The organism is Arcticibacter svalbardensis MN12-7 (assembly GCF_000403135.1).
Lineage (GTDB): Bacteria > Bacteroidota > Bacteroidia > Sphingobacteriales > Sphingobacteriaceae > Arcticibacter > Arcticibacter svalbardensis.
The window spans coordinates 57,672-111,040 of record NZ_AQPN01000090.1 but is presented as its reverse complement, the minus strand read 5'-3'; the positions used below and the strand labels follow the sequence as shown (position 1 = coordinate 111,040).

Sequence of the window (53,369 nt, the reverse complement as noted above, 5' to 3'; positions counted from 1 at the left end):
TCAAGTTTTAATCCTGGTAAATTTAAAATTAACTTTAAGAACGATTATCAAGCTAAATAAATTACAAAGAATAATTCTAAGCTGGCTAAGTCTTATTCGAGATAAATTTCAAATCAACTCTTAAGAACGATGATTAATCTAATCACATAGAATAATTCGAAGCTAACTAAGTTGTTAAAAATGGTAATTTAAAATCAATTCTTAAGCATGAAAGTTAGGCTAAGTCCAATAAATGGAATTTTCTAATGCTTATTAAGTCAATAGTAATAAATCAAACAAGTTTTAAGAATATATGTCACTCTAAATCCAGAAAAGAGTGCAGCGTTAGTTTAGCTTAAGCTCAATAATATTTTGAAGCTAACTACGGCTCAATAATAGTGAATTTGAAATCAAGAGGTTTAAAATACTTGATCAGTTCTGCTATAAAACCATCACCATATTTAACAAAGAATAAACCGAAATTCTCTGACCTTTCCTGTAAACTATTACCCGGAAAGTATTTAGTGCGCAGGCCCTCTATTTGAGAGAGTGCACCTTCATGATTCTTTTTCTCAGCTTTTAGGAATTTCTTCTCCAGATTTTCAAGTGTATGATACAATCTTGCTTTTACTGCTTCCGTACTTGGGGCTAATGTGGGGTCGATTTTATAAGCCCTTAGTTTGATTTTTTCAAAAATAGACTGGAACTCTTTCCGCTCATCTGACAAGTTCAGGACATTTTGCGTATTCCTTAATACCCATTCATTTTGTAAGATGTCCGTACTCTTGAAAATATCTTTAGCAGGAATATGAAGCCTACATAGTTTACTACCGAAAGACTCATCCGTAATCATAGCCGAATTACGAAGAAGTAAAATAGGGAAATCTACCTTATATGCATCAAAACATTGTTTCAACTGCAGCCAGTATACTAACTCAGACCCACCACCTATATAAGCAAGGTTAGGAAGTATGATTTCTTGATACAAAGGACGCATGACAACATTAGGACTAAAGCGTTCCGGATGTTCCTTGATTTCATTCCTCAGCTCTTCCGCATTGAAACGGATCTCCGAATTTAACAGGTAATAAACACCCTTTTCCTCTACAAGGCGTTCGCGCAAATCATCCTTCATATAAAAGAAGTTGATTTCCCGACTATTAACCTGTGGTTCAAAACCCGCTTCTTTTAGTTTGTTAGTAGCTTCAGTAATAGCAGCTGAACTTATTTTATTAAAAATATCTTCTTCTATAACAGACGCAAACTGCGCTTTAAATTCCTTCTCATCTGCATCAACGATAACTAATCCGTAGCTGGAAAAGAGGGCATTAACTAAATAACGAGTAGCAGATGCTAAGGTATTATGATTCAAATACGCCTCTTCAATAATAGAGGCCAGTCTTTCTGAATTCTTTGAGATTCCCAGTGTACTCTGATAGGTCTTTAACGCTTTAGCAATGGTTTCCGGATTTAAACGACCTGTAGCACCACTCGCATCCAACTCCCAATTGATGTTCTTCCCAAATAGCTTAACGTGGTTAATCTCTGCAAAGTCATGGTCCTCAGTAGCCATCCAATATACAGGGACGAAATCCTTATCGGGATAAGCCTGCTTCAATTCCCTTGAAAGGTTAATTGCCGTTACTATTTTATAAATGAAATAAAGGGGACCAGTAAAGATATTCAGTTGGTGCCCCGTAGTAATCGTGTAAGTTGTGTCTCTTAAAAGAAGCTCAATGTTTTCATTTACCTTCAACTGGGATGGTAAGCTCGAATCTAACGTTTCCAAATATTGCCTTGTTAGTACATCTCTGAGCACTAATCTGTCTGTAGTAACCCTTCTGGACTCAATCAGACGACCAAAATTAGCTATAGTAGGAAAATGAGAAATGAAAGGTTGGATTTTAGAATCCCCAGCCAGATAACTTAAAGCTGTGGATGAAAAACTATTTGTTTCGTGATATTCGATGTATGTTGCTTTCATCCTAAGGCGAAATTAGAGCTATTTTTTATAACTCCGGGATGTATTACTTTATTTGACAATACTTCCATATAAATCAAAGTCATCAGCCCGTTCAATTTTGACCTGAACAAAACTACCAACAGTGGCATAATTAGTCTCTGCGTGCAATAGCACCTCATTATCTACTTCGGGGGAATCAAATTCTGTTCGACCCACAAAATACTCACCTTCTTTTTTATCAACCAAAACTTTAAAAGTTTTGCCCACTTTGTCCTCGTTTTTCTCCAATGAGATCTCCTGTTGAATATTCATGATCTCCTCAACCCTTTGTTCTTTCAGTTCTGCTGGTACATCATCAATAAGTACATGAGCATGCGTTTTCTCTTCGTGAGAGTAGGTAAAACAACCCAATCTATCGAAACGGGTTTCCTGTACCCAATCCTTCATCTCATTAAAGTCAGCCTCAGTTTCACCAGGATACCCACAAATTAAAGTAGTACGTAAAGCAATTTCAGGCACCTTGTTACGGATAGCACTAACCAGATCCAACGTTTTCTGTTTGGTAATGCCCCGACGCATTGATTTCAGCATCGAATCACTGATATGCTGTAAAGGCATATCCAGATATTTACAGATATTATCACGCTCATTCATCACATCCAGAATTTCCATGGGGAAACCAGAAGGATAAGCATATTGCAACCTGATCCATTCTACGCCGTTTACATCAGAAAGATGACGTAACAGTTCATCCAGATTTCGCTTACCATAGATATCAAGACCATAATACGTAAGATCCTGTGCAATTAAAATGAGTTCTTTTGTTCCATTACGAACCAGCAATTTTGCTTCATTCACCAGCTCTTCAATCGGCTTGGAAACATGTTTACCCCTCATCAAAGGGATCGCGCAGAATGAACATGGGCGGTTACAACCTTCACCTATTTTAAAATAAGCAAAATGGGAGGGAGTCGTTAAAAGACGCTCACCCAGTAGTTCATACTTATAGTCGGCACCCAGACTAGATAAAATATCCTTTAAATCATTGGTGCCGAAGTAGGCATCTACATTTGTTATTTCAGCTTGAAGTTCAGGTTTGTAACGTTCAGAAAGGCAACCAGTGACAATTACTTTTGCAACCTTTCCCTGTGCTTTTAATTCACTATACTGTAATATTGTATCAATAGATTCCTGTTTGGCATTATCAATAAAGCCACAGGTATTGATTACGATAATATCATCCTTCGAAACGGTATCAGCTTCGTGCACCACATCGATCATGTTACCCCGTAACTGACCCATAAGTACTTCCGAATCGTATATGTTTTTAGAACAACCCAGTGTGATTACATTCACCTTAGGCTTTTTAATTAATCCTTTTTTACTTGCAATCTTCGTTATCATATCGTTCCCTTCTTAGCAAATTATTTAAACAGGCTGTTTACAAATTCTTTCCTGTCAAATAGCTGTAAATCATCAATTCCCTCACCAACACCAATATATTTAACCGGAATTTTAAACTGATCTGAAATTCCAATCACTACACCACCTTTAGCAGTTCCATCCAGTTTTGTCAGTGCCAGCGCATTTACATCTGTAGCCTGAGTAAACTGCTTACATTGTTCAATTGCATTTTGTCCGGTAGAAGCATCTAAAACCAGCAGAATCTCATGAGGAGCATTAGGCACTACTTTCTGCATCACTGTTTTAATCTTTGTTAACTCGTTCATCAGGGCCACTTTATTATGCAAACGTCCGGCAGTATCAATAATAACTACATCATCGCCGTTGGCTACCGCAGATTGAAGCGTATCGAAAGCCACCGAAGCAGGATCAGATCCCATAGGTTGAGCCACCACACGTACACCTACCCGTTCGCCCCATAATTTCAGTTGATCCACAGCTGCAGCTCTAAAAGTATCAGCTGCACCAAGTACAACCTTATTTCCCGAAGCTTTTAGCTGATGAGCCAATTTTCCAATCGTAGTCGTTTTTCCAACACCATTTACACCCACCACCATGATCACATACGGCTTATAATTGCCATACTCGAACTTCTCAAAATCATTACTGTTGTTCTCTGCAAGAAGCTGCTGAATCTCATCCTTTAACAGGTTATTTAACTCAGAAGTGCCAAAGAACTTGTCACGTGCAACCCGTTCCTGAATCCGCTCAATGATCTTAAGCGTAGTAGAAACACCTACATCAGAGGTAACTAATATCTCTTCCAGATTATCGAGCACCTCGTCATCAATAGTCGATTTTCCAATTACTGCTTTTGTCAGTTTGGAGAACAAACCATTTTTGGTCTTTTCCAGGCCTTTATCTAAAGCTTCCTGCTCGATCGGCGTGGTTTCCTTCTTTTTAAAAAAATCGAATAATCCCATTGTGATGAAATGTGCTGACTATACAAAAAAAGCCCTCCTGATATAAATCGGGACGGCTCCTTACAGTTTTTAAAGGAATTTGATTACTATACTTTTTTAATTTCAGCAAGAGCATCTTTAACGTGATCGTTATGAGCAATAGCTTCTTTAAAAGTGTAGGCGCCAGTCTTTTCAGATCTAACCATCGTGATTACCTTAGAATATTCTTTGCCTTTTCCTGTTTTAAGGGTTGCAACTACTTTCTTTGCCATCTTTTATATTTTAATCAGGTACAACCTGGATTATTTAATTTCTTTATGAACAGTTACCTTTCTAAGGAACGGATTAAATTTCTTTAATTCTAAACGTTCAGTAGTGTTCTTCTTGTTCTTTGTGGTGATATAACGAGACATCCCAGGTTCGCCACTAGCTTTATGTTCAGTGCATTCTAAAATTACCTGAACACGGTTACCTTTCTTAGCCATTTTTTATTTTTTTACTTTATTAAATGAATCCTTGTTTAAGGAATTTACTAATCACGGCGCTGATTCCGTTCTTATTAATAGTTTTGATTGCTGAGGTTGATACCTTCAGCGTAATCCAGCGCCCTTCTTCAGGGATGTAAAATTTCTTTACTTTCAAATTAGGATAAAATCTGCGTTTAGTTTTAGCGTTTGAGTTAGAAACGTTAAAACCTTTCATTGCCATTTTTCCTGTTAAATCACAAATTCTCGACATGACTATGTTGTGTATCTTATTGTAAAATCAGCCTCTTTTAGAGTTTGCAAATATCATAAGAATTAATTTAACAAGCAATATTATTTACCTAAATATTTCAAAATCTATAAACCAGCAATTTTATACAGGTTTTTATACAGAAGATTACTATTCCATATTTTTTATAAATTTATTTCTGTACTGTTCTTTAATATGTCTAATTTAATGCCCACTAACAAATATAAACTCAAGTATGAATGATCCTCAGATGCTGGTTCCTGTCGAAGGCAAAAGTAAGCTATGGAGTGTTATTACCGCGTCTTCGGTGGGTACGCTTATCGAGTGGTATGACTTTTACATCTTCGGAAGTCTGGCCACTATTCTCTCTACTCAATTTTTCCCATTGGCTAATCCTACAGCCGCATTCCTTTCTACACTAGCCACTTTTGCGGCCGGATTTATTGTCCGTCCTTTTGGAGCATTAGTTTTTGGGCGACTAGGTGACCTTATTGGTCGTAAATACACTTTCCTGCTTACGCTTGTGCTCATGGGTGGATCAACCTTTGCCATCGGCCTCATTCCCGGCTTTGCTACCATTGGCTATGGCGCACCCATCCTGGTATTAATTCTACGACTTGTCCAGGGTTTAGCATTAGGCGGTGAGTATGGTGGTGCAGCTACCTATGTAGCAGAACATGCCCCTGCCAATAAAAGAGGTTTCTACACCAGTTTTATTCAAACTACAGCCACAATGGGTCTGTTCCTGTCACTTGGCGTAATTCTTTTAACCAGACATGTTATTGGCGTCGATTCTTTTAACAGCTGGGGCTGGCGGATCCCATTTCTACTCTCTTCCTTGTTGGTTATCGTTTCCATCGTGATTCGAATGAGAATGCACGAATCGCCTCTCTTTGCTAAAATTAAGGCTGAAGGCAAGACTGTTAAAAATCCTTTAAAAGAGTCATTCGGAAGGAAAGAAAATCTTAAAATGGTTCTGCTTGCTTTATTTGGAGCAACAGCAGGACAGGGTGTTATCTGGTATACCGGTCAATTTTACGCGCTTTCATTCATTCAGAAAACCATGAATATTGAATTCGTTCAATCCAACTATATTATCGCTATAGGGCTCCTCATTGCCACACCATTTTTTGTTGTATTTGGAGGTTGGTCTGATAAGATCGGCAGGCGAAATATTATGATGGCGGGTTTGTTATGCGGTATCCTTTTTTATAGGCCTATCTATAAACAAATGTATGCCTTATCCGACTTGAGTATAAAAACCGAAATGCCCGCTCAATTGCAAATTAAAAATGAAATAGCTAAAACAGAGAGCGGTGAAAATAAAGTAACCCGGACGACGGAAACGCATTATACTGATGGAACAGTCAGTCGTATAATATCTTCTCAATTGCCTGAACAACAAGCAGTACTGAAATCCGAAGTTGATCTTTCTACCCGATCCTTCTGGATGCTGGTAGGCCTAGTTTTTGTGCAAGTTTTATTCGTTACCATGGTATATGGTCCTATCGCCGCTTTCCTCGTTGAGCTATTTCCAACAAATATCCGTTATACCTCTATGTCATTGCCCTACCATATCGGAAATGGGGTTTTCGGGGGACTTACCCCATTCATTGCCATCAGTTTAACCTCTCTTCCGGGCGCTACACCTTTTGATGGTCTTTGGTATCCGATTGGTGTTGCCACCATCTGTTTAATTATCGGAATGGTTTATATTAACAAAAGTACTTACAATACAGCAAACGATTAAAATGAACCTACTTAGAAAATACCTTGGCATCATCTGGCTTTTAGCTGGGATTTCACTTGCTGCATTTCTCTTTTACAAGGCCATAACCGTCCTCGGATCTACTTCGGTGCATCCCGAAGATTACGTGTTCTGGTTAGTCATTATAACCATTTTTATTCCCATTATAATTGGGTTTATTTTATTTGGATATTACGCTTTTAAGGGCGAATATAGTAAGGAGATTGACTCCGTTTAGTTTTAATATACATTAATACCGCATTGAAATGAGATCATTAAAAGTTTCTTCTTTTGAAAATTATACTGAAGTATACAATTATAGTGTTTCCCATCCCGAAAAATTCTGGTCTGAAATAGCCGAGAATTTCCAATGGAGAAAAAAATGGAATAACGTCGTAAAATGGAACTTCAAAGAGCCAGAAATAAAATGGTACGAAGGAGCAAAACTGAATATAACTGAAAACTGTCTGGACCGGCATCTCGTATTAAACGGAGATAAACCTGCTATTATCTGGGAGCCCAATGATCCTGATGAAGCACATCGTGTCCTGACTTATAAGCAGTTGTATGAAAAAGTTTGCCAGTTTGCACATGTATTGAAAAATAATGGGGTAAAAAAAGGCGACCGTGTCTGCATCTATTTGCCTATGGTTCCAGAGCTGGCAATTGCCGTACTGGCATGCGCCCGTATCGGTGCTATCCACTCCGTTATATTTGGAGGTTTTTCAGCTCAATCCATTGCCGACAGGATAAATGACGCAGATTGTTCTTTAGTAATCACTGCCGATGGAGGATTCCGCGGTCCCAAAGACATCCCTTTAAAAGAAGTCATTGACGATGCCCTTGTACAATGCAAGAGCGTAACCAAAGTAGTTGTCTTAACCCGTAGCCGCACACCCGTATCCATGATCAAAGGTCGGGACGTATGGTGGGAAGATGAAATCAAAAAGGTAGAAACCATGGGTAAACATGATTTTCCAGCCGAAGAAATGGATGCGGAGGATGTGTTATTTATCCTCTATACTTCGGGTTCCACCGGAAAGCCAAAAGGCATCGTACATACATGTGGGGGGTACATGGTTTATGCCGGATATACCTTTGCCAATGTCTTTCAATACCAGCCCGAAGAAGTTTATTTCTGCACAGCAGATATTGGCTGGATCACCGGACATACTTACATTGTTTATGGACCCTTAAGTCAGGGTGCCACAACCCTGCTCTTCGAAGGAATCCCTACATGGCCGGGTCCCGACCGTTTTTGGGATATTGTGGATGAATACAAAGTGAATATTCTATATACCGCGCCTACCGCTATTCGGTCCTTAATGAGCTTTGGTGACGATGTTTTGAATGGAAAAGATCTCAGTTCGATCACTAAATTAGGTTCCGTAGGAGAACCCATCAATGAAGAGGCATGGCATTGGTTTGATGAAAAGATAGGCAAAGGAAAGGCGCCTATTGCAGATACCTGGTGGCAAACCGAAACCGGAGGAATTATGATCAGTCCCATTGCCGGAGTTACGCCCACAAAACCTGGGTATGCCACTTTACCTCTTCCCGGCATTCAACCCTGTCTGGTTGATGAAAGCGGGGCGATCATTAAAGGAAATGGAGTCAGCGGGAATCTATGTATTAAGTACCCATGGCCCGGCATGTTGCGTACTACCTATGGCGACCACGAACGATGCCGTCAAACCTATTTTTCAGCGTATAAAAACCTTTATTTTACAGGGGATGGCTGTTTGAGGGATGATGATGGTTATTATAAAATTACCGGACGGGTAGATGATGTATTGAATGTATCCGGACATCGGATCGGTACTGCAGAAGTAGAAAACGCCATAAATATGCATGCCGATGTTATAGAAAGTGCCGTTGTTGGTTATCCGCATGCTATAAAAGGGCAGGGAATCTATTCCTACGTTATTTTAGGCTCTTCTACGCACAATGATAAGGAACTGGTAAAGAAAGATATTATAAAGACCGTTACTCGTTTAATAGGCGCTATAGCCAAGCCGGATAAAATTCAATTCGTAACAGGTCTTCCTAAAACACGTTCAGGGAAAATCATGAGGAGGATCCTTCGAAAGATTGCAGAAGGGGAGACCAGTAATCTTGGAGATACCAGTACTCTGCTGGATCCCGGTGTAATAGAAGAGATAAAAAATGGTGCTTTTTAAATATTTTGAACAAATTTTTTAGTTCCTTGTTACTCTATAATATCTAATTAAAACATAATATCATGGATAAGCTAGAATTAAAAGGAAAGTGGAACGAAATGAAAGGTAAAGTAAAACAAGCATATGGTGATCTGACTGATGACGATTTGACATATGAGGAAGGTCAAGAAGATGAGTTATACGGACGCCTTCAAACTAAGACCGGTAAAACTCGCGATGAAGTCGTTACTTGGTTAAAAGGGTTATAAAAAATTAGAGACTGCTTGATGAAGCAGTCTCTTTTAACAAAATTTAGTTACAACCTTTACCTTTTATGAATTTTGTTAAAGTCTTATTTACTACAATTTTATTTCTTTTGGCATTAACTTAACAATGTTCGTAGAATCTGAAGCAAAATAACTATTCATAGACACTCTGCCATCTTCAGTAGCCATAGCCATATCGCCATTCATTTCAAACAGATCACCTACTTTCAGCTTTGAAACATCAGTCTTTATCTTTGATTCAGCTGTGGGGATTTGTATCGCAAACTTAACCCCGTAAATACTAGAATCGCCAGGGATGGTGCTTTTCAAGTTAACCTGATCTCCTATGATATTTTCGACTTTAAAATTCCAGTCTTTAAATGTTAAAGCATTGTCACGTACATATTTATTCAGGTTAGTGATAACCCTGTCCTTTAGAATCTGGCTATGAAAAATATCAACCGTATCCTGTGTTTGCTTTAATCGTACTAAAAAACTATTTTGAGATTTACTGGTCTTTTTTTCACAGGCCATGAGCAGAAAGAGACCCGAGAGGCCAAATAGTATTATTCTTTTCATTATAATCTGGTTTATGCTGACAAATCAACTAAAAAGAATCCTGATTATCAAGCGTTTAAACATACAATACAAGCCAATTTACCAGAGTTTGAAGGTGTAATTAGTTAAAAAGTGACTTGTTGATCAAACAGAGCCGCTTATTAATCAAATAATTTTTTAAAATAAATTTTAATTTTTATTTCTTAAGGCGATATTCCAACAGAAATGAACACTGATCTGTACAAAATTTAAGGTTTTCTCGTAGTTACGGATCTGAAAGCTTTCCTTTAAAAATGGCAGGAAATACTCAAATAAAAGCCCCAAAAACTAAATTTTGAAGCTAGCATTAAACAAAATATCAACTCCGCATTTTATTCTGATCTTCACCAAAGAAGACTTTACTGTATAATCTACTAATTGATTTTTAAAGGCGGTCCAACTACCTGCATTTCATTAGCAGCAAATATTTTTGCAACTTCTTCCATACTTGGCTCATGATCCAGAGTAGACATCGTTAGAAAAAAACTTTCCAGTTTTCCTGCCGGCTGAAGCGTTACTGTCATTGTCCCTTTTTCAGATACTTGTGTCCATGCATGAGGTACATTTCGAGGTAAAAATATACTGTCGCCAACAGTTAAATCGAACAACTCTTCCCCAACCTTAAAATGATAGGAACCGTCAATAACGTAAAATATTTCGTCCTGCGCAGGGTGGATATGCAATGGTGTTCCTCTGCCCGGAGATAGCGATGTCTGTTCAAATATGGCCAAATTGCCATTTGTATCAGTGCCAGATATTTTGACATCCAATACATTGGAGTTCACCCCTTTCAGCTTGATATGGCCATGTATCCTTCCCTCCCTTGAACTAACTTTAAAACCCTTTTCTTTCCTTTGAAAAGCGTTTTTTATAGGAGAGAAAGAAAGAAGCGGCACCGATGCGAAAGCTAAAATTGAAGCAATAAATTTGTTTCTCTTCATATGATCGTATTTAAAGAGTACTTTATAAATTCATACGATGAACATCGCCTCTTTAAAGGAGATTTATTATTCAAAAATTAGCAATTTTATTTTAAAGTCCAAAATGATCAATCGGAAAACACGCTAACAAAAGAGCCTATAAAAAGCCCAAATGATTTAACTCTTGGGCTTTTAACAATTCTAATTTATATTAATTTATTCTTTATTTTTTGAGATACCAATGCGGTACAATGCAATACCCATAATTACAAAGAAGATGAAACCCATCAATTGATAGCCACTTTCACCCAGACTTCCTACCAGAGAAGGCTCAATGTTTAGTTTTCCAACAGGGACGGAAGTAGTTTCAAAAGCCATAAAGAAGGCATAAATAACACCCATTAATGCTCCTCCAGCCACTAATCCAGTTGAAAATAAACTTCCTTTACCAAGCTCATCATCTTCAACGACACCCTTCTTTTTGTTCTTCATATCCACGATTCCTTTGATTGCTCCACCTGCAAAAATTGGCAAGGTAGTCGATAAAGGTAAATAAGCACCAACAGCAAAAGAAAGTGATTTAACACCACAAAGCTCCATGGTAATCGAAAGAAATACACCAACCAGTACAAATTGCCAATCCAGGTTAAAAGACAACAAGCCTTTAATCAAAGTCGCCATTAAAGTTCCTTGAGGTGCAGGATATGCATCCGTACCAATCGCATGCATAATGCCCTGAGCCTGCATAGCAGCAGTAGGACGATCCAGAATAGATAAAGTAAGTCCAATTACTACTGCGGATACAATTGCCCCAATAAACAGCGCAAGCTGCTGATAGCGGGGGGTAGCACCGACAATATAACCCGTTTTTAGATCCTGAGACGTAGCCCCTGCGTTTGCTGCAGCGATACAGATCATACTACCTACCACCAATGCCATAGGCTCGAATAATTTGCCTGTCCAGCCTACACTGATAAAAACCAGACAAGTGGCCATCAATGTAGCAATCGTCATTCCTGAGATAGGATTCGAACTCGAACCGATCAGACCAACAATCCTGCTGGAAACCGTAACAAAGAAAAATCCAAAAACAATCACCAGTATCCCGATAATGAACTTATTAAAGATAGTATCACCAGGTACCTGCGGTAGAATCATCATGAGCGCGATCAGGGCTACACTTCCAAATATCACGACCTTAAAAGAAAGATCATCTTCTGTTCTTTTAACAACGGTCACGTCACCGCCGGTTTTCATTGAACCCAAACTTGATTTAAAAGAAGATATAATAGTTGGAATCGTTTTGATCAAAGTAATAAAACCACCGGCAGCAACGGCACCAGCACCAATCTGTCGGATGTATGCTCTGTAAAGCGCCCCTGCATAATCAGCGAAAGTCTTGGTAATCGGGTCCCAAGCACCCGCACCACCAGGAGTGGCCAGATCTTTTAAATAACCCAATTTAATCAACTGAAGAGCGGTAGTTTCCTGAGGAACAAGTGTGGCTAACAAAGGAATTAAGCCCAACCAGGCCAAAACACCACCCGCAACCAACACTCCCGCAATTTTAGGACCGATGATATATCCAACCCCCATATATTCCGGAGTGATCTCCCCATTCACCGTAGCGGAAGGGAAATAACGATTACTTTGTTCTGTTACCCATGCCGGACTCTCTGCAATCACGTGAAACACCTTCTGTAGAATTGCATAAGCAAATGCAAATCCCAAACCCTGGTATGCCGTTTTAGCAAAATCGCCACCCTTTTCACCAGCAATTAATACCGAAGCACAGGCCGTTCCTTCCGGATAAGGCAACGTGCCATGTTCATCTACAATCAATGATTTTCGCAGCGGAATCATCATCAATGTTCCCAGTATCCCACCTAAAGCAGCCAGGATAAAAATAGGCCAGTATGAAAAGAAACCCTCTCCATTACTGCCTGCAGAAAGAAATAGAAATCCCGGAAGGGTAAACACGACCCCTGCGGCAATAGACTCACCCGCGGAACCGGTAGTCTGAATAATATTATTTTCCAGAATGGTCGTCTTAAAAAACTTCCTTCCTATCGAAATAGCAAGTACAGCAATTGGAATAGAAGCAGACACCGTAAGTCCTGCTTTCAGTGCCAGATAAACAGTTGCCGCTCCAAAAATGACACCAAATATGGCACCCAAAAGGATTGACTTGACTGTAAATTCCGCCACCCGCTCGCCGGCAGCAACATAAGGCTTGAACTCTTTCTCTGGTTTAATCTCTGACATGGTTTAATTTACTAAAATTAACTTTGCCACAAAAGTATTATGATTAATCGCAAAAAGGATAAAAAAACTAATTTAATCCTGTTAATTCGATTATAACACCCAAATCAGATAAAAAGGAATTGTAGTTTTGCCCAATGGAAAAAAATAAGGCTGTTTTTCTGGACCGAGATGGTGTTTTAAATCAGGAAATGGGAGATTACGTATGCAAGATGGAAGACTTTCATATTTTGGAACATAACTTTGTACCCCTTAAAGCACTGCAGGATCGTGGATATCTTTTAATCATCATCACGAATCAAGGCGGAACGGCCAAAGGATGGTATACGGAAGAAACGTTAGCTGAAATGCATGACGCTTTACGCGCCGCCTATACCAAACACGGAATTCATATTACTGAAGTTTATTATTGCCGACATCATCCGGATTATAACGGCAGATGCCTTTGTCGCAAACCCAACTCACTCATGCTTGAAAAAGGAGTGGCCCGTTTTAATATTGACGCCTCCAAATCCTATTTTATTGGCGATAGAGAACGTGATATCGAAGCAGGAGAAGGAGCAGGCCTAACTGGAATACTCATCGATTCCAATCAACCAATAGGGGAGGTACTTCACCTGATCGCTTAAAATAGACACCTACAAATACCGTAAATAGAGATCCACAAACACCCTGCATCCCAAAATAATCAAGCAAGTAAATTCACAATATAAGCAGGATCTATAATATATCCATAAAACAAAACAAGCCGTCTCCTGCAAAGGGACAGCTTGTTTTACTCTAAAACTCTAAACTTGTTAATTATATCAAACTTGTTTAATTATACCTGAGCCGGTTCATTCTTTTCCAAAAGCTCTTTGTTCAGGAACACAAATTTCTGATCAAATACATCCAGCAGAATATGACTGTCTTTATCCACTTTACCCGACAGGATATCTTTGGAAAGCTCATTCAGAATCCGTTTTTGAATTACCCTTTTTAACGGACGTGCTCCAAACTGAGGATCATATCCCAATTGAGAAAGCCAATCAAGCGCTTCATCAGAAGCCTCTATCGTAACTCCCATCTCTGCCAGGGTATCCTGAACATGCTTAAATTGTAGTGAAACAATGGCCCTCAGTTCCTTCCGGTCTAGCGGTGTAAACATGATCAACTCATCAATCCTGTTTAAAAACTCAGGACGAATAGTCTGTTTCAGCAATTCGAATAACTGATTTTTCGTTTTTGCCACAATCTCATCGCGGTTGCTATCAATCAGCGAACTGAAGTTTTCCTGGATCAGGTGCGAACCTATATTGGAAGTCATGATGATGATCGTGTTCTTGAAGTTCACCACCCTGCCTTTATTATCCGTTAAACGACCATCATCCAGTACCTGCAACAAGATGTTAAACACATCAGGATGCGCTTTTTCAATCTCGTCAAGCAAAACCACACTGTATGGCTTTCTTCTTACAGCCTCAGTAAGCTGTCCCCCTTCTTCATAGCCCACATATCCCGGAGGCGCACCAATCATACGGGAAACGGCATGCCGTTCCTGGTACTCACTCATATCGATCCTAACCATGGACGATTCATCATTAAACAGGTACTCAGCCAAAGCCTTTGCCAGTTCAGTTTTACCCACACCCGTAGTTCCAAGGAAAATAAAGGAACCAATAGGTCTGTTTTTATCCTGTAAACCCGCACGGGAACGACGTATCGCATCCGAAATAGCTTCTATCGCTTCATCCTGTCCAGCCACACGCTTATGCAGTTCCTCTTCCAGATGAAGTAATTTCACCCTTTCGCTCTGCACCATTTTAGTAACCGGGATGCCTGTCCAGCGCGATACCACACCCGCGATATCATCAGCCGTAACTTCCTCTTTCAGCATTCTGCTGTCCACCTGTTTCTCAGCAAGCTCAGCCTTTAACACTTCAACCTTATCCTGAGCTTCTTTAATTTTACCGTAACGAATCTCTGCAACACGACCATAATCACCAGCACGCTCCGCCTGTTCCGCTTCCAGCTTATAATTTTCAATCTGCTCTACCAGGTTGTTGGCGCCATCTACCAGGTCTTTTTCACCCTGCCAGCTAGCCCTTAATGAATCGCGTTCAGCAGAAAGGTTTGCAATCTCTTCACTCAGTTCCTGCACCTTCTTGGTATCATTCTCTCTTTTAATCGCCTCCCGTTCAATCTCCAGCTGCATAATCCGGCGTTCAATCTCATCCACCGCTTCCGGTACAGAATCCATTTCCAGTCGCAATTTAGAAGCCGCCTCATCCATCAGGTCAATAGCCTTATCTGGTAAAAAACGATCCGAAATATAACGTTGCGAAAGTTCAACAGCCGCAATAATAGCCTCATCTCTGATCCGAACCTTATGATGCGACTCATAACGCTCTTTCAATCCCCTTAAAATAGATATAGCATCAGCAGTATCCGGTTCATCCACCATCACCTTTTGGAAACGACGTTCCAGTGCTTTATCCTTCTCAATATATTTCTGATATTCATTAAGCGTAGTCGCTCCAATTGCACGCAGTTCCCCACGAGCCAATGCTGGTTTCAAAATATTCGCAGCATCCATAGCCCCATCTCCACCTCCAGCACCTACCAGGGTGTGTATCTCATCTATAAATAAGATGATCTCTCCGTCACTTTGGGTCACTTCCTTAATTACAGCCTTAAGTCGTTCTTCAAACTCCCCCTTATATTTTGCTCCTGCAACCAGGGATCCCATATCGAGGGAATAAACAGTCTTTGATTTCAAACTTTCGGGTGCATCACCTTTTATAATTCTAAAGGCAATTCCTTCAGCAATAGCGGTTTTACCCACACCAGGTTCCCCTATCAAAATGGGATTGTTTTTAGTACGGCGGGAAAGAATTTGAATGACCCTTCTAATCTCATCATCACGGCCTATTACCGGATCCAGTTTGCCCGATTCCGCATATTCATTCAGGTTACGCGCATATTTATTCAGCGCATTAAAAGTAGCTTCCGCATTCTGGTCGGTTACTTTATTATTGCCCCTTAGGTCGACAATCGCTTTTTTAAGATCTTTCTCTGTAACACCAGCATCTTTCAGCATAGAACTTACCTTACCGGAGTTCGCTAAAAGTCCCAGCAGGATATGTTCAACAGATATAAACTCATCTTTGAACTCTTTAAGATAACCCTGTGCCTTTTGTAAAGTGTTATTGGTGTCCGCAGATAAGTAAACATTACTTCCAGTGACTTTAGGATAACTTTGTATTTCCGCGTCCAGTATGGTATTCAGACGGTTGACATTCACGTTGAGTTTCTTCAGCAGGAAATTAACAACGTTTTCATCAACTAACAGCAAACCCTTTAACAGGTGCGCATTTTCAATCGCCTGCTGCTGATTTCCAGTAGCTATTTCAGAAGCTTTTTGCACGGCTTCCTGGGCTTTAATTGTATAGTTGTTAAAATTCATTATTGTTGTTGTTTTGTATTCATTAAGAACAAAACAGTTGCCAATGTGAAATAGTTACGCCCGATGTGAAATATTGTCTGTTAAATTTTAAATGAGGTGACTAAAAGTCTGTTTTTAAACAAGTTGACAACGGAAATATATGCTTATTTGGCCACTCTTTTACTAAGAAAAAGTACAAAACCCATACTTATACTATTGGAAGAAATCGGTAACCTTTAAGAAGAAAGAAGTATAAACCCTTTGGATGGTGGTCAATTACTAGCCCAATATCTTTTTAAGTTCAGTAACCTGAAAATCAGTAAGTTTTTTTAATGGGCCGCTTGCCATCACCTTCATCATCATATTCAGCTCGGCAGATACAGTGAGAATAGCTTCGGTGGTATCCTCACCAAGACTGGTTACAACCCAACGCATTTCTATGTTAAAAGGAACTGCACTAGCCGGAACAATGATGACACTGCTATTGGGAATCCGGTTAGAGATCTTCAATGAAAGCCGGGACATATTTTTGATTGCAAAACTAGCATCATTCGTAGTAGATACCCATTCGGAAATAGAATCGGGCATCAGTTGCTGATGATTATTGAAATCTTTAAGAAAAGCAAAAACATCCGCTACAGGTTTGTTGATGCTTATTTTACTTTCAAAAACTGTCATTTTCGTCTTTTATAATGATTCAGAAATGGAACCGCTCCAATCATTTGGATTAGTCTTCCACTTTCTTAAAAGTTCAACATCTTCCTTGCTGATATAGGTATGTTCAGAAGCATATTCTATCAGTGCATTATAATTAGATAAAGTAGAGAATCTACATTTAGCGTTTTTAAAGTTTTCTGTTGCTTCAGTCAAACCGTAACTAAAGATGGCAACCATGCCAGCTACATCACAACCCGCAGCGCGTAACGCTTCCACAGCATGTAAACTGCTTTTACCTGTTGAGATCAGATCTTCCACCACAACTACACGTTGTCCCTCATGTATTTCACCTTCTATTAAACTTCCCGTTCCGTGTTCTTTAGCTGCTGACCGAACATAGGCAAAAGGTAATCCTAATTCCTGGGCAACTAATACACCCTGCGGTATGCCTGCGGTTGCAACACCACAAACTACTCCTACAGATCCGTAGTCCTCCTGGATTAAAGCAGCAAGGTTCTGCCTAATATAGGTTCTAATGGATGGATATGAAAGCGTGATACGGTTGTCACAATATATAGGCGATTTTAACCCGGAAGCCCAGGTAAAGGGTTTGGTCGGTTGTAATTTAATAGCTTTTATTTGTAACAAGAATTCAGCAACTTTCTGCTCAATCTCACTTTTGTTGATCATGGTACAAAGGTATAGAATTTAAATTAAAGGGGTTTATTGTTATTTCTGATGGGTTCACAGGAACTTTCATACCGAAAAACGATTTATATACGGATTCATTAGAGCTACTTTCTTCAGCCTTTCTTTTCGGTTTATAATGTAAATCTGCTACCATATACTTAGGTATCAAAAGTATGAAAGCAAATCGAAAATGAACAAACAAAGGGATAATTATTTTTCATGAAACGAGTTTGATCAATAAAAAGTGATTGATTGAAATTATAGCAATTCTAACGTTATAACTACTCTCTAATGATAGTATAAATACGCAATCTATGTGAATTTACTTAGTTATTCTTGCAATTCTAATAGTGATTAGCTAGTGCATAATCATTTGTTAATTATTATTTTAGTGTACCATTTATTCGTATGGATACAAAACAACTCATACCAAGCCGTTCTGCCCTTGCACATCTTCGTCTGGTGTTCTCCTTTTTTTTGTTTCCTGTATTTTTATTTGCTTTAAGTCAAACTCCCGCTTTTCATATTGGCGAAGCTTTCCTGATTTTTTTTATTTGGCACTTTCTTGCCTTTCCTGCTAGCAATGGGTATAATAGCTATTTTGATAAGGATGAGAAAAGTATAGCACTATTAGAAAAGCCACCAGAAGTAGATCTCAGCCTGTATTATTTTTCTTTGCTGCTCGAAATTGCAGCCTTTGTATTGTCATTTCTTATCAGCTGGTGGTTTGCATTTGCTGTTCTTATTTATGGCGTAATTTCAAAGATGTACAGCCATCCGTCCATTCGATTAAAAAAGTATCCATTAATAAGTTTTTTAGTGGTCTTCTTTTTTCAGGGAGTGTTTTTTTATTGGAGCACCTACTTCGCACTTGTAAATATTAGTCCTTTTACCGGTTGGAGGAGCCATGATATCATTGCAGGAGCTATTTGTTCATGCCTGATCGGTGCATCTTATCCGCTCACCCAGATTTACCAATACGAGGAAGATAGTAAGCGGGGAGACCATACACTGAGCTTACTTTTGGGCTATAAAGGCTCTTTTATCTTTTCCGGTGCATTGTTTGTTATTGGCCTTATCCTGACCTTCTTTTATTGGAAATCAAGTGGCACATTAACTAATTTCTATCTCTTTTTAATCTGCATATCACCCATCTTTACCTTTTTTACCTGGTGGTTTTGCAAAACAATGCAAAATACCAGGCATGCCAGTTTCAAAAATGCAATGCGAATGGTCTTTATCAGCTCAGTTTGTATGGTAATCTATTTTGGATTTTTAGTATGGATGCGATGAATTCTTTGCCAACCACTCAAAAAATAAATAAATATTTTTAACTTAATTAATATAATGTTTAATATTGTTTATCAAATGCTCAATAATGTTAAACATTGAAAGAAAGTTACCTGATATATGTCCAAGTTGCTCTGCCCCCTTACAGGTGACAAGTTTAGGATGCACTACCTGCGAAACTACCGTTTCAGGAAAGTTTCCACTTCCAATATTAGCGCGCCTAGCACCAGATGAGCAGAAGTTTATTTTAGACTTTGTAAAAAGCAGCGGGAGCCTCAAAGTAATGGCTCAACAGCTTGGCTTAAGCTACCCTACCGTAAGAAACCTATTAGACGATATCATTGTAAAACTTCAGGAAAACGAAAAATCAAAACTATGAAAATAGGACTATTCAATCCCTTTACCTATATAGCCGGCCTGAAAGCGCTAGTTATCGGCTTTGTATTTATGGCCATTACACTTGTGCTGTCATTCTACAGCCGTACACACTTTGATGGTGCAATTGATGCACATATAGGTTTACAGGCGCCTTTTTCAATGTTCGCTCTCGAACAATTAATAGCCTGGGGAAGTGTAGTGCTTACCTTTTTCATTGCAGGCCTGATTCTTTCTAAATCAAAATTCCGCTTTATTGATATTGCAGGAACCGTTGCTCTTTCACGTGCCCCTATGTTACTGGTAGCGCTATTAGGATTTTTGCCTATTTTTCATAATATACAGCCAGGGCATATCAGTAATGCAGTTATAGCTGTCGGTATTATTATGCTTATTCCAGTCATATGGATGATAGCCTTACTGTTTAATGGGTTTAAAACATCCCTGAATATCAAAGAAACTAAAGCCATTATTGGATTTATAATAGCACTCGTTCTGGCTGAGATCTTATCTATTAGCTTAAATCATTTGATTCAATCATTCCTCCTCAAATAATTAAACCTACCTGATGAAACCTATTTTAATCACCACATGCCTGTTTTTCATTCTGATAAACGGCTATTCGCAAGAAACTCAAACTACTAAAAACTTAGCAGCAAAATTTGTTAGCTACTACAATGCTGACCAGGCAGATAGTCTCTATTCGCTATGCTCAGACGAAGTGAAGAAAAGCTTGCCCGCAAGCAGTGTTCCTGCAATAATAAGTCAGCTTAAAAATCAATTAGGGAAATTGCTGAGCACTGAATTTACTAGCGCAGATAAGGGCATCACTACCTATATTTGCCCTTTTGAAAAATCAGGACCAGTATTGTATCTGCATTTTGACCAAAACAATAAACTAGCAGGTTTTTATGTGAATGTTGATAAACGTCAGCAAATTCCTCTTAAGGACACCGAGCAGCTCGTTACCATCACGACCACTAGTTCTGAGCTAAAAGGAACACTTTCAGTACCCAAAGTATCAGTTAAGATTCCAGTGGTACTATTAATTGCAGGTTCCGGACCTACGGACAGAAATGGGAATTCAAGTTTAATTAAAGGCAAATCCAATTACTTTCTTAAGATAAGTGATGAATTGTACGCAAATAAAATCGCTGTGCTTCGATATGATAAAAGGGGAATTGGACAAAGTACCACCACTGAGAGCGAAATTAATACCAAGTTTGAGGATATGGTTGATGATGCGGCAGCCTTAATTAAATTTCTGAAAAAGGATAGTCGTTTTTCCAAAGTTATTGTGGCAGGACATAGTGAAGGTTCTTTAATCGGAATGCTTGCCAGTGAACGGGAAAAGGCTGACGGATTTATATCACTAGCAGGAGCAGGGTTTCCTATTACCGAAATTATCAAGTCTCAATATAAAGAAGTTCTATCTGCTGATGACTATAAATCAGCCTCAGCTGTATTAGATACCATTGAAGCAGGTAAGCCGGTGAGACAACAACTTAAAAACGGTTTGGAAATACAATTTCGTTCATCCATTCTTCCTTACCTAAATTCCTGGATGAAATACAATCCACAAACTGTAGTCTCTAAGCTTACAATGCCTGTTTTGATTGTACAGGGAACACATGACATTCAGGTAAATGTGGAAAATGCAAGGCAATTGAAAAAAGCTAATCCAGGGGCAAAGCTAGTGCTCATAGAGGGTATGAGCCATATATTAAAAGAAGGACCTGTTGACAGACAGCTTAATATAGCAACTTATTCAAATGATGATCTGGCCTTACATCCGAAATTAGTACCTGAATTAGAACAGTTTATAAATGGAATAAAGTAACCTTGAGAAAGGTCAATACATATACTAAAAACAGATTTTTAAGCAATTTGCCTTAAAATAAGCAACAAGAGTACAAGTTATCATCCACCAACGACTATTAGTTCCATATCAGAACTTCATCGTGTGCTAAATAATTATATAATACTAGAACGAATGTGTTTGGATATAATAATTACCTTAATGTAGAAATCACAATATCTTAACAATACCATAATCGGCTTTAAAATAATTGGGTTTAGGTTTGCATAAATTCTAATTATGCATAGTCAGGCTTTTATTTACTCAGATGATGAACTCATAATAAGGCTTAAAAATGATGACAGTGAAGCCTTTTCTTTACTATACCAAAAGTACGCCAGTAGTCTCTATTATGCTTGTTATAACTTGATTCGGAATAAAGCAGAGTGTGAAGATGCGATACAGGATTTGTTTTCAGATTTATGGATAAAACGATCCGCATTAAATATTAATTTATCATTAAAAGGGTATTTATATACAGCTGCCAGAAACAGGATCTTAATGCGAATCAGGAGCCATAAAATAATGGTTAATCTGGACGAAATAGCTGCATTAACGAATAGCCGGACTGCAGATGATCAACTAATGGAAAGGGAACTAAAGCTTCATCTGCATAAAGAATTAGCGAATCTACCTGTTAAATGTGCCCAAATATTTACGCTTAGCCGAAACAAACAACTATCTAATAAAGAGATTGCCATCCAATTAAATCTTTCTATAAAAACAGTAGAAAATCAAATAACCATTGCCATAAGAAGATTGCGAAGTACAATGCGTGATTTTATAATCCTTCTATTTGTGATTTTATTTTTTAAATAGTTTCTATTTTCTTTGGGGGCTGATTGCTTGTTATGCATCGTACATATACGGTCGCATGAAAAAGAAATATACAAAGCAGGAAAGTAAGTTGATTCAAAAGAGCATTACAAGCTATTTTGAACAAATAGAAAAAAGTGCAAACGTTGAAAATAAATACCCTCAGGATGAAAATTTTGATGACAGAAAGGTATACACCAATATTCTGCAAAAGATAGTTCTTGAAAAAAGAAGTACGGCCATCCGTACGGTTCTGAAAATAGCAGCCTCTGTTATACTGGTTTCTTCCATAACCTTATCTGTTTATTATTTTAATAAACAACAGTGGAGTATAAATTCGAAAAGCCTTTTAGTTGAGCAGTCAGCTCCAAGAGGAAAGGTAATTCAAGTGGTTTTAATGGACGGCACAACCGTCATGCTCAATTCTGGTAGCAAATTAAGCTACCCTAAGGTTTTTAAACATGATGTCAGACATGTTTCATTAGAAGGGGAGGCGTATTTTAAAGTGGCCCATGACACAAAAAGACCTTTTATCATTCAAACAGATAAAATTAACACGCAAGTACTTGGGACTAGTTTCAACATCAGTGCTTATCCAGAGAATGAAGACATCCTTGTCACTGTGTTAACTGGGAAAGTTGGTGTTTATCAACAGGATGAATCTCTCAAAGATCAAACCTGTTTTATAACTAGGAATCAGCAGGTTGTTTATAAAAAGGATAAAGGAATATTAAGTAAAACAGAACACACTGTTGATGCCTCTGCATTAATTGCTTGGGTAAATGGACGGATGATCTATAACAATAGGCTACTTGCTGAAGTAATTCTAGACATTGAACGTCATTACGATGTACATGTTTTAATGACTGATAAATTGAAAAGTTGCCGTATAACTGTAGATTTTGAAGGCGACAGCTTGGAAAAGATATTAAAAGTATTGACCAAACTCGTTGATGGCAAGTTGCAGTACAGAAATGGAGTATACCAGTTAAGTGGTAAGGGTTGTTAATTCCGGTACACATACATATACATCAAATCAAATCCCGAATATGAAATAAATGTATTAAAAAAGAAACCCGCACAGAAAAGTTCTGTCCGGGAAATCAAATGCAAATAACTTAAGAATTCAACTCTGCCTGACCTGAGAATCATGGAGTTGATATCCCATCCATCACATTTAATGTATAAAACTATGAAAAAATCTCTATTAAGTAATAGAGTGAAGTACTATTCTTATAAGATTATGAGATCAAGTTCTGTAGTGCTAGGTTTAGTTGTTACTTTTTGTTCATTAACTTTTGCAAATTCTTCGTATAGCCAGAAGATATTAAACAACACGGTAACAGTAAAACTAGAAAACACACCTATGACCCTGGCTTTGGATAAAATTGCAAAGCAGGCAAATATAAAATTTGCGTATCCCGATGATATTATAAACAATAATGTACATCTAAACTATACGTTCAAAAATAAAAAGCTTTCTGTAGTTTTAGATCAGGTATTAACAGGACATCAGCTGGCCTTTTCCATTGTAGATGACGTAATTATACTTCGGAAACAGGTACCTGAAGACAAAAAAATAATAAATAAGGACATTAACATAAGCGGTATTGTAGTAGATACCAGCGGCACTACTTTGCCGGGAGTATCGGTAATTTTAAAGAGTGATCGCAAAATTGGTACTACAACAGACGTAAATGGACGTTTTATATTGAAAGTTCCCGATGAAGCCATTCTAGTGTTTACGTATATGGGTTTTCGCACCCAGGAAGTTAAATATACTAAAGAACAGAAAAACTTAACCGTAGTACTTCATGAAGCCAATTCTTTTCTGGAAGAAGTGACCATTGTGGGTTATGGTGTACAAAAGAAGATTAGCCTGGTAGGGGCACAATCAAGTGTAAATGTTAAAGACATTAAACTTCCTGTTTCTAACCTGACGAATTCCCTGGGTGGAAGAGTTGCAGGTCTTGTTTCAGTGCAAAGAAGTGGTGAACTTGGGTTTAATGATGCACAGATTTATATCCGTGGCATATCTACTTTTAGTAGCAGTTTAAGTGCTCCATTAACACTTGTTGATGGTGTACCGCGTGAAATATCAAATATTGATCCTGAGGATATTGAAAGCTTTTCGGTACTCAAAGATGCCTCTGCAACTGCTGTTTATGGTGTACGAGGAGCGAATGGTGTTATTCTGATCACTACTAAAAGTGGAAAACCTGGAAAAGCGGTTTATAATATCCGCTATAATGAGGGGATTACCCGCTTTACTACCCTTCCCAAATTGGCAGATGGGATCACCTATATGCAAATGTCCAATGAAGCGATGACTACCCGTGGAGGTGCAGCCATTTACTCGGATGAAGTAATTGAAAAAACACGCACTGGGGAGGATCCTTATCTATATCCGAATGTGAATTGGATGGATGAGATATTCAATAAAACAGGAAAGGTGCGGAACGTAAATTCCAATATTAGTGGTGGTACTGAGAATGCAACCTTTTATGTTGGCCTAGGCTACTATGATGAAGTTGGATTATATAAAACGGATGCCATAAAGAATTACGACCCTTCTATTTCACTAAAAAGGTATAATGTTTCTTCCAATTTAACTATCAAACCAGCTAAGAATACGGAGATCAAACTGGGAATACAGGGTTATTTGAACAATGTAAACCTTCCTTTTGAATCAGTTACCAATATTTTTGCTGATGCCTACTCCATGACTCCTGTTACGATGCCCTTGCAATTTCCTGATGGTAAAATAGCTGATATCAGAAGCGGTAGCATAAGTAATCCCTGGGCTAGTTTAACACAGGCTGGATATGCTAATCAATGGCGCAGCCAGGTGATGTCAAACTTACGCCTTACTCAACAGTTGCCGTTTATTACAAAAGGATTATCAACAAGTGCCATGTTTTCCTTTGATGCATATAATTATACCAGCAACAGGTATGGTAAATTACCGGATACTTATCTGGCACTTGGTCGTGATGCCGATGGCAATCTTCTCTACGATCAGACAGCCATTGGTACCGAATTTCTGGCTTATACCAAATCAAACGTAGGAAGCCGTACCATTTACAGTGAGGCTTCTTTAAACTATAATCGCGATTTCGGGAAACACAGCGTAAGCGGATTATTGCTTTACAATCAAAGTGATAAGATCGACACTTATGCCGCGTCCCTTGAAAATTCGTTGCCTTATCGTTTTCGGGGAATAGCTGGACGAGCCACTTATGGCTATGCCAATAAATATTTTGTAGATGCCAATTTTGGATTAAATGGGTCTGAAAACTTTCTTCCTGATAAGCGATATGGGTTTTTCCCCTCTGGAGGTGTAGCATGGGTATTATCTGAGGAAGGATTTTTTGAGCCTTTAAAAGATGCAGTACAGCTTTTAAAATTCCGTTTTTCTTATGGTAAAGTTGGTAACAGCCTGATCGATGGCAGACGTTTCGCCTATATCTCCACTATTTCTGCACCAGGGGGATACAGTTTCGGTATTGATATGAAAAATACATACGCCGGAAAAGAATTTGGGGAATATGCAGTGGATGTGCAATGGGAAACGTCTAAAAAGACCAATTTAGGTCTGGATCTCCACACATTAAAGGATAAGCTAAGTGTTCAGGTTGATATTTTCAAAGAATACAGGAGCGGTATCTTTTTAAGGCGTAAGTCATTGCCTATTTACGCAGGTATGATTAATGCTCCTTTTGCCAATATAGGGGTTATAGACAATCGCGGACTGGATGCTTCAGTCAACTATAATAACCAGTTTGGTAAATTCAGTCTGGCACTTTTAGGAACCTTTACCTACAACAAAAATAAGGTTGTTGAAAATGATGATCCAGCTTGGAAATATCCTTGGTTAGAAAGAAAGGACGTCCTGTTAGTCAACGCTTTGGTTATGAAGCTTTAGGCTTATTTGAAAGTGATGAAGAAGTATTTAACTCGCCAAGGCAAACGGGAGATACGCGTGCAGGGGACATCAAATACAGAGATGTCAATGCCGACGGAATCATAGATTCTTATGATCAGGTTCCATTGGGTTATGGTAATGTTCCTCAAATGACATACGGATTTGGCTTTACTTTAGGCTATAAAAACTTCGCTTTATCCACTCTTTTCCAGGGTGCAGCACAAGTGGATTACCTGATATCAGGTGAGGCAGCTTTACCCTTTCAACAAGGCTTAAGCCGTGGAAATCTGATGGATAATATTGCGGACCGATGGACAGTAGAGAATCCTGATCCTAATGCTTTTTATCCCCGCCTTGGTTCAGGTTCAATCAACGATAATTTTGCAGCCAGTAGCTGGTGGGTAAAAAAAGCAGATTATCTGCGATTAAAAACCTTGCAGCTCAGTTATAGCCTTCCAAAAAGCTGGACTGGAAGTGTTGGAATCAAATCGGCAAATGTATTTTTACAAGGTGTAAATCTGGTCACGTTCAGCTCATTCAAGCTATGGGATGTGGAACTCGATAACGGCCGGGGCGATAAGTATCCAAATACGGCGTCGTACACGGCTGGTATTGCTATTAATTTTTAAACCGGGAATTTAGACATGAAGAATTTAATCAACCTACATAAACTACTGATCGTTTTTCTAGGAATCAGTACCATTACCTTATTGAATGCCTGTCAGAAGGGCTTTTTAGATCAGGTACCAGATGACCGCATTACCATAGAGAAGGTCTTTCAAAGGCAGAAATATTCAGAAGAATACCTGGCCAATATATATAACTACATTCCCAATGAAGCCTACCGCAATACAACTATCTGGGATGGAGCTTCAGATGATGCAGATATTACTTATGACAGACCTGGAAGCGGGTATGACAGCTATCCGATCAACCTGGGTAACTGGAATGCAGCATCAAACTATTATAATAAGTGGACAGCTAATTACCGCGGAATCCGTTCGGCTACTTATTTTATACAGCATATTGGAGCTAATGCCGAGCTGCTTGCTCAGTCCGGCGGACCAGAGCGCATCACGCAGTATATAGCAGAAGCCAGGGCTTTAAGAGCCATCCTATATTACAATCTGGTGAGGCAATATGGTCCTGTTATTTTATTAGGTGATGAAATGATTTCAGGAGATATTGAGCCATCGGCAGAAGAGGCCAACAAACCACGGAGTTCATTTGATGAATGTATCAGCTATATTGTGTCTGAACTAGACCTTGCAGCCCTTGACCTGAAGAAGAATTATACCGATCAGGTTTCTACCGATTATGGCAGAATGACCCAGGCTGTTTGTTATGCCTACCAGAGTAAGGCTTTATTGTTAGCTGCCAGTCCCCAGTTTAATGGGAATATGGATTACAGTAATTTTAAAAATGGTGATGGAAAAGCCTTGGTCAATACCCAGTACGACGCAAATAAATGGAAACTTGCTGCAGATGCCGCAAAGCGGATCATCACGGAATTCAACTTTGCTCTGTTTCGCAAAAATAATGCCGCCGGTGTTTTTGATCCCTACTTATCAACCCGTGATGTATTTTTAGTACCCTGGAATTCAGAGGTTATTTTTGCCAGGGTCTCCAATAACCTAAGTGGATGGGAACGTTCTGTAGCCCCGCGTGTAGTGAGTGGATATGCAGCAGTTGCAGTAACCCAGCAGCTGGTGGATGAATTTGAAACCGGAACAGGAAAGCGCATTAATGATGCCGGAACTGACTATATAGAAACTGGTTTTTCAACCGTTGCAACCAAATATACCACCGTAGGAACCTATAACATGTATGTAAACAGAGAACCCCGTTTTTATGTAAATGTTAGCTATAATGGTAGCCAATGGTTAAATACGAGTGAGGGAATAAAAATCGTGGAAACGTTTTTTACTGGTAATACAGGCAAAAAAGGCTCATGGGATTTCCCTAGAACGGGATACATTGCCCGCAAGAATGTCGATCCCAATAGTAATGTTCGTACTTCGGTATACGTGGCCAGGCCCTTTGTAATGATCCGGTATGCGGAGATTCTGCTCAATTATATTGAAGCATTAAATGAATATGACCCTGGAAATGCAGATATCTTGCTTTATCTCAATCAGATCAGAAATCGTGCTGGTGTACCTAATGTACAAACAGGATTGGGTCAAAGCGAAATGAGAGAGAAAATTCGCCATGAACGTCGGGTAGAGCTCTGTCTGGAAGGTTTACGCTATACGGATACACGCCGCTGGAAGATTGCTGAGCAAACCGACGGAGGTGCATTTTACGGAATGAACGTAGATACAGGAACTAAACTAGCTGATGAGGTTTTCTATCAGCGTACGATGTTTGAAAGAAGGGTATTCTTAAAACATTATTACCTGTTCCCTATCCCTCAGGAAGAGCTTGACCGGGATAAAAACCTGGTACAAAACCCAGGTTGGTAAAATAATACAGACATAATAAGGAAAGCATTGTGGGCATTTGTAAACATGGATGAGTCATTAAAATGCTCATGATGCCTTCGTTCCATTTAAATAACAAAATAGGATAATGAAAGACACAGTTAATTATAAAATATTAGGCTTATTGATCTGCATAAGCTTTGCTTTAGGATGTGGCAAAGCGGATATCGACATGCTACAAGGAAACCAGGATGTATATTCTTCTGTTTATATGCCACAGGCAGTAAATAGTCCGGCAGTACACCAGTTCAGCTTTTCAAATACACCCGACACTATTTTTTATGGCGCGAATTATGGTGGTCCCGGAATACTATCAGCAGATATTCAGGTAAATTTCGAAGAAGATGCGGCTTTGGTGGCGAAGTTTAATGAAACAAACTTTACCAATTATAAGGCTATGCCTGCGGGAAGTTTTGCCTTTGAAAAAAATACAGTGGTATTGTCAAAGGCTAAACAGAGTACAGATCCACTGCGGATAAGCATCTTTACTGACAAGCTGGATGGAGTAGGAGGATATTTGCTCCCTGTTACGATTAAAACTGATGGACTAATAAAGGTTAATGAATCCTTAAAAACGACCTATTATCTCATAAATGCCACCTATGCCACCAACCCATATGTTTCATTTGACAATTCAACCTGGGAAATAGTATCCCTTTCGTCTGAAGAAACAACAGGAGAGGGGGTAGCAAACGGGCGTGCCATCTATGCATTTGATAAAAATGGAGCTACCTTTTGGACTACCCAGTGGAAAACAGCTAAACCAGGGCCTCCGCATATTATCGCAGTGGATATGAAGGAAGAAAAGAAGTTGAGAGGATTTATTATCACTGGGCGTAAAGAAACGACCGGACTGGTAAAAGCGACAGGAAATCCAAGGGATATTATTATTCAAACCAGTATGGACGGCATAACCTGGACCTACAGTCAATCCTTTGCCTTAGCCAATGTACTAGAGAATACCATCTATCTCAATTATGCACAAATGGCAAGATTTTTTAAGATTACAATCAATGCAAGTCAGGGAGATACCTACCTGACACATATTGCTGAATTAAGTGCCTTTTAATACGGGTTTTTACATAAAGATTTAATAGTTACTTGGTACATACTAAGCGCAAGTTTTGTTTATAGTACTTTAAAATAGTCATAATGGAAAACAAAGTCAACAGACGTAATTTCATTCAGTTAGTATCAGCAAGTACAATTCTTGCAGCTACAGGTTCCCCATTAGTGTCATTTGCATCCAAATCGGAAAAAGTTGAAACTGGAAAAATAACTTTTTTATCAAAACCATATCTTCAAAATCCGGAGCCAACTGCAATCAGTGTATTCTGGTTAACTAATCGACCCTGTTACAGCTGGGTAGAAATTTCTGCTGTAAATGAAAGCCCTATAAAAGTGCATAGCACAACAAATGGTTTAGTAGATGCTAATAATCGAATCCATAAGATAATAATCGAAAATTTAAGGCCTTCAACAGCATATACTTATAAAGTATTTTCAAAGGATATCATTCTTTATGAACCCTATAAGTTAGTATATGGAGATGTAATTGAAAGCGATACATATCATTTTACTACTTGGGAAAAAGATGCGGATTCGGTGTCTTTGCTTATTTTAAATGACATCCATGACCATCCAGAATCATTTCCCCTTTTAATGCAATTAAATGGTGATCAACCATATGATTTTGTATTCTTAAATGGGGATATGTTTGATTTTCAAAAAGATGAGAATCAATTAATCGAACACCTGCTTCAGCCATGTGCTGAAGCATTTTCAACAGGTAAACCATTTCTATTTGTCAGGGGTAATCATGAAACCAGAGGAATATTTTCTCGAAACCTCGCAGATTATTTTGAGAATATTAACAAAAGCAACTATTTTTCTTTTACTCAAGGCCCGGTTTATTTCATAGCATTAGACACGGGTGAAGATAAGGAAGATTCGGATCGTGAGTATGGAGGACTTTCGGATTTTGACGGTTATCGTGAAGAGCAGGCAATATGGCTTGAACAACAACTCAAGAGCCAGGCATTTAAGAAGGCAAAGTTTAAAGTTGTTCTGATGCACATTCCGCATTATCACTCTGGGGAATGGCATGGTACTGTGCACTGCAGAAAGTTATTCGGCCCTTTGTTTAATAAACATAAAATTGATATGCTGATTTCAGGCCATACACATGTATATGGTGTTCATAAACCTCAGGAAGGACATAATTTTCCGATTATTATTGGAGGTGGGCCCAACCCTTCAGGGCGTACAATTATGCGACTTACTGCAAACCAGAAAACCATGAATTTAGTAATGACAAGGGATACTGGAGAAGTTGTGGGGAAGTATACTGTCAGTAAGTGATAATTCAAAATGTAGTTAAGCATTGAATTTAAAAAGAATAATTAAAGAAAAAACAATAAACTATTAAAATGATAAAAAATAATTCTCATTCAGTCGTTTTACTCCTGCTCTTAATTTTTTCACTTTCTTTAAGAGCAGATGCGCAGCACAGGCAACTGCATACGATCAAACTCCGTAAGCCAGCTGACCTGCAAGCATATTTTCATTACACTAATAAGCGCGAGCCGATTGTAAGCGGACATCGTGGAGGCCAGGAGAACAACCTTCCAGAAAATTCCATCTCCGCATTTGAAAATACATTGAAATATACTCCCGCTTTTTTTGAAATAGACCCAAGGCTTACTAAAGACAGCGTCATTATTCTGATGCATGATGAAACACTGGAACGCACTACAACGGGAAAAGGCAAAGTCTCAGACTACACTTGGGCAGAACTTAGGCAGCTAAACCTGAAAGACGTGGAAGGAAACGTAACCACTTATCATATTCCCACCTTATCTGAAGCCATTGATTGGGCAAGGAATAAAACAATTTTAAGCTTGGATTGGAAAGGGGTTCCCTACGAAATGACCGCAGAACTTATCAACAAAAAGAACGCACATGCCTTTGTGATGGTCGGAATACAAAATCTAAAACAGGCACAATTTTACCTGCATAATAATAGAAATTACATGTTTGCGATGTTAATTAATTCTGCAGCGAAGTTGGCTGAAATAGAAGAAGGAGGAATACCGCTTAAGCAAGTTATGGCCTATGTAGGTTCTCAGGATAAGCCTGAAAACAGGGGATTATATGACTTACTGCATAAAAAGGGAATCATGTGTATGGTAGCTGCTGCTCCGATATACGACAAGCTGAAGCTTGCAGATGAAAGAAGTTTGGCTTACCAGCAAATCATCAGAAACGGTGTTGACATTTTAGAATCCGATCGTCCAATAGAGGTTTCAAAGGCTTTACAGGGTCATTAACGGTTTGTGTTTTTCAAAGCCTAAAATCTATTTTTTTTGCAAATGAGATCCGTTTTCTACTGGGGATATCAGGGATTTTTTCTATTGTATAAATCTTTGCACTACTTTTAGTGGATTTTAAGTCTTTCATACTGATTCGTTTGCTGGTTTTATCATTTAGTTTAAGCATAAGGAGATTGCCTTTATAAAACATCGCTTTGATGTTTTCTTCTCTGCCGGGGTATGCGGATGGTTGTGTATGAACCTCTTTTAAAGGATAGTCAGATGGTTTTTCGGATTCGAATGTACCGATGATGGCGCAGGGACTGAACGCTGCATTGTTCAATAAGATGCTTTCATTCGTTTGATTGATAGGAGAGTAGAGCATCAGCGACATACTCACCAATGCCAAACAATCTTTTAGAACTGTTTCTGTAAAGGTGATGACTTGTCCTTCGATGGTTTGATAACCTTCCAAATCGATGTCTTTTACGCCCAGGTTTTCATAATACTCTTCCCTGAAGTTAAAGGCAACTAGCATAAACCTTATGCGGTATTTCATATAGGCTCCGCTTTGGTTTTTAGGCCTTTTAATGTCTGTTTGGGTGTTCAATGAACCAAGGGTAACAGATACAACTCCGTTTGCGCTTTTACTGACTTCATGGCTCATTTGCAGTACTTCATGTAGCTTACTGTTCGCATTGAAGTCCAATCCCTGTAAAAAGGATAGGTTCCCGTCATGCAAATCCCGTTTTCCTTTCTCCCCGCTTACATTGTTTAATATTGACCGATACACCTGTTGAGTGCTCCTGTAAGCTGTCGTTCCGTCTTTAAAAAAATAAGCCGGTTCAAATGCTGTCCTTATAACTGCTGCTGTCGAACTCGAAAGTCCAAATTCAGTAGCACTCCTTTTAGTTTTTTCGGTCTGTCTAAATGTCTTTGTCTTGCCTTGGATGATGTTCTTTCCCCGGTACTCCCGGTAGATTACTGAACCTGCGGTTCCGTGTACCATTCCTTTATGATCTATTGTTGCCATAATCTGTCTAATTGTTTTCAGTAAAGTAAGCAGTTAAGCATCTCAAAAGCTAAATAATAATTAAATCTTCCTAAATCTTCTTATATAAGTCTGTAAAAAGCAGAAACTTCCATTTATATTCATGATGAATGAATTTCAAACACACGCAGGAAAGCTTACTTATGGCTATTGATGGTGTTTATGGAATTGCCTTGTATTTTTAAAGAATCATCTATTTGCGCTTAACTAAAATATAACACTATAGGATAATGTTTAACAGCTATGATGACTGTTACTTACAGAAAGATCAAACTAATAAACCCTCAATGAAAGTCCGACTTTAGCTATATGCTATCGGACTCATTCTGGATACTTATTGCATGATTATCAGTATCATTGTTAGTGATTAAGATGTTTGTGAACTTATATTTACAATCTCATTTTTTGTAAATAGGTTACACTTTGTTCTATTTGAGCAAAGTAGGATTAAATCGGGTTGGAACAATGAATGAGCCATGTTCATTGAAGTATGGCTAAGAATTCGCAAATAGTATTATCTTCGGAATGAGTAACTTGTTGAAGTTAACCATGATAATTTATAAAATGTGCAATAACTTAACATTGTGATAATCCATTGTTTACTTGTTGTTTTTGATGCGATGCTATATTTGCGCTTGATAGAATAAACAACGATGAGATTGGTAAGCACTGATATAAATGAGGAGCAAGTATTGGTTCGTCAGTTGAAAAGTGGAGATATTTATGCTTTTGAAGAGTTGTATACCCGTTACAAGCGGCAGATATCTTTCAACATCGTAAAGCTGGTAAAATCTGTTCCCATAGCAGAGGATCTTGTTCATGATCTTTTTATACGGGTATGGATGCAAAGAGAGCGTCTGGATCCTGATAAAACATTTGGTGGTTATCTCTTCAGGATGGCTGAAAATATAACTATGGATTTCTTTCGTAAAATTGCTCAGGATAATAAATTCCGTGCTTATTATATTTCCCATTCAGATATTGGTTATTCTCATGTGGAAGAAACTCTCGCTGACAAAGATAATAAGGCTTTACTTCAGGAGGCCGTGGCACTACTCCCCCCACAGTGTCGTTTGATATTTACCTTATGCAAGTTGGAGGGTAAAAGTTCAGAAGAGGTCTCTGTACAATTAAAATTATCAACGCACACTGTCAGCAATCATCTAGCGAAGGCTAAAAAAATCATGCGTGATTTTCTACTTGTCAATGCGCATGATGCCGCCACATTATCCTTATTGTTATTTATTGTTAACTTTTCTGATTAAAATACAGCTATTTTATCCCTCATGTTAAGGTTACATTAAATCGTGTTTTCGCAGTAGTTAGTTTTGTTTTGATAGACGTATTGGTGTTGATTTATATAAAGAAACATTGAGAGAAGCGTATACGATTCGGAATTTGTTCCGTAAATATTTAGATGGAGATTGCTCAGAGGAAGAGTTCAATCAGTTATTTGATCAGTTACAATTTCCACAGCATGAAGAGCAACTCAGAAATCTCATCAGCGAGGAACTAAATAAAAATGACAAACCTGATGCGAGAATAGAAGCTCTGCTTGAATCGGTCGATGGCAGGATCATGAAAGATATCCATGTCTGGAGGGAAAACACATTAAATACATCAAAACCCGTTCTAAAAGTGGTTCCACTTTGGCGTTGGTTGTTGACATCTGCCGCTTGCCTTCTTATTTGTTCACTAGTCTATTTTTATTTTGACAGCAGCATCGACAAGGGCATTGTTAAAGATACCAAGTACGGGTACACAAATGACATCTTACCTGCTGAATATAAGGCCTCTCTCACGCTAGGTAATGGCAAGACCATGGAACTTTCAGATCAAACAAGTTTGCCACAAATGGGGTCCGGAGGAATGTATACACTCACCGTTCCCAAAGGAGGAACATTTAAGCTGTTGCTTCATGATGGAACGCGGGTTTGGTTAAATGCATCCTCAAAATTGAGATATCCGAATACATTTACAGGTAGCGAAAGAAAGGTTTACCTCGAGGGGGAAGCTTTCTTTGAAGTAACGAAAGATCGTTCAAGACCTTTCCTGGTCATGGTGGAAGGAAAAACCATAGAAGTATTGGGTACCAGTTTTAATGTTCATGCTTATCATGGAAAAGTTCAGGCTACACTTGTGGAAGGTAGCATAAAAATTATTAATAAAGGCCGGTATTCATTTCTTAAACCCGGACAGGAGGCTATTATCACTGATCAACACACTGAGGTTTCTGCTGTGGATGTGAAACCAACCATAGCATGGAAGAATGGTGAATTTTATTTCAATGAAGACCCTCTTCCTGAGATCATGAATGAAATTAGTAGATGGTATGATGTACAGGTAGTTTATACAGGTAATATTTCACAGGGTAAATACACAGGTGCAATCAGCAGACAAGCTACATTGGCCGAAGTGCTTGAAATGCTTGAAGATGTAACGGGCAGATCTTTTAAGATAGAAAACAGGATGATAACGGTACAGGCGAAGCCTGAATTTTAATTACAATTTAAACAAAATAACATGAAAAAAGTACTGACAGAGAGCACCACATAGAAAGTACCTGTATAAAAAAAGGGAGTGTTTGCACCACTCCCCGAATTAAGGACAACTGACATTTTTTAGCATTTAACATACAAATTACCTTAACACTTCAAAGATATGAATTATTTCAATCCGGCTAGTCGGCATATGACCGTCGGGAAGCGAACACTATTAAAAAAAGTATTGATTACTATGAAGATGACCATCGTGTTGATCGTCGCTTTCAGTTTTGGTGTCAGAGCATCTGGTTTTTCGCAGTCGGTTAGTCTCACTGCGAACTCAATTGAACTCAAGCAAGCACTCGCTGAAATTAGCAAGCAAGCAGGTATGCGCCTACTTTATAATGCAGCGCTGTTTGATTCAGCCCCCCGTATTTCTGTAAATCTAAAAGTACAAAATGTAGATTATGCTTTGAAGAAAGTGCTGAATGGGCAGAATTTAAGCTATCGCATTATTGCAGGTACGATTACGCTCACAGAGCGGAAAAAGACAGACTTTGAGGTGCAGGGTATCGTAACGGACTCGATTGGTGTTATGCCTGGTGTAACTGTGTTTTTAGAGGGTATAAACGGCCCGTCTACGGTTACAGACCAGAATGGTCAGTTCCACATCCGGGTGCCTGAAAATGCAACATTGGTTTTTAGATTTATAGGGTATCAGGATCAGAAGATACATGTTGGCAACCTGATGAAAATTGATGTAACCATGGTGTCTGCTTCTTCTCGTCTGGAAGAAGTGGTAATTGTAGGTTACGGCGCACAGAAGAAAAAGAACCTTACTGGTGCCGTTTCTTCTGTGCAGGCAGCGGAGTTAACGCAATCTCCGGTGGCATCGGTATCAAGTGCTTTAGCAGGACGTTTGCCGGGATTAATTGCTGTACAGTCAAATGGGATGCCAGGAAATGACCAATCAAGTCTGAATATAAGAGGATTTGGAGAACCATTAGTTCTGATTGACGGGGCAGAGGGGAATATGAACTCCATAGATGCCACTGAAATTGAATCCGTTTCTGTGCTTAAGGATGCCTCCGCAGCAATTTATGGATCCAGAGCAGGAAATGGGGTAATTTTGATTACAACAAAGAGAGGTACTTCAGGCAAACCAGTGATATCCTTAAACTCGACCTATACCGCACAAGGAACAACGGCTATGCCTGTTGCCGGGAATGCTGGAATGTATGCACGAATCTTAAGAGAGGGTCATATTCAGGGTGGGCAACCTGAAGCCACAGCGCCTTATACAGAGGAAGAGATTCAGAAATTCTATGATGGGACGGACCCTCAATACCCAAATACCAATTGGTTTGATGTTTTGCTTAGAGATTGGGCACCACAGCAAGATCAGAATTTGTCCGTACGTGGCGGAAGTGAAAAAATTAAGTACTATGGTTTCCTTGGCTACCTGAAGCAAGAAACAGTATGGGAAAAAAGCGGAGCGAGTTATGAGCGGATAAACCTTCGTTCAAATGTTGATGCAACAATAGCTAAAGGACTTACCTCTCGTTTAGACTTTTCTACAAATTTAAGGAATGGGAAATATCCCAACCGTAACATGGATATTAACAATACAATATGGGCGGATTTATGGAACACACGACCCGTTTTTCCATCTGAGTTTCCTGATCCAACCAAAATATCTTATGCTGAAGGCGGAGGAACTGGTGGTGCACATATCACAAGTAACCGGGAATTGTCTGGTTACGCTGATTATAAAAAGCAGGATATGCGTTTTATTTTCGATCTGAACTACCAGGTGCCTTTTGTGAACGGATTGAGTGCTAAGGCGCTGATTAGTTATATACAGGGATACGGAGCAAATAAGAACTTTCAGAAGCCTGTTCCTTTCTATAAGTATGACTATGAGGCTGACCTTTACTCTTTGGCTGGTTCTTTTGGCTCAGCGGCTAGTTTAACTTTGAAAAGGAGTAGTGACAGGCAGATACTTGGTCAGGGCTTTTTAAATTATAGCCATCGGTTTAATGGTTTACATGACCTTGATGTACAACTTATATATGAGTCTATTGACTATTTTAATGACGAAGTTCAGGCTACGCGTTCTAATTTTCTTACTCCCGCTGTTGATGAGATGCTTGCCGGCAGTACGAATGGTATGACAAACAGTGCCCTGACGAATGAAATGGGTAGAAAAAGTTATATCGGTCGGCTAAACTATACGTTTGCAGACAAGTATATTTTTGAAGCTACACTTCGGGCAGATGCTTCTGCAAAGTTTCCTGAAGCATCCAGATGGGGTTATTTCCCGGGGGCGTCTTTTGCTTGGCGCATTGATCAGGAGCATTTTCTAAAGAATTCTGCTACAGTGGAAGCACTGAAATTACGCCTAAGCTTTGGAAGTTCAGGGAATGATAATACGGGAAATTTTCAATATCTGACCGGCTACAATATTTCGGACAAGAATAGTGGGGGATCATATATCTTTGGATCAACACGTTATCCGGGCATCATTTCCCGGGGGCTTGCCAATCCTGACCTTACATGGGAGAAGTTGAAGATCTATAATGCAGGAACTGATATTTCACTGTGGAAAGGTCTGATGTATGGAAGTTTGGATGTATTCTTTCGGGAACGTTCAGGGATTCTGGCGAACAGGCTGATGACGGTTCCTTCTTCATTTGGGTCTACACTGCCTCCTGAAAATATCAATGAAACAAATACCCGTGGACTTGAATTTATGCTTGGAACAAGCCGTAAGAATCATGATCTAACCTGGGATTTGAGTGCCAATATTTCATGGTCGCGTTCCAAATGGAAATATTATGAAGAACCTATTTATTCAGATGCTGACCAACTTCGCCAAAATCAGCGTACCGGAGCTTGGACTGATCGTACTTTTGGTTATAAATCTGACGGGTTATTCACGAGTATGGAAGAAATTGCAGCGCTTCCTTATGATCAGGATCAACGCGGTAACACCACACTCCGCCCTGGAGATGTAAAATACCTGGATATCAATGCAGATGGAATCATCGACTGGAAAGACCAAACGGATATCGGGAAGGGCACACAACCGAATTGGATGGCCGGCTTTAATGCTTCATTAAAATATAAGAATTTTGACGTTTCATTTTTATTTCAGGGTGCCTTTGGACATTACCTGAAAGCCTCTCTTCCTCAATATTCAACGGCATTTTTCGAGAATCGATGGACTGAAGAAACAAATGACCGGTATGCCTTGATACCCAGACTTGGTGGAGCTTCATCTAATGGGTGGCTTTCTGACTATAACCTGATCGATGCAAGTTACATGCGGCTTAAGAATGTGAATGTTGGATATACGTTTTCGAGTAGATTGCTTAAATCCATCGCTATCAGACAATTGCGCGTATTTGTAGCGGGATCGAATTTGTTGACTTTTTCTAAGTTAAATAAATATGATCTCGATCCTGAAGGTCCGTCCGGAATAGGAGGGATGTACTATCCGCAACAAAAGAATGTATCTGCTGGATTGGATCTTTCATTTTAACGACCGAACAAATAACATGGAAACTAACATAAGCGAGCGCCTTACAAAAGCAAAAAATACCTTACTGTTAGCTTTTATCATCTATTAAAAATAAATTGATATACTGATGAAATTACACTATTTCTGTTTTACAGTTCTGCTTACTTTCTTTGTCACTTCCTGTCAGAAGAACGTTTTGGATAAATTACCACTTGACATTATTCCTGATCCAATGGTATGGAATGATGAGAGTTTAGTGAATGCATATATGACCGGTGCGTATTTAGGAACAACGGTGTTGACTAATGAATCTGAGGATGTGCAGAATACCGGAACTCCTTTTTTTACTATGTTTTATGTAAATAATGTGAGTGACGAATCAAAAAGTACCTCTAATTTTTCGGGGAATGCGTATCGGTTCAAAACTGAAGGATTGAAAATCGGTGGTGGCTTGATGGAGTGGTGGGAGAAGCCCTATGTTGTTATCCGTTCGTTAAATCAATTGATTGAACGCTTGCCGGAATCAACCTTAAGCGATGCCTTTAAAAAGAAGAGAATTGCAGAGGCACGTTTCCTTCGTGCATTCAATTATTTCTATATGGTTAAACGTTATGGAGGAGTGCCTTTAATAACCCATGTTCAGCAGTTGTCTGATCCTCAGAATGAGTTATTTGCTGCCAGGAATAAAGAAAAAGAAGTTTATGATTACGTGATATCGGAAGCCATGGCGATTAGCGAAGAGTTGCCGGCAGTACAGGAAGACATTGACTGGGGACGTCCTACTAAATACGCAGCGCTTGCATTAGTATCCAGAGCGGCACTTTATGCAGGAAGTATTGCTAAATACGGAACACTGCAATTGAGTGGTGTGATTGGTATTCCAGGTGAGGAGTCGAAGACTTACTTTGAGAAATCACTTGCTGCTTCACGTCAGATTATGGATGCTAATTTGTTTAAGTTATATAATGAAAATGCGGATAAGACGCTGAACTTTAGGAACCTGTTTCTTACGAAAAGGAATTCAGAAGTAATCTTTGCCAAGCAGCATGATGGAAGTGATAAGGATTTTTCGGGAGCAGGATGGTCTTATGACTACTTCCAATGCCCTTATCCGAATGGCTGGGCTAACGGAATCCATGATGCACCTTACCTTGAATTTGTTGAATCATTTGAAAATGTGGATGGATCTTCGGCTAAGCTGGATCCCGCCGTGTTGAGCTCCAAGCTATGGACCATGGAAGAACTTTGGGGCAAAAAGGATCCACGTTTTCGTGCCACTGTTTACACACAGGATACGCCTTGGCAAGGACGGCTTCTGCAATTCTACAATGGAATTAGAACGGCTGAGGGGGCAATAACTACAACGGGATCATACCAGGGGATATTAGCCAATGGAGATCAGAAGAGTACACAGACTGGTTTTGGGGTAATGAAATATTTAGATGAATCAAAAGATAATGTAAACAGCTCGACAGCTGGAATCTTTGGATCTAAGCAAGACTATATCGTGTTCAGGTTTGCTGAAACGCTGCTGAATTATGCAGAGGCGGCTTTTGAACTGGGCCAGATGGATCAGGCTTTGTTAACCCTCAATCAGGTAAGAGCACGTGCAGGAATTCCACTTTTGACCACATTAACTATGGAAAATATCCGGAATGAAAGGAAAGTTGAACTTGCTTTTGAAGGACATCGCTATTGGGACTTGAGAAGATGGAGAATTGCAGAAGGAGTTCTTTCTAAAGATATGCGGGGTCTCCGGTATGTACTTGATTTCAAAACTAAAAAATATGAATTGAGCATCAGAGAGAAAGTAGACGGAACAGTGCGCTCTCCCATATTTCAAAATAATAACTATTATTTTCCTATCACTTTAGCCCGGACAGCAAATAATTCAAATCTTGTTGAAAATCCAGGATATAACTAACATAAAAAGTAATGATAAATAAGAATATTTGCATAAGTGCACTCCTGATATGTGTGTCCTTACTATCAGCCACATTGAGCATGGCTCAGACCTTTACAATTCCAGTATTTCCAGATACGCAGGTTGAAGTGGGGTCTAAACCTGAAATGTTTTTTAGCCAGGTAAACTGGATTGCTGCTCAAAAGCAAAAATTAAACATTCCAATGGCCTTACATATGGGAGATTTGGTCAATTTTGACAATTTTAATCATTTTGAAGTGGCTAGTCAAGGTTTAGAAGTGTTAGATAAAAATCGTATTCCTTACGCACTCGCAGTTGGAAATCATGACACAGAGGCAGTTGGAGAGTTCAGTGGAAGTGCCGCACCTGGAAATGTAAATCAGAATTTGCGTAAAACGCAAAAGTTGAACAGCTACTTTCCTTATTACCGCTTTCCAAATCAAAGGGGGAGATACGAAACGGATAAGATTGATAATGCATACTACACTTTTAAGGTTGGAGATACCAACTGGTTAGTTATAAGCATGGAATTTTGTCCCAGGTTAGGTGTGATTAACTGGGCTGGGGATGTGGTTAAAAAATACTACAACTATAACGTAATTATTATGACGCACTATTACTTGACAGGGAAAGGTGAAATTGCACAGAATAATGCAGGATATGGAGATTTTAGTCCGCAGGATATTTATGAAAAACTGGTTAAAAAATATCCGAATATACTATTGGTGTTAAGTGGACATGTTGTGAGTTCGGCACTTAAAGTCGATCAGGGACAGGCAGGGAATAAGATTTATCAAATTCTGCAGAACTACCAGCATGAAGATAGTGGGGGAGGGTATTTGCGTTTGTTGAAGTTTGATATTGATAAGGAAATCATAGCAGCAGAAATGTATTCACCTTTCTATGATAAGACTAAAAAGGACTCTTCATCCTTTGTGATTAATGAAGTAAAATTTCTTAAGGTCTCAGACTTTAAGAAATAAATAAAAATAAACCGTTTTAGTGAATTCTGAAGCGGTTTTTTTTTATTATGGTGTTTTGTAGCAGGTTTTGTACCTGAACTGTTTAAGTACTATTATATCAATAAGACTAGCTTAAATGCTGAGCATAATGCTGTGCTACATGATATGCCTACCCAACTAAAGCTTCGCGCGGTATTCCAATATTTTTCAGGAACCTCCATCGTTTCAAGTTAGTAGAAGAGTTTGAATGGGGGTAGTTGTGCATTATATTCTGGTAGGTTTTATTATAATGAGTTTATTTAAATTGAACAACGCGTTAATCTACAACTGGAATTAATTATTTAGGATGATCATTAAATAATAGCAATAATTTTTTTTTTTGCATATAGATTTACCTCATGTATTATTTGACTAAAACGGTATTGAATAGATTCCCATCAATGAAGTATCTGCATTCAATAAAAAGACAATGTAAAAAGCTTTTATTCCTGTTTTGCATCTTATTAAATGTAAATGCAGAGGCTCAAACACTAAGACCGGCTGTAAGAGAAATCGTATCGCAACCGCTTTCAGGAACACAATTTGAACTTTATTTACTTATTGGGCAATCAAATATGGCCGGTAGAGGGATTTTGGAGCCGGTTGATATCTTGCCTGATCGACATGTGTTGCGTTTAAATAAGGAGATGAAGTGGGAAGTGGCAAAAGATCCCTTGCATTTTGACAAGCCTGCAGCTGCGGTAGGACCTGGCTTTACATTTGGGAAAGATCTGGCCCAAATAGATACATCTAAAATTATTGGACTTATTCCTTCTGCTGTTGGCGGTACTCCAATAGCTGCCTGGCATGCTGGCGTCTATTATGAACCTACAAAAACATATCCCTACGATGATGCAATTAAACGTGCACGGGAAGCAATGAAGCAAGGTACATTAAAAGGTGTGATTTGGGATCAAGGTGAATCGGACAGCAATGTGAAGAATAGTGCTGTATATGGAGTTAGATTGAAAGAGCTCATTGAAAATTTACGATCTGATTTAGGCATTCCTGATCTTGCTTTTGTGGCTGCACAGCTGCCGGATTATCAGATTCATAAAATAGATACAGCAGGTAATGAAAGGATTAACCATGGTGTAGAGGTGATTAATAAGGCAATTGCTGATCTTGAAATAAAAAACTATGCGTTTATAGATGCCAAAGATGTGAAAGACATTGGAGATCATACGCATTTAGATGCTCCATCAGCACGCCTTATGGGACACCGTTATGCTAACGCTATGCAAAAGTTAGTGCATAAATAGGTTTTGAAACTACGCTATAGGTGTGGATGTAATAATGTTTGCGAAGCAGTCTCGTAAAAAGAGGTAATCCTGCCATTTTCTCATCTAAACTGTTTCGGTTTTAGCTTTTGGGCGGCAAGTTCTGCTATTTCATTTATTCGTTTTTGTCTGGTCTCTGGCCGTTTGGCTAGAACGAGCCATTGTAAAATGCTTTTTCTGACAGACTTGCTTAAACTTAGGAAATAGTCCTTTGATCCTGTTTGGATATTAAAGGCTTCTTCAAGGTCCTCGTGGATTTTTAATTCCTCTACATCGTCTAGAATTGTCCAGGAAGTATTTAGTTTTGCCGTTTCAATGCTTTCGTAACCTGCTTGTGTCATAATGCCCACTTCAATTAATCGCTGAATCTTTGCCTTGTTTATCTTTGACCAAACACTATATGGTTTTCGTTTACAGAAAAATTGCATAAACGTTTCATGGTCAAGAGACTTCCTTGTGCTGTCATCCAGCCAAAACAAAGTGCTTCATCAACAGCTTCGTTGTAAGTTATAGAAGCAACATTTGCCTTCTTTTTATAATAAATAAGCCAAACGGATTGTTTTGAGCTATGATTTTGTTTTAACCATAGTCTCCATTCTTGTCGGCTTGTTGGGCAAAATGTTTCGATAGTTTTTTCTTGCATTAATTTTTATTGTTTAAATCAGTTTGATGATGATCATGCCATTTCTAAATTATACTGCAAATATAAATTGGTTTAATGACAGCCCTATGTCAGGAGTGAAAAAGAAACTAATGAAAAGAACTTAGTTAAATGTAAAGTCAGGAAAACAGAACTAATTACCCAAAGGGCAAATGAAGCAGCTTTTTAAATAAATTTCAATTACTTTCTACACAGGCTTCAGCTATTTTCTGATTAAGCTGAAAATAAGTAAATAAAAAAATAACTTTTAATAACTTAAAATGTGCATTTTTGAAGGGTTTAGGACTGGGTTAATAACGATTCATCAACTTAACTCTGATCTATAACAGCATTAATAATACCTCTCCTAAATTATAAAACCTCGTTTAAATGTATTTGAGGCATTGTTTAAAACGAAAAAAAGAAGCTTGATGTATAGAATTTATATTAACGAAACTGCGCTTGTCATTTCAGAAATTGTCCCTAATGGAATTGGTGATTTTCAAACTATTGATAGTCAAACGTTTGATTTTCGTGAGTTTTACAAGCAGACCAGAAAGAATGGTCGCTCTGTTCATCTTCTCTTGGTAGATGATGCAAAGAAGTATTTTAAGAAACTCAGGAAAAGCTTTCTGATGATCAAAGCTGCCGGAGGAATTGTCATATCAGAAAATGATCAATATCTTTTTATTTTCCGTAAAGGAAAGTGGGATTTACCGAAAGGAAAGCTGGATCTGAACGAGAAGACAAGGGATGCTGCCGGTAGGGAAGTGGAAGAAGAGTGTGGTGTGAAGGTTACCCGTATCAATAACAAGCTTTGTACTACATGGCATGTTTATGAGGAAAAAACACAGATCATCTTTAAAAAGACAAGCTGGTTCTTTATGCAGGCTAAAAAACAAAAGCTTGTTCCGCAACTGGAAGAGGATATTACTGAAGCCCGCTGGATGAGTAAGGACGACTTTGAATACGTACGTAAAAACACATATCCTTTGATCCGTGATATGCTGGACTTAATCCTGAAATAATCCAGTACTAGAAGTCACATAAGCGATATCACTGTCGATAAGCTTTGTTATAAAAAAGCGAGTGCTTCTTTAGGCACAAATTTGCTAATATCTCCATTGTGGCGCAATATATCGCGTACAATAGTGGAACTCATATAGGAATAACCGGGATTGCTGAGTATGAAGATACTTTCAATTCCGGGTTCTAGTTCATGGTTCATTTGGGCTATCGCTTTTTCATATTCAAAATCGGATACGGTACGGATTCCCCTAATCATGTATTGAGCCCCAATCTGCTTGCAGAAGTTAACGGTTAAACCTTCATAGGAAGTAATCTCTACTTTCGGTTCAGATGCAAATACGGCTTCCAGAATGTTGATCCGTGTTTCGGAAGAGAGCATTGCATTTTTGGTACTGTTAATGCCCAGCGCAATGACTACCTTGTCAAACAAGGATACAGAGCGCTTGATAATGTCTACATGGGCTACAGTAAGAGGGTCAAATGAACCTGGAAACAGGGCTATTTTCATTACAGAGGGTTTTAGGGGTTTGCTTTATTCTGCTTTCTTAAGTTCAAAAAAACTAAATGACGAATAACCATATCTTCTTTGTTCGACAAAGTTTGGATGGTCATCTATCTTTTTCATGGAATGGTGTTCAACAATCAGTACTCCTCCTGGGTTGAGTAAATTTCTTTCAAACACTAGAGTAGGAATCATAGGGATTTGTGGTAAATCATATGGGGGATCGGCAAAGATCAGGTCGTAGGTGTCGGTTTCTTGCTGCAGAAACTTGATTACGTCTCCTCTTTGCGGTTTAATCGCATCCAGCTCATACTGTTTCGCTACAGTACGCAGGTAGTTGTAACATCCCCGGTCTAAATCTACCGATACAATGTCCTGCACTCCTCTGGAGGCAAATTCTACGGATACACTACCGGTTCCGCTGAATAGGTCGAGTACCTTTAGCTCTTCGATATCATATTGATTGTGAAGAATATTAAACAGGGCTTCTTTGGCCATGTCTTTGGTCGGGCGTACAGGTAATCCTGCAGGGGGATTTAATCGTAATCCTTTTAGTGTTCCACTGATTATTCGCATAAACTCATACTTAAAAGGGAGTAAAACTGATGAGCGGGCAGCAGCTTGAATGATTCCGGGTATTGTATGATCCGGGTGCTGTCTGCGAATTTAATATTCTTAAAATATTTGGCTGTTCTTCGGTATAGTTCACTATACTTTTCCACTTCGCCAGCAAGTATAATATTGGTATTAGGTTGCAGATTGAACTGTTGTTTGATTAACAATAAATAGTAGTTGTAATCATCAACGGTATCGGTTTTAAATATGTTGTAGAATATAAACTGTCCTTCGGATAGTAAGGCTATTTCAACCGTACCGGAGTTGAATTGGATGATTGACAGGAGTCCGGCTGTCTGTTTATCGCGACCGGAGATACTTTCTATAAGGGCTTCTGCCTGCGAATAAACCACTGCATGTGGATATTTATTTAGCAATGGGGCAATCAGACTTTCATCAACAGAACTAATGGTATGAATTTTACCGTTTATCGTTTTATTGATCAGGGTGCGAGATGCTTTTGTGGTTCGAACAAAGTTTTTATAACTTGGCGCTGCTATTTCTGTATAAAGCTCTGTGGGTATAAAGACGAAATTAAACGTTTCTGCGCTAATCTTGACCTGTTTGTATTTCAGGTTCAGATAGTCATGCTGCGCTTCCAGTGATACCAGGGTTTTCTCAGGTGCTTCTGAAAGAACAGCATCGTATATCACAAAGAGTTGATTCGTTTGTATATCTCGTATAGCATAGGACAGTTTGTGCTGACTAAGCTTGATGAGCAGTTCACACACATCTGCATTTTCAGGCAGAAAGTTTTTATCTTTAAGATGAAGTGTCCCGACATTGTTCATTACAGCAAAACTAAATGTTTTTTAGAAGGAATTAGCATTTTTACTTTTCATTATGAAGGTTACTGAACTCTTAAATCAAAACTTTGGCTTAAATCCTACTAACCAGCAACTTGAAGTATTCAAGAAGTTGGAGTATTTTCTGTCTGTTGATGAAACCAGGGGATGTTTTGTGCTAAGAGGTTATGCGGGTACCGGTAAAACAACATTGATCGCTTCGTTGGTTAAGGTATTGCCAATGGTTAAGTTAAAGTCAGTTTTGTTAGCTCCTACAGGTAGAGCTGCTAAAGTGATCAGTCATTATTCGGGTAGGAAAGCATTTACGATTCATAAAAAGATTTATCGCAAAAAGAATGCGGTAAGCTTGGATATGGACTTTGTACTGGCGCAGAATATGGCTGAAGAGACTGTTTTTATAGTGGATGAGTCGTCAATGATTTCGAATGAGGATGGGGGATTTAATAGAAATGGCCTACTGGAAGATCTGATCACCTATGTATATCAGGGGAAAAACTGTAAGCTCATGCTGGTGGGGGATACGGCTCAGCTTCCTCCTGTGGGATCTGATTCTAGTCCTGCTCTTAATCCTGCTTTGCTGAATGAGTTATTTCGACTTCAGGTTCATTATTATGAGATGACGGATGTGGTGCGACAGGAGAAACAATCGGGGATTCTATATAATGCGACTAACCTTCGGGAGTTAGTGCGGCAAGGGAAAGCGGAGTTTCCTAAAATTAAAGTATCCGGTTACCCCGATGTTTTTCGTATGTCTGGTGAGAAGCTTTCTGAAGGTCTGCATTACGCCTATAGTAAGTTTGGTATGGACAATACGCTGGTTATTTGCCGGTCGAATAAAAATGCTAATAATTATAATCAGCAGATCAGGAATAGGATCCTGGGACGTGAGGAAGAACTCTCTGGTGGCGATTATTTAATGGTGGTGCGTAATAACTATTTCTGGCTGGAAAAGGAGGAATCCAGCAATGCTTTTATTGCGAACGGCGATATTGCAAAGGTTCGGAAGGTGCGTAATATTCAGGAATTGTATGGTTTCCGCTTTGCTGATGTGGTGCTGGATTTTATTGATTATCCGGATGAAGAACCTCTTAACTGTAAGATCCTACTGGATACTATTTATGCAGATGGTCCTGGGTTATCCAGAGAGGACGGTAAACGTTTCTTTGAAGAGGTGATGAAGGACTATGCGGATATCCGTGATAAAAATAAAAGGATGGAAGAATTGAAGAAGAATCCTTATTACAATGCACTTCATGTGAAATTTGCTTATGCTGTAACTTGTCATAAAGCACAAGGCGGCCAATGGGATGCTGTTTTTGTTGATCAGGGCTACCTGACTGATGAAATGATGAATACAGAGTTTTTAAGATGGATGTATACAGCTGTTACTCGTTCTGTTCAAGAACTTTATCTGGTTAATTTTGTTGATAAATTTTTTCCTCCTGTATAGTATGAGTTTACATCTCGTGTAAGAGATATGTAATAAAAACTGTTAATTTGACTAAATGGATTTAATAGTCAGTTTTAAATCGCATTTTTGTCCTTATGTATAGCAGGATATTTCTATATCTTATATTTTCAGCATGGCTTTTACAAAGCTGTGATAGTATCGAATACAGTCCAAATCAAGCTTTTGATGCTGAAAGTCCTAAAGATATTAATAAAAAAAACCTGAAATGGTTAGCGGAAACTCCGGGTGACGATACCTTGCGGTTTGTACTTACAGGCGACAGTCAGCGTGAATATATCTATTCTGAAAAGTTGGTGGAAACGATAAACAAGATTCCTGGGGTTGACTTTGTAATTCTGGATGGCGATATATCTGATTTCGGGCTTTTACAGGAAATGGAATGGGTGAATGCTATTTTTTCTAAACTGAAGATGCCTTATTTAGGTGTGATTGGCAATCATGACCTGGTTGCAAATGGGGAAGATGTTTTTCAACGAATGTATGGTAATCTGAACTACAGCTTTATTTATCAGGGTGTCAAATTTGTGTGCCATAATACCAATAGCAGGGAGGCTTCTTTCAACGGATATGTTCCAGATTTGAATTGGCTCAAGCAAGAAATGGCACCCGAAGAAGGGGTAAATGCATATATAGCTGTAGCGCATGTACCTCCATATCCAGGGGATTTTGACCCCGCTCTTGTTGAAAATTATATCAACGTAGTGAATGGATCACCCAATACGCTTGCGGCGCTTTTTGCTCATACGCATACTGCTGGGGTGTCTTATTTCCATGATCAGAATATACCCTATATCGTAACGAATGCTATTGAGAACCGAGAGTTTGTTTTAGTCGAAATTGTTAAGGGAAAACTTACCTATAAAAATGTTGAATACTAAGTATATATTGAGTTTCCTGATGGTTGCTGCTAGTTTAATGCTGGCAACAAGGTCATCTGCGCAGTTCCCTAAATTCCTGATACCTAAATCTGTGGTTAGTCAATATGCTGGTAGTATTGGTTTTGTAAGCGTGGGGGCAGGGTATGAGTTGTTTAAAAATGATAGAGGAAGTCTTGATTTTAATTATGGCTACATTCCTAAAAATAAAGGAGGAGTTTTACATATCCTTGCTGCAAAATTTGCCTATCGTCCTATAGAAATCAAGGTAAACAAATGGGCTAAACTTTATCCCGTCAATCCGGGGGCCTTTATTAGCTATCATTTTGGACCTCAATTCGATACGCAATGGGACAAGGATACTTATGAAAAAGGATATTACTGGTGGTCCACAGCAGTGCGTCCACATATTTCTATTGGTACAGAACTAAAACTGGATGCAAAGAAAATACTGCCCTCCTTAGGGGTCAAAGCGTTACGTGTATATTCTGAATTTAACACCAATGAACTGTATCTGATCAGTTATTATCAGAATGTAGGGTCGTTATCTATTACTGATATTTTTAAATTGGGCTTTGGGGTACGGGTTGATTTTTAAGTTAATAAATTACTAAGTTAACCTATATTTGTACCCCGTATCCTCTTAAATTTATTCAGGATTTTTCCGGTTTTCTATCAAATAATATGTTTCGGAACCTTACTCTTTTAGTACGTTATTTTACTTTCTGGATCTTGTTTTTCTTTCTTGAAAGACTCGTGTTTGTTCTATATAATGCAGATAAGTTAAAATCTACCTCTTTTATAGAAATAGTACAGGTATTTGTATATGGTTTATGGATGGATGCATCGATGGTTGGCTATATCTGTGTAATTCCCTTGCTACTGTTTGTACAGATCTGGGTTATTCGGGGATTCCGTTTGCCTTTTCGGATCTTAAAGATCTATTCGTATTTCCTGATTATATTATTCTCTATTATAACCGTTGTCAATTTCAATATATACCGGGAATGGGGAACAAAAATTAATTACCGTGCATTCGAGTTTGCATTTAGTTCCCCAACTGAAGCCATTGCCAGCAGCGTGTCATCTCCTGTGTTTTTAACGCTATTAATATTGGTATTACTGATTGCTGGAGGAGTGCTTCTTTTTCGTCTGTTGGTAAAGCCGGGGGTTGAAAAACAAGGGAATATATTTCTTAAAATAAGTGTAGGGCTGTTTATTATGGGGCTTAATTTTTTAGCTATCCGTGGGGGATGGCAACTAGCACCAATGAATGAGAGTATGGCTTACTTTTCTTTGAACCCGCTGTTGAATTATGCTTCTGTGAATACAGAGTGGAGCCTCATTCATGATTTTATGAATGCAAGGTACAGCAGTAAGAATGTATATAGTTTTTTTAAACCTGAGGAAGCTAAGGCTATCGTAAAAACGCTTTACAATAAACCTGAAGGGAATAATACGCAAGTTTTACGAGTTACAAATCCTAACATAGTTGTTATCATCATGGAAAGTTTTACTGGAAATGTGGTAGAGAGTTTGGGAGGAGAGAAGGGAATTGATCCTGAGATGGAGAAACTGATTGCTGGTGGCTTGTTCTTTAATGAGGTGTATTCTTCAGGGAGCCGTACGGATAAAGGTGTGGTGTCGGTTCTGAGTGCTTTTCCTGCACAAGGGAAACGGAGTATCATGAAGGAAAATAGCAAACAGGTTAAATTGCCGGCTTTACCAGCAAGCTTTGCACAAAATGGATATTCGACTTCTTTTTATTATGGTGGTGAAAGCCGGTTCTTTAACATGAAATCGTATTTGCTGAGCCATAACTACCAGAAAATAATTGATCGGAATGATTTTCCAAACTTAGATCTGAGCTCCAAATGGGGCGCTTATGATGGACCTGTTTACACGAAGATGCTAGCTGAATTAACTAATCAGCAAGCTCCGTTTTTTAGTACTTTTTTGACGTTAACTAATCACGAGCCGTTTGATCTTCCTGGGCGTTCTCATTTTCCTGGTGATGATACGGGTAATAAATTCAGGAGCACGGCTTACTATGCGGACTCTTGTCTGGGTGCTTTTATCCGGGAAGCTAAAAAGAAAAGCTGGTATACCAATACATTGTTCATCATGGTAGCAGATCACGGCCATCACCTTCCGAAAGGTGATTTAGAGATTTCTGATCCGCAACGTTACCGGATTCCTCTTTTGTTTTTTGGGGATGTAATTAAACCAGAGTTCAGAGGGGTTAAGATCAATAAGGTGGGTAATCAAACGGATATTGCTGCTACACTGCTAAACCAGTTGGGAATGGATTCCAATCCTTATGTATGGAGCAAGGATCTTCTTCATCCAAAGTCACCTGACTTTAGTTTCTTTAATTGGGATTATGGATTGGGCGTTATCAACGCGGATCAGGCACTATCCTATGAAACGGTCGGTAAATCTGTTATTTACAAACGAAACCCTGGTTCTAAGGTGGGAAATGAAAAGTTGCTGCGTGATGGGAAAGCCTGTATGCAGGAGGTTTATCAGGAGTTTATTGAGTATTGAGTTGTTTTTCAGTAAGTCGATGTCTGTCTGTTTTTTAGCTAATCATAGTACTTGTAGTTCAAGGAGTAGTTCCGGCATTCAGCCTATTCCAATAGCTCAGTTTTATGTTTAATTCGGTTTTAATCCATCAACGAATTTTCAGTAAAGGAGTAATTCTTTCATTGTGTTTATTGTTGTATGACAGTGTCTTATGATTTAATTCCGTTTGAGCCATTCAATGAATTCTTAGCTATAAGGAGTATTTTTGTCCCTAAATCTATTCCTTTACCTCTTTTTTATATTTGTTCAATTAGATAATTTTTAGCTAACTTGGTTATGCTTAACGAACAGAGACCACCATTTTAATGAAACGATAATGCCTGATTATAAACAGCGCCTTAACGGCATTTCCGGGTTAATTTGCTATTGGGATTTTGAAGGAAATGAACCTTTACGTTCTAAAGGACCAAATGCTTATGTACTTGTTGAAGGGAATGGTTCTATTGGATTCGTTAAGGACGATGTGACTATTAGGAATGCGGTAGATCTGAAAGAGGGACAATACCTCTATATTAAACGGGAGGATTGTCCGGCCTTAAATGTACATGGTCCGCAAGCTCAAATTACTGTCATATCCTGGATAAAAAGGCAACCGAAAAGCTATAAACAGTGTGAAGCTATAGCTGGTATGTGGAATGAAACTGAGAAATTTAGGCAATACTGTCTGTTCCTGAATTTACGTTTGCATGATAGCTCTGACCAGGTAGGCGGACATATTTCAGGGGTGGGTGGACCAACTCCAGGACAAAAATGGTGTATGGATGCTGCTATTGGTCATGATCCTGTTATTTACAATCAATGGTCATTTGCTGGTTTTACTTATGATAGTAAGCTTATCCGATCTTATTTGAATGGTCAGCTGGATAGCAGAGCTGAAACAAATCCTTACCCCTATGAAGAAGGAATTTTTGATGGTGGATTAGAGGGATCTGACTTTACAGTAGGGGCTGTACACCGTTTAGGTGAAATGGGAAATAACTTTGTGGGTCAAATCGGCTTCTTAGCCGTATTTAACAGGGCTTTAACTGATGCTGAAATACAAGAAATCTATCAAGATTAAAGAGTCATCTTTCTAGATGAAGGTATGATATGTAAACAGCATTCTGGTTTTTGTCGTTCTTTATCACGCAATCTAAATAAAGAACAGGTGGTATTAGAAGTCGAATAGCTGAAACGCTATAGAATTATCTTTAATCCTCAGCAACCAGGCGGATCTCATAGTCTGAAACCGTTACCAATCTTTCTTTATATAAACCCCCGACACTTTTACGGAATGCATTTTTGCTAATCTTAAAGCGTTCGTAAATTTCCAAAGGACTGCTTTTATCACCCAGATTAATCAGACCGTTATTCTTTTTTAGTTCCTGAAGCAACACATCTTTAGTGTCAAGGATATGACCATAGCCGGTTGGCTGTAAAGTAAGGTCTATCTTACCTTCAACACGGATCTTTTTGATCCATCCTTTACGAACATCACCCGGTTGAACATTATCAAACACTTCATTATGGTATAAAAGGCCAATGTATTGATTGTTGATGATGGCATTGAAGCCTAAATCAGTTTCCTCTGAAATCAACAAACTTACTTCATCCAATTCTTCAAATTCAAAGTTCTTCTCTTCCACATAGTTAGCTACACGGGAAGAGGCTAACATACGGCCATTGCTTTCATCCAGGTAGACATACACAACATAACTTTCACCCTTTTGCATTGGACGTTTTTGGTCACGTTTAGGGGCGTAAAGATCTTTATCGATTCC

At 38.8% G+C, this 53,369-nt stretch carries 48 protein-coding genes (1 of these 48 only partly in view); 29 read left to right on the top strand and 19 right to left on the bottom strand.

Annotated features, from left to right (window positions below; genetic code table 11):
* Positions 1-361: 361 nt before the first annotated feature.
* The 6 genes from bshC to rpmB form a co-directional block, all read right to left on the bottom strand.
* Positions 362-1,963, bottom strand: coding sequence for a bacillithiol biosynthesis cysteine-adding enzyme BshC (gene bshC / locus ADIARSV_RS12085; RefSeq protein ID WP_016195818.1), 1,602 nt, complete (start codon positions 1,961-1,963; stop codon positions 362-364).
* A gap of 48 nt (positions 1,964-2,011) precedes the next feature.
* Positions 2,012-3,346, bottom strand: coding sequence for a 30S ribosomal protein S12 methylthiotransferase RimO (gene rimO / locus ADIARSV_RS12080; RefSeq protein WP_016195817.1), 1,335 nt, complete (start codon positions 3,344-3,346; stop codon positions 2,012-2,014).
* 20 nt (positions 3,347-3,366) lie between these two features.
* Positions 3,367-4,329: a signal recognition particle-docking protein FtsY gene (ftsY, locus tag ADIARSV_RS12075; RefSeq protein ID WP_016195816.1), complete on the bottom strand. Its 963-nt coding sequence runs from the start codon at positions 4,327-4,329 to the stop codon at positions 3,367-3,369.
* Between the two features lie 86 nt (positions 4,330-4,415).
* A complete protein-coding gene (locus tag ADIARSV_RS21170) occupies positions 4,416-4,580 on the bottom strand; it encodes a DUF4295 domain-containing protein (protein WP_016195815.1) in 165 nt (54 codons plus the stop codon).
* 30 nt (positions 4,581-4,610) lie between these two features.
* Positions 4,611-4,793 carry a 50S ribosomal protein L33 gene (gene rpmG / locus ADIARSV_RS12070; protein ID WP_016195814.1) on the bottom strand — a complete coding sequence of 61 codons (183 nt, stop codon included), beginning with the start codon at positions 4,791-4,793 and terminating at the stop codon, positions 4,611-4,613.
* Between the two features lie 19 nt (positions 4,794-4,812).
* A complete protein-coding gene (rpmB, locus tag ADIARSV_RS12065; protein WP_040299920.1) occupies positions 4,813-5,046 on the bottom strand; it encodes a 50S ribosomal protein L28 in 234 nt (77 codons plus the stop codon).
* 232 nt (positions 5,047-5,278) lie between these two features.
* On the opposite strand from rpmB, the gene ADIARSV_RS12060 reads away from it, so the two are divergent.
* The 4 genes from ADIARSV_RS12060 to ADIARSV_RS12045 all read left to right on the top strand — a co-directional run bounded on the left by ADIARSV_RS12060 (position 5,279) and on the right by ADIARSV_RS12045 (position 9,218).
* Positions 5,279-6,793, top strand: a complete 1,515-nt coding sequence (locus ADIARSV_RS12060) for an MFS transporter (protein ID WP_016195812.1) — start codon at positions 5,279-5,281, stop codon at positions 6,791-6,793.
* 1 nt (position 6,794) lies between these two features.
* A complete protein-coding gene (locus ADIARSV_RS12055; protein ID WP_016195811.1) occupies positions 6,795-7,028 on the top strand; it encodes a DUF6814 family protein in 234 nt (77 codons plus the stop codon).
* A gap of 28 nt (positions 7,029-7,056) precedes the next feature.
* On the top strand, positions 7,057-8,970 hold the full coding sequence (acs, locus tag ADIARSV_RS12050) for an acetate--CoA ligase (RefSeq protein WP_016195810.1): 1,914 nt from the start codon (positions 7,057-7,059) through the stop codon (positions 8,968-8,970).
* A gap of 62 nt (positions 8,971-9,032) precedes the next feature.
* Positions 9,033-9,218, top strand: a complete 186-nt coding sequence (locus tag ADIARSV_RS12045; RefSeq protein ID WP_016195809.1) for a CsbD family protein — start codon at positions 9,033-9,035, stop codon at positions 9,216-9,218.
* Between the two features lie 90 nt (positions 9,219-9,308).
* On the opposite strand, the gene ADIARSV_RS12040 is transcribed toward ADIARSV_RS12045, so the two are convergent.
* The 3 genes from ADIARSV_RS12040 to ADIARSV_RS12030 all read right to left on the bottom strand — a co-directional run bounded on the left by ADIARSV_RS12040 (position 9,309) and on the right by ADIARSV_RS12030 (position 12,997).
* Positions 9,309-9,794, bottom strand: coding sequence for a hypothetical protein (locus ADIARSV_RS12040; RefSeq protein WP_040299918.1), 486 nt, complete (start codon positions 9,792-9,794; stop codon positions 9,309-9,311).
* 392 nt (positions 9,795-10,186) lie between these two features.
* Positions 10,187-10,753 (bottom strand): cupin domain-containing protein, encoded by a 567-nt coding sequence (locus ADIARSV_RS12035; protein WP_016195806.1) that lies wholly within the window; start codon positions 10,751-10,753, stop codon positions 10,187-10,189.
* A 195-nt stretch (positions 10,754-10,948) separates the two neighbouring features.
* Complete coding sequence (locus ADIARSV_RS12030; protein WP_016195805.1) at positions 10,949-12,997, bottom strand: OPT family oligopeptide transporter; 2,049 nt, start codon at positions 12,995-12,997, stop codon at positions 10,949-10,951.
* Between the two features lie 134 nt (positions 12,998-13,131).
* On the opposite strand from ADIARSV_RS12030, the gene ADIARSV_RS12025 reads away from it, so the two are divergent.
* Entirely contained in the window at positions 13,132-13,623 is a 492-nt protein-coding gene (locus ADIARSV_RS12025) for a D-glycero-alpha-D-manno-heptose-1,7-bisphosphate 7-phosphatase (protein WP_016195804.1), read from the top strand.
* Positions 13,624-13,814: 191 nt separating this feature from the next.
* Here the strand turns inward: ADIARSV_RS12025 and clpB are convergent, their stop codons facing one another.
* The 3 genes from clpB to pyrE form a co-directional block, all read right to left on the bottom strand.
* The gene (gene clpB, locus ADIARSV_RS12020; RefSeq protein WP_016195803.1) at positions 13,815-16,439 is read right to left on the bottom strand and encodes an ATP-dependent chaperone ClpB; all 2,625 of its coding nucleotides are present in this window, start codon (positions 16,437-16,439) and stop codon (positions 13,815-13,817) included.
* Between the two features lie 258 nt (positions 16,440-16,697).
* Positions 16,698-17,096: an SRPBCC family protein gene (locus tag ADIARSV_RS12015; protein ID WP_016195801.1), complete on the bottom strand. Its 399-nt coding sequence runs from the start codon at positions 17,094-17,096 to the stop codon at positions 16,698-16,700.
* A 9-nt stretch (positions 17,097-17,105) separates the two neighbouring features.
* Positions 17,106-17,765, bottom strand: coding sequence for an orotate phosphoribosyltransferase (pyrE, locus tag ADIARSV_RS12010; protein WP_016195800.1), 660 nt, complete (start codon positions 17,763-17,765; stop codon positions 17,106-17,108).
* A 408-nt stretch (positions 17,766-18,173) separates the two neighbouring features.
* Between pyrE and ADIARSV_RS12005 the strand changes: the two genes are divergently transcribed.
* The 12 genes from ADIARSV_RS12005 (at position 18,174) to ADIARSV_RS11950 (ending at position 31,841) form a co-directional block, all read left to right on the top strand.
* Entirely contained in the window at positions 18,174-19,058 is an 885-nt protein-coding gene (locus ADIARSV_RS12005) for a UbiA family prenyltransferase (protein ID WP_016195798.1), read from the top strand.
* A gap of 85 nt (positions 19,059-19,143) precedes the next feature.
* On the top strand, positions 19,144-19,434 hold the full coding sequence (locus ADIARSV_RS12000) for a DUF2089 family protein (RefSeq protein WP_040299916.1): 291 nt from the start codon (positions 19,144-19,146) through the stop codon (positions 19,432-19,434).
* The gene (locus ADIARSV_RS20660; RefSeq protein ID WP_016195796.1) at positions 19,431-19,985 is read left to right on the top strand and encodes a YIP1 family protein; all 555 of its coding nucleotides are present in this window, start codon (positions 19,431-19,433) and stop codon (positions 19,983-19,985) included. The genes ADIARSV_RS12000 and ADIARSV_RS20660 overlap by 4 nt, the downstream gene beginning before the upstream one ends.
* 13 nt (positions 19,986-19,998) lie before the next feature.
* Positions 19,999-21,270 carry an alpha/beta fold hydrolase gene (locus ADIARSV_RS11990; RefSeq protein ID WP_016195795.1) on the top strand — a complete coding sequence of 424 codons (1,272 nt, stop codon included), beginning with the start codon at positions 19,999-20,001 and terminating at the stop codon, positions 21,268-21,270.
* 258 nt (positions 21,271-21,528) lie between these two features.
* Complete coding sequence (locus tag ADIARSV_RS11985) at positions 21,529-22,107, top strand: RNA polymerase sigma-70 factor (RefSeq protein ID WP_016195794.1); 579 nt, start codon at positions 21,529-21,531, stop codon at positions 22,105-22,107.
* 55 nt (positions 22,108-22,162) lie between these two features.
* Positions 22,163-23,113: a FecR family protein gene (locus tag ADIARSV_RS11980; RefSeq protein ID WP_016195793.1), complete on the top strand. Its 951-nt coding sequence runs from the start codon at positions 22,163-22,165 to the stop codon at positions 23,111-23,113.
* A gap of 183 nt (positions 23,114-23,296) precedes the next feature.
* Positions 23,297-26,029 (top strand): TonB-dependent receptor, encoded by a 2,733-nt coding sequence (locus ADIARSV_RS11975; protein ID WP_235048415.1) that lies wholly within the window; start codon positions 23,297-23,299, stop codon positions 26,027-26,029.
* A complete protein-coding gene (locus ADIARSV_RS22590) occupies positions 25,975-26,658 on the top strand; it encodes a SusC/RagA family TonB-linked outer membrane protein (RefSeq protein WP_040299914.1) in 684 nt (227 codons plus the stop codon). Before ADIARSV_RS11975 ends, ADIARSV_RS22590 begins: the two co-directional genes overlap by 55 nt.
* A gap of 15 nt (positions 26,659-26,673) precedes the next feature.
* The gene (locus tag ADIARSV_RS11965) at positions 26,674-28,494 is read left to right on the top strand and encodes a RagB/SusD family nutrient uptake outer membrane protein (protein WP_016195790.1); all 1,821 of its coding nucleotides are present in this window, start codon (positions 26,674-26,676) and stop codon (positions 28,492-28,494) included.
* A gap of 106 nt (positions 28,495-28,600) precedes the next feature.
* The gene (locus tag ADIARSV_RS11960) at positions 28,601-29,581 is read left to right on the top strand and encodes a BT_3987 domain-containing protein (protein ID WP_016195789.1); all 981 of its coding nucleotides are present in this window, start codon (positions 28,601-28,603) and stop codon (positions 29,579-29,581) included.
* Between the two features lie 83 nt (positions 29,582-29,664).
* Positions 29,665-30,873, top strand: coding sequence for a purple acid phosphatase family protein (locus tag ADIARSV_RS11955; RefSeq protein ID WP_016195788.1), 1,209 nt, complete (start codon positions 29,665-29,667; stop codon positions 30,871-30,873).
* A gap of 68 nt (positions 30,874-30,941) precedes the next feature.
* Positions 30,942-31,841, top strand: coding sequence for a glycerophosphodiester phosphodiesterase family protein (locus ADIARSV_RS11950; protein ID WP_016195787.1), 900 nt, complete (start codon positions 30,942-30,944; stop codon positions 31,839-31,841).
* A 13-nt stretch (positions 31,842-31,854) separates the two neighbouring features.
* Here ADIARSV_RS11950 and ADIARSV_RS11945 read toward each other — a convergent pair whose 3' ends face one another.
* A complete protein-coding gene (locus ADIARSV_RS11945; RefSeq protein ID WP_016195786.1) occupies positions 31,855-32,856 on the bottom strand; it encodes a hypothetical protein in 1,002 nt (333 codons plus the stop codon).
* Between the two features lie 671 nt (positions 32,857-33,527).
* Between ADIARSV_RS11945 and ADIARSV_RS11940 the strand changes: the two genes are divergently transcribed.
* The 6 genes from ADIARSV_RS11940 to ADIARSV_RS11915 all read left to right on the top strand — a co-directional run bounded on the left by ADIARSV_RS11940 (position 33,528) and on the right by ADIARSV_RS11915 (position 43,067).
* Positions 33,528-34,139: an RNA polymerase sigma factor gene (locus tag ADIARSV_RS11940; protein WP_016195785.1), complete on the top strand. Its 612-nt coding sequence runs from the start codon at positions 33,528-33,530 to the stop codon at positions 34,137-34,139.
* Positions 34,140-34,245: 106 nt separating this feature from the next.
* Positions 34,246-35,376: a FecR family protein gene (locus tag ADIARSV_RS11935; RefSeq protein WP_016195784.1), complete on the top strand. Its 1,131-nt coding sequence runs from the start codon at positions 34,246-34,248 to the stop codon at positions 35,374-35,376.
* Between the two features lie 159 nt (positions 35,377-35,535).
* The gene (locus ADIARSV_RS11930; RefSeq protein WP_152439859.1) at positions 35,536-38,901 is read left to right on the top strand and encodes a TonB-dependent receptor; all 3,366 of its coding nucleotides are present in this window, start codon (positions 35,536-35,538) and stop codon (positions 38,899-38,901) included.
* A 106-nt stretch (positions 38,902-39,007) separates the two neighbouring features.
* On the top strand, positions 39,008-40,804 hold the full coding sequence (locus ADIARSV_RS11925; protein ID WP_016195781.1) for a RagB/SusD family nutrient uptake outer membrane protein: 1,797 nt from the start codon (positions 39,008-39,010) through the stop codon (positions 40,802-40,804).
* A gap of 11 nt (positions 40,805-40,815) precedes the next feature.
* Positions 40,816-41,787, top strand: coding sequence for a metallophosphoesterase (locus ADIARSV_RS11920; protein WP_040299912.1), 972 nt, complete (start codon positions 40,816-40,818; stop codon positions 41,785-41,787).
* 419 nt (positions 41,788-42,206) lie between these two features.
* On the top strand, positions 42,207-43,067 hold the full coding sequence (locus tag ADIARSV_RS11915) for a sialate O-acetylesterase (RefSeq protein WP_016195779.1): 861 nt from the start codon (positions 42,207-42,209) through the stop codon (positions 43,065-43,067).
* A gap of 80 nt (positions 43,068-43,147) precedes the next feature.
* Here ADIARSV_RS11915 and ADIARSV_RS22585 read toward each other — a convergent pair whose 3' ends face one another.
* Both ADIARSV_RS22585 and ADIARSV_RS22580 read right to left on the bottom strand, forming a co-directional pair.
* Complete coding sequence (locus ADIARSV_RS22585) at positions 43,148-43,426, bottom strand: YdeI/OmpD-associated family protein (protein ID WP_016195778.1); 279 nt, start codon at positions 43,424-43,426, stop codon at positions 43,148-43,150.
* 38 nt (positions 43,427-43,464) lie between these two features.
* The gene (locus ADIARSV_RS22580; protein ID WP_235048414.1) at positions 43,465-43,728 is read right to left on the bottom strand and encodes a YdeI/OmpD-associated family protein; all 264 of its coding nucleotides are present in this window, start codon (positions 43,726-43,728) and stop codon (positions 43,465-43,467) included.
* A 428-nt stretch (positions 43,729-44,156) separates the two neighbouring features.
* Here ADIARSV_RS22580 and ADIARSV_RS11905 point away from each other — a divergent pair, with 428 nt between their 5' ends.
* Positions 44,157-44,753, top strand: a complete 597-nt coding sequence (locus tag ADIARSV_RS11905; RefSeq protein WP_016195777.1) for an NUDIX hydrolase — start codon at positions 44,157-44,159, stop codon at positions 44,751-44,753.
* Between the two features lie 47 nt (positions 44,754-44,800).
* Here the strand turns inward: ADIARSV_RS11905 and coaD are convergent, their stop codons facing one another.
* Genes coaD through ADIARSV_RS11890 form a run of 3 tightly spaced genes read right to left on the bottom strand, consistent with a single transcriptional unit; the run spans position 44,801 to position 46,662 of the window.
* A complete protein-coding gene (coaD, locus tag ADIARSV_RS11900; protein WP_016195776.1) occupies positions 44,801-45,262 on the bottom strand; it encodes a pantetheine-phosphate adenylyltransferase in 462 nt (153 codons plus the stop codon).
* Between the two features lie 24 nt (positions 45,263-45,286).
* Positions 45,287-45,832 (bottom strand): RsmD family RNA methyltransferase, encoded by a 546-nt coding sequence (locus tag ADIARSV_RS11895; protein WP_016195775.1) that lies wholly within the window; start codon positions 45,830-45,832, stop codon positions 45,287-45,289.
* Complete coding sequence (locus tag ADIARSV_RS11890; protein WP_016195774.1) at positions 45,823-46,662, bottom strand: DUF3822 family protein; 840 nt, start codon at positions 46,660-46,662, stop codon at positions 45,823-45,825. The genes ADIARSV_RS11895 and ADIARSV_RS11890 overlap by 10 nt, the downstream gene beginning before the upstream one ends.
* 52 nt (positions 46,663-46,714) lie before the next feature.
* On the opposite strand from ADIARSV_RS11890, the gene ADIARSV_RS11885 reads away from it, so the two are divergent.
* The 5 genes from ADIARSV_RS11885 (at position 46,715) to ADIARSV_RS11865 (ending at position 52,669) form a co-directional block, all read left to right on the top strand.
* Positions 46,715-48,127 carry an ATP-dependent DNA helicase gene (locus ADIARSV_RS11885; RefSeq protein ID WP_016195773.1) on the top strand — a complete coding sequence of 471 codons (1,413 nt, stop codon included), beginning with the start codon at positions 46,715-46,717 and terminating at the stop codon, positions 48,125-48,127.
* Between the two features lie 95 nt (positions 48,128-48,222).
* Positions 48,223-49,026 (top strand): metallophosphoesterase family protein, encoded by an 804-nt coding sequence (locus ADIARSV_RS11880; RefSeq protein WP_016195772.1) that lies wholly within the window; start codon positions 48,223-48,225, stop codon positions 49,024-49,026.
* A complete protein-coding gene (locus ADIARSV_RS11875) occupies positions 49,013-49,621 on the top strand; it encodes a hypothetical protein (RefSeq protein WP_235048413.1) in 609 nt (202 codons plus the stop codon). The genes ADIARSV_RS11880 and ADIARSV_RS11875 overlap by 14 nt, the downstream gene beginning before the upstream one ends.
* An 86-nt stretch (positions 49,622-49,707) precedes the next feature.
* Positions 49,708-51,570: an LTA synthase family protein gene (locus tag ADIARSV_RS11870; RefSeq protein WP_016195770.1), complete on the top strand. Its 1,863-nt coding sequence runs from the start codon at positions 49,708-49,710 to the stop codon at positions 51,568-51,570.
* Between the two features lie 355 nt (positions 51,571-51,925).
* Positions 51,926-52,669 (top strand): LamG-like jellyroll fold domain-containing protein, encoded by a 744-nt coding sequence (locus ADIARSV_RS11865; protein ID WP_016195769.1) that lies wholly within the window; start codon positions 51,926-51,928, stop codon positions 52,667-52,669.
* A 130-nt stretch (positions 52,670-52,799) separates the two neighbouring features.
* Here ADIARSV_RS11865 and ADIARSV_RS11860 read toward each other — a convergent pair whose 3' ends face one another.
* On the bottom strand, positions 52,800-53,369 hold the 3' portion of the coding sequence (locus tag ADIARSV_RS11860) for a CvfB family protein (protein ID WP_040299926.1). Its footprint extends 267 nt past the window's final position; the window shows 570 of its 837 coding nt (coding positions 268-837); its start codon lies off the right edge, out of view; it ends in the stop codon at positions 52,800-52,802.

Bases quoted from the DNA above. Each gene is read 5' to 3' on its own strand.
- ADIARSV_RS12025 (WP_016195804.1), top strand. From the start codon at position 13,132: ATGGAAAAAAATAAGGCTGTTTTTCTGGACCGAGATGGTGTTTTAAAT.
- ADIARSV_RS11890 (WP_016195774.1), bottom strand. From the start codon at position 46,662: ATGAACAATGTCGGGACACTTCATCTTAAAGATAAAAACTTTCTGCCT.
- ADIARSV_RS11980 (WP_016195793.1), top strand. From the start codon at position 22,163: ATGAAAAAGAAATATACAAAGCAGGAAAGTAAGTTGATTCAAAAGAGC.
- bshC (WP_016195818.1), bottom strand. From the start codon at position 1,963: ATGAAAGCAACATACATCGAATATCACGAAACAAATAGTTTTTCATCC.
- ADIARSV_RS12035 (WP_016195806.1), bottom strand. From the start codon at position 10,753: ATGAAGAGAAACAAATTTATTGCTTCAATTTTAGCTTTCGCATCGGTG.
- ADIARSV_RS12015 (WP_016195801.1), bottom strand. From the start codon at position 17,096: ATGACAGTTTTTGAAAGTAAAATAAGCATCAACAAACCTGTAGCGGAT.
- ADIARSV_RS21170 (WP_016195815.1), bottom strand. From the start codon at position 4,580: ATGGCAAAGAAAGTAGTTGCAACCCTTAAAACAGGAAAAGGCAAAGAA.
- ADIARSV_RS11990 (WP_016195795.1), top strand. From the start codon at position 19,999: ATGAAACCTATTTTAATCACCACATGCCTGTTTTTCATTCTGATAAAC.
- ADIARSV_RS11930 (WP_152439859.1), top strand. From the start codon at position 35,536: ATGAATTATTTCAATCCGGCTAGTCGGCATATGACCGTCGGGAAGCGA.
- ADIARSV_RS12060 (WP_016195812.1), top strand. From the start codon at position 5,279: ATGAATGATCCTCAGATGCTGGTTCCTGTCGAAGGCAAAAGTAAGCTA.
- ADIARSV_RS11875 (WP_235048413.1), top strand. From the start codon at position 49,013: ATGTTGAATACTAAGTATATATTGAGTTTCCTGATGGTTGCTGCTAGT.
- ADIARSV_RS12005 (WP_016195798.1), top strand. From the start codon at position 18,174: ATGGATACAAAACAACTCATACCAAGCCGTTCTGCCCTTGCACATCTT.
- ADIARSV_RS11965 (WP_016195790.1), top strand. From the start codon at position 26,674: ATGAAGAATTTAATCAACCTACATAAACTACTGATCGTTTTTCTAGGA.
- coaD (WP_016195776.1), bottom strand. From the start codon at position 45,262: ATGAAAATAGCCCTGTTTCCAGGTTCATTTGACCCTCTTACTGTAGCC.
- ADIARSV_RS11920 (WP_040299912.1), top strand. From the start codon at position 40,816: ATGATAAATAAGAATATTTGCATAAGTGCACTCCTGATATGTGTGTCC.
- rpmB (WP_040299920.1), bottom strand. From the start codon at position 5,046: ATGTCGAGAATTTGTGATTTAACAGGAAAAATGGCAATGAAAGGTTTT.
- ADIARSV_RS11940 (WP_016195785.1), top strand. From the start codon at position 33,528: ATGAGATTGGTAAGCACTGATATAAATGAGGAGCAAGTATTGGTTCGT.
- ftsY (WP_016195816.1), bottom strand. From the start codon at position 4,329: ATGGGATTATTCGATTTTTTTAAAAAGAAGGAAACCACGCCGATCGAG.
- acs (WP_016195810.1), top strand. From the start codon at position 7,057: ATGAGATCATTAAAAGTTTCTTCTTTTGAAAATTATACTGAAGTATAC.
- ADIARSV_RS20660 (WP_016195796.1), top strand. From the start codon at position 19,431: ATGAAAATAGGACTATTCAATCCCTTTACCTATATAGCCGGCCTGAAA.
- ADIARSV_RS11960 (WP_016195789.1), top strand. From the start codon at position 28,601: ATGAAAGACACAGTTAATTATAAAATATTAGGCTTATTGATCTGCATA.
- rpmG (WP_016195814.1), bottom strand. From the start codon at position 4,793: ATGGCTAAGAAAGGTAACCGTGTTCAGGTAATTTTAGAATGCACTGAA.
- ADIARSV_RS11950 (WP_016195787.1), top strand. From the start codon at position 30,942: ATGATAAAAAATAATTCTCATTCAGTCGTTTTACTCCTGCTCTTAATT.
- ADIARSV_RS11985 (WP_016195794.1), top strand. From the start codon at position 21,529: ATGCATAGTCAGGCTTTTATTTACTCAGATGATGAACTCATAATAAGG.
- ADIARSV_RS11915 (WP_016195779.1), top strand. From the start codon at position 42,207: ATGAAGTATCTGCATTCAATAAAAAGACAATGTAAAAAGCTTTTATTC.
- ADIARSV_RS11885 (WP_016195773.1), top strand. From the start codon at position 46,715: ATGAAGGTTACTGAACTCTTAAATCAAAACTTTGGCTTAAATCCTACT.
- ADIARSV_RS11945 (WP_016195786.1), bottom strand. From the start codon at position 32,856: ATGGCAACAATAGATCATAAAGGAATGGTACACGGAACCGCAGGTTCA.
- ADIARSV_RS11925 (WP_016195781.1), top strand. From the start codon at position 39,008: ATGAAATTACACTATTTCTGTTTTACAGTTCTGCTTACTTTCTTTGTC.
- ADIARSV_RS22585 (WP_016195778.1), bottom strand. From the start codon at position 43,426: ATGACACAAGCAGGTTACGAAAGCATTGAAACGGCAAAACTAAATACT.
- clpB (WP_016195803.1), bottom strand. From the start codon at position 16,439: ATGAATTTTAACAACTATACAATTAAAGCCCAGGAAGCCGTGCAAAAA.
- ADIARSV_RS11905 (WP_016195777.1), top strand. From the start codon at position 44,157: ATGTATAGAATTTATATTAACGAAACTGCGCTTGTCATTTCAGAAATT.
- ADIARSV_RS12045 (WP_016195809.1), top strand. From the start codon at position 9,033: ATGGATAAGCTAGAATTAAAAGGAAAGTGGAACGAAATGAAAGGTAAA.
- ADIARSV_RS12000 (WP_040299916.1), top strand. From the start codon at position 19,144: ATGTTAAACATTGAAAGAAAGTTACCTGATATATGTCCAAGTTGCTCT.
- ADIARSV_RS12040 (WP_040299918.1), bottom strand. From the start codon at position 9,794: ATGAAAAGAATAATACTATTTGGCCTCTCGGGTCTCTTTCTGCTCATG.
- ADIARSV_RS11870 (WP_016195770.1), top strand. From the start codon at position 49,708: ATGTTTCGGAACCTTACTCTTTTAGTACGTTATTTTACTTTCTGGATC.
- ADIARSV_RS11955 (WP_016195788.1), top strand. From the start codon at position 29,665: ATGGAAAACAAAGTCAACAGACGTAATTTCATTCAGTTAGTATCAGCA.
- pyrE (WP_016195800.1), bottom strand. From the start codon at position 17,765: ATGATCAACAAAAGTGAGATTGAGCAGAAAGTTGCTGAATTCTTGTTA.
- ADIARSV_RS11880 (WP_016195772.1), top strand. From the start codon at position 48,223: ATGTATAGCAGGATATTTCTATATCTTATATTTTCAGCATGGCTTTTA.
- ADIARSV_RS12030 (WP_016195805.1), bottom strand. From the start codon at position 12,997: ATGTCAGAGATTAAACCAGAGAAAGAGTTCAAGCCTTATGTTGCTGCC.
- ADIARSV_RS11895 (WP_016195775.1), bottom strand. From the start codon at position 45,832: ATGCGAATAATCAGTGGAACACTAAAAGGATTACGATTAAATCCCCCT.
- ADIARSV_RS11865 (WP_016195769.1), top strand. From the start codon at position 51,926: ATGCCTGATTATAAACAGCGCCTTAACGGCATTTCCGGGTTAATTTGC.
- ADIARSV_RS12055 (WP_016195811.1), top strand. From the start codon at position 6,795: ATGAACCTACTTAGAAAATACCTTGGCATCATCTGGCTTTTAGCTGGG.
- rimO (WP_016195817.1), bottom strand. From the start codon at position 3,346: ATGATAACGAAGATTGCAAGTAAAAAAGGATTAATTAAAAAGCCTAAG.
- ADIARSV_RS11975 (WP_235048415.1), top strand. From the start codon at position 23,297: ATGAAAAAATCTCTATTAAGTAATAGAGTGAAGTACTATTCTTATAAG.
- ADIARSV_RS22580 (WP_235048414.1), bottom strand. From the start codon at position 43,728: ATGCAAGAAAAAACTATCGAAACATTTTGCCCAACAAGCCGACAAGAA.